Source organism: Sunxiuqinia rutila (assembly GCF_050589705.1).
Lineage (GTDB): Bacteria > Bacteroidota > Bacteroidia > Bacteroidales > Prolixibacteraceae > Sunxiuqinia > Sunxiuqinia rutila.
Map to the genome: position 1 here is coordinate 358,850 of NZ_JBNGOT010000004.1, position 57,671 is coordinate 416,520.

General features: G+C 41.4%; 40 protein-coding genes and 1 tRNA gene (1 of these 41 cut by a window edge). 10 read left to right on the forward strand and 31 right to left on the reverse strand.

The genetic code is table 11. The features are described 5' to 3' along the window. The 7 genes from ACRD6K_RS06900 to ACRD6K_RS06930 all read left to right on the forward strand — a co-directional run. On the forward strand, window positions 1-405 hold a 405-nt coding region (locus ACRD6K_RS06900; protein ID WP_430972656.1), incomplete at its 5' end, for a hypothetical protein. A 257-nt stretch (window positions 406-662) separates the two neighbouring features. Beyond that, entirely contained in the window at window positions 663-1,019 is a 357-nt protein-coding gene (locus tag ACRD6K_RS06905; protein ID WP_430972657.1) for a hypothetical protein, read from the forward strand. Window positions 1,020-1,859: 840 nt separating this feature from the next. Next, the gene (locus ACRD6K_RS06910) at window positions 1,860-2,783 is read left to right on the forward strand and encodes an HNH endonuclease (RefSeq protein ID WP_430972658.1); all 924 of its coding nucleotides are present in this window, start codon (window positions 1,860-1,862) and stop codon (window positions 2,781-2,783) included. 187 nt (window positions 2,784-2,970) lie between these two features. Continuing rightward, the gene (locus tag ACRD6K_RS06915) at window positions 2,971-3,582 is read left to right on the forward strand and encodes a hypothetical protein (RefSeq protein ID WP_430972659.1); all 612 of its coding nucleotides are present in this window, start codon (window positions 2,971-2,973) and stop codon (window positions 3,580-3,582) included. A gap of 1 nt (window position 3,583) precedes the next feature. Further along, the gene (locus ACRD6K_RS06920) at window positions 3,584-4,552 is read left to right on the forward strand and encodes an HNH endonuclease (protein ID WP_430972660.1); all 969 of its coding nucleotides are present in this window, start codon (window positions 3,584-3,586) and stop codon (window positions 4,550-4,552) included. A gap of 196 nt (window positions 4,553-4,748) precedes the next feature. Next, on the forward strand, window positions 4,749-5,642 hold the full coding sequence (locus ACRD6K_RS06925; RefSeq protein WP_430972661.1) for a hypothetical protein: 894 nt from the start codon (window positions 4,749-4,751) through the stop codon (window positions 5,640-5,642). Window positions 5,643-5,654: 12 nt separating this feature from the next. Next, a complete protein-coding gene (locus ACRD6K_RS06930; protein WP_430972662.1) occupies window positions 5,655-7,136 on the forward strand; it encodes a hypothetical protein in 1,482 nt (493 codons plus the stop codon). Between the two features lie 180 nt (window positions 7,137-7,316). Here the strand turns inward: ACRD6K_RS06930 and ACRD6K_RS06935 are convergent, their stop codons facing one another. After that, the gene (locus tag ACRD6K_RS06935) at window positions 7,317-8,090 is read right to left on the reverse strand and encodes a 3-keto-disaccharide hydrolase (RefSeq protein WP_430972663.1); all 774 of its coding nucleotides are present in this window, start codon (window positions 8,088-8,090) and stop codon (window positions 7,317-7,319) included. Between the two features lie 342 nt (window positions 8,091-8,432). Between ACRD6K_RS06935 and ACRD6K_RS06940 the strand changes: the two genes are divergently transcribed. Continuing rightward, window positions 8,433-9,872, forward strand: a complete 1,440-nt coding sequence (locus tag ACRD6K_RS06940; protein ID WP_430972664.1) for a membrane dipeptidase — start codon at window positions 8,433-8,435, stop codon at window positions 9,870-9,872. A 134-nt stretch (window positions 9,873-10,006) separates the two neighbouring features. Here ACRD6K_RS06940 and ACRD6K_RS06945 read toward each other — a convergent pair whose 3' ends face one another. From ACRD6K_RS06945 to ACRD6K_RS07000, 12 genes are all read right to left on the reverse strand, one after another. Then, window positions 10,007-10,354 carry a BT0820 family HAD-type phosphatase gene (locus ACRD6K_RS06945; RefSeq protein WP_299583576.1) on the reverse strand — a complete coding sequence of 116 codons (348 nt, stop codon included), beginning with the start codon at window positions 10,352-10,354 and terminating at the stop codon, window positions 10,007-10,009. 130 nt (window positions 10,355-10,484) lie between these two features. Continuing rightward, window positions 10,485-12,866: a GumC family protein gene (locus tag ACRD6K_RS06950; RefSeq protein WP_430972665.1), complete on the reverse strand. Its 2,382-nt coding sequence runs from the start codon at window positions 12,864-12,866 to the stop codon at window positions 10,485-10,487. 57 nt (window positions 12,867-12,923) lie between these two features. Next, the gene (locus tag ACRD6K_RS06955) at window positions 12,924-13,622 is read right to left on the reverse strand and encodes a polysaccharide biosynthesis/export family protein (protein ID WP_430972666.1); all 699 of its coding nucleotides are present in this window, start codon (window positions 13,620-13,622) and stop codon (window positions 12,924-12,926) included. A 166-nt stretch (window positions 13,623-13,788) separates the two neighbouring features. Continuing rightward, the gene (locus ACRD6K_RS06960; protein ID WP_430972667.1) at window positions 13,789-15,204 is read right to left on the reverse strand and encodes a sugar transferase; all 1,416 of its coding nucleotides are present in this window, start codon (window positions 15,202-15,204) and stop codon (window positions 13,789-13,791) included. 215 nt (window positions 15,205-15,419) lie between these two features. Then, entirely contained in the window at window positions 15,420-16,481 is a 1,062-nt protein-coding gene (locus ACRD6K_RS06965) for a mannose-1-phosphate guanylyltransferase (protein WP_299583589.1), read from the reverse strand. Between the two features lie 15 nt (window positions 16,482-16,496). After that, window positions 16,497-17,648 (reverse strand): GDP-L-fucose synthase family protein, encoded by a 1,152-nt coding sequence (locus ACRD6K_RS06970; RefSeq protein WP_430972669.1) that lies wholly within the window; start codon window positions 17,646-17,648, stop codon window positions 16,497-16,499. A 166-nt stretch (window positions 17,649-17,814) separates the two neighbouring features. Continuing rightward, window positions 17,815-18,972 (reverse strand): GDP-mannose 4,6-dehydratase, encoded by a 1,158-nt coding sequence (gene gmd, locus ACRD6K_RS06975; protein WP_299583597.1) that lies wholly within the window; start codon window positions 18,970-18,972, stop codon window positions 17,815-17,817. Window positions 18,973-19,114: 142 nt separating this feature from the next. Further along, entirely contained in the window at window positions 19,115-20,287 is a 1,173-nt protein-coding gene (locus ACRD6K_RS06980) for a class I SAM-dependent methyltransferase (RefSeq protein WP_430972670.1), read from the reverse strand. 99 nt (window positions 20,288-20,386) lie between these two features. Then, a complete protein-coding gene (locus tag ACRD6K_RS06985) occupies window positions 20,387-21,028 on the reverse strand; it encodes a PIG-L deacetylase family protein (RefSeq protein ID WP_430972671.1) in 642 nt (213 codons plus the stop codon). Next, window positions 21,015-21,857, reverse strand: a complete 843-nt coding sequence (locus ACRD6K_RS06990; RefSeq protein WP_299583605.1) for a sugar phosphate nucleotidyltransferase — start codon at window positions 21,855-21,857, stop codon at window positions 21,015-21,017. Before ACRD6K_RS06990 ends, ACRD6K_RS06985 begins: the two co-directional genes overlap by 14 nt. Window positions 21,858-22,044: 187 nt before the next feature. Continuing rightward, complete coding sequence (locus ACRD6K_RS06995; RefSeq protein ID WP_430972672.1) at window positions 22,045-23,121, reverse strand: NAD-dependent epimerase/dehydratase family protein; 1,077 nt, start codon at window positions 23,119-23,121, stop codon at window positions 22,045-22,047. A gap of 287 nt (window positions 23,122-23,408) precedes the next feature. Next, entirely contained in the window at window positions 23,409-23,936 is a 528-nt protein-coding gene (locus ACRD6K_RS07000; protein ID WP_430972673.1) for a UpxY family transcription antiterminator, read from the reverse strand. A 1,500-nt stretch (window positions 23,937-25,436) separates the two neighbouring features. Between ACRD6K_RS07000 and ACRD6K_RS07005 the strand changes: the two genes are divergently transcribed. Further along, window positions 25,437-30,755 carry a cadherin domain-containing protein gene (locus ACRD6K_RS07005; RefSeq protein WP_430972674.1) on the forward strand — a complete coding sequence of 1,773 codons (5,319 nt, stop codon included), beginning with the start codon at window positions 25,437-25,439 and terminating at the stop codon, window positions 30,753-30,755. 111 nt (window positions 30,756-30,866) lie between these two features. On the opposite strand, the gene ACRD6K_RS07010 is transcribed toward ACRD6K_RS07005, so the two are convergent. From ACRD6K_RS07010 to ACRD6K_RS07060, 11 genes are all read right to left on the reverse strand, one after another. Further along, window positions 30,867-31,646: a WecB/TagA/CpsF family glycosyltransferase gene (locus tag ACRD6K_RS07010; protein ID WP_430972675.1), complete on the reverse strand. Its 780-nt coding sequence runs from the start codon at window positions 31,644-31,646 to the stop codon at window positions 30,867-30,869. A gap of 48 nt (window positions 31,647-31,694) precedes the next feature. Then, window positions 31,695-32,828 carry a glycosyltransferase family 4 protein gene (locus tag ACRD6K_RS07015; RefSeq protein WP_430972676.1) on the reverse strand — a complete coding sequence of 378 codons (1,134 nt, stop codon included), beginning with the start codon at window positions 32,826-32,828 and terminating at the stop codon, window positions 31,695-31,697. Window positions 32,829-32,845: 17 nt separating this feature from the next. Further along, a complete protein-coding gene (locus ACRD6K_RS07020; RefSeq protein WP_430972677.1) occupies window positions 32,846-33,922 on the reverse strand; it encodes a polysaccharide pyruvyl transferase family protein in 1,077 nt (358 codons plus the stop codon). A gap of 11 nt (window positions 33,923-33,933) precedes the next feature. Next, window positions 33,934-34,875, reverse strand: a complete 942-nt coding sequence (locus ACRD6K_RS07025) for a sugar transferase (RefSeq protein WP_430972678.1) — start codon at window positions 34,873-34,875, stop codon at window positions 33,934-33,936. Between the two features lie 2 nt (window positions 34,876-34,877). Continuing rightward, window positions 34,878-35,732 (reverse strand): glycosyltransferase family 2 protein, encoded by an 855-nt coding sequence (locus ACRD6K_RS07030; protein ID WP_430972679.1) that lies wholly within the window; start codon window positions 35,730-35,732, stop codon window positions 34,878-34,880. A 23-nt stretch (window positions 35,733-35,755) separates the two neighbouring features. Further along, window positions 35,756-37,057: a hypothetical protein gene (locus ACRD6K_RS07035; RefSeq protein WP_430972680.1), complete on the reverse strand. Its 1,302-nt coding sequence runs from the start codon at window positions 37,055-37,057 to the stop codon at window positions 35,756-35,758. A gap of 88 nt (window positions 37,058-37,145) precedes the next feature. Next, on the reverse strand, window positions 37,146-38,429 hold the full coding sequence (locus ACRD6K_RS07040; RefSeq protein ID WP_430972681.1) for a glycosyltransferase family 4 protein: 1,284 nt from the start codon (window positions 38,427-38,429) through the stop codon (window positions 37,146-37,148). Between the two features lie 125 nt (window positions 38,430-38,554). Beyond that, window positions 38,555-39,496, reverse strand: a complete 942-nt coding sequence (locus tag ACRD6K_RS07045) for a glycosyltransferase family 2 protein (protein WP_430972682.1) — start codon at window positions 39,494-39,496, stop codon at window positions 38,555-38,557. Window positions 39,497-39,677: 181 nt separating this feature from the next. After that, on the reverse strand, window positions 39,678-40,646 hold the full coding sequence (locus ACRD6K_RS07050) for a GT-D fold domain-containing protein (protein ID WP_430972683.1): 969 nt from the start codon (window positions 40,644-40,646) through the stop codon (window positions 39,678-39,680). 6 nt (window positions 40,647-40,652) lie between these two features. Further along, window positions 40,653-41,765 (reverse strand): polysaccharide pyruvyl transferase family protein, encoded by a 1,113-nt coding sequence (locus tag ACRD6K_RS07055; RefSeq protein ID WP_430972684.1) that lies wholly within the window; start codon window positions 41,763-41,765, stop codon window positions 40,653-40,655. A gap of 102 nt (window positions 41,766-41,867) precedes the next feature. Beyond that, window positions 41,868-43,460: an MATE family efflux transporter gene (locus ACRD6K_RS07060; RefSeq protein ID WP_430972685.1), complete on the reverse strand. Its 1,593-nt coding sequence runs from the start codon at window positions 43,458-43,460 to the stop codon at window positions 41,868-41,870. A gap of 872 nt (window positions 43,461-44,332) precedes the next feature. Between ACRD6K_RS07060 and ACRD6K_RS07065 the strand changes: the two genes are divergently transcribed. After that, entirely contained in the window at window positions 44,333-45,970 is a 1,638-nt protein-coding gene (locus ACRD6K_RS07065) for an ArnT family glycosyltransferase (protein WP_430972686.1), read from the forward strand. Window positions 45,971-46,214: 244 nt separating this feature from the next. Here ACRD6K_RS07065 and ACRD6K_RS07070 read toward each other — a convergent pair. From ACRD6K_RS07070 to ACRD6K_RS07100, 7 genes are all read right to left on the reverse strand, one after another. Next, window positions 46,215-46,288, reverse strand: a tRNA-Ile gene (locus tag ACRD6K_RS07070). Between the two features lie 90 nt (window positions 46,289-46,378). Then, window positions 46,379-47,044 carry a lipoprotein signal peptidase gene (locus tag ACRD6K_RS07075; protein WP_430972687.1) on the reverse strand — a complete coding sequence of 222 codons (666 nt, stop codon included), beginning with the start codon at window positions 47,042-47,044 and terminating at the stop codon, window positions 46,379-46,381. Between the two features lie 77 nt (window positions 47,045-47,121). After that, window positions 47,122-47,499 carry a TraR/DksA family transcriptional regulator gene (locus tag ACRD6K_RS07080; RefSeq protein WP_299583650.1) on the reverse strand — a complete coding sequence of 126 codons (378 nt, stop codon included), beginning with the start codon at window positions 47,497-47,499 and terminating at the stop codon, window positions 47,122-47,124. Between the two features lie 115 nt (window positions 47,500-47,614). Then, window positions 47,615-51,052, reverse strand: coding sequence for an isoleucine--tRNA ligase (gene ileS / locus ACRD6K_RS07085; protein ID WP_430972688.1), 3,438 nt, complete (start codon window positions 51,050-51,052; stop codon window positions 47,615-47,617). A gap of 222 nt (window positions 51,053-51,274) precedes the next feature. Next, on the reverse strand, window positions 51,275-53,662 hold the full coding sequence (locus ACRD6K_RS07090) for an ABC transporter permease (RefSeq protein ID WP_430972689.1): 2,388 nt from the start codon (window positions 53,660-53,662) through the stop codon (window positions 51,275-51,277). 159 nt (window positions 53,663-53,821) lie between these two features. Beyond that, window positions 53,822-56,164: an ABC transporter permease gene (locus tag ACRD6K_RS07095; protein WP_430972690.1), complete on the reverse strand. Its 2,343-nt coding sequence runs from the start codon at window positions 56,162-56,164 to the stop codon at window positions 53,822-53,824. Between the two features lie 99 nt (window positions 56,165-56,263). After that, window positions 56,264-57,671: the 3' portion of an ABC transporter permease gene (locus tag ACRD6K_RS07100; protein ID WP_430972691.1), read on the reverse strand. It continues 923 nt past the right edge of the window; only the last 1,408 of its 2,331 coding nucleotides appear in the window; the start codon falls outside the window, past its right edge; it ends in the stop codon at window positions 56,264-56,266.

The window sequence follows — 57,671 nt, forward strand, 5'->3', positions numbered from 1 at the left end:
TTGATAAATCGCTCAAACACATTCCATCTTGCTAATATTTCTGACTCTCCCCAAGCTCGTTCCACTCGCTTTGCCCCTCTCTTCTGGAAGAGAGGGGATGAGTCGGTGAAATCCGACAGGATTGAGCATGACTCTGGGGTGAGTTTACCAGTGATACCCCTTGCAACAAATTTTCTCACTGAACCCTCTTTTAGCCAAAATTCCAGCAAAAAAACATTCACGCCTTTCCCTGGCCGGGTTTCCTTTTCCGAACACCCTTCCGGTTTCCGTCCTCCGTTCTCCTTCTTCCAGTTTCCCGTCATTCTCCCGCAGCAATTTCAATTTTTTGTTAACTATTTTTTGCTTCTTAAGTTCAATAGTGTTAACTTGTTATTCGTTTTAGTTCAGGAATACGACAATCACTAAAAACAATTCATCCTGAATATCAACCAAAAGACCCGAACCGATCAGGGTTCTAAATAAATTAGCGGAGAAGAATCCATCGAACATTATGTACCGCCCCCGGATCACTCCCTGAACATTATTCACGACCAGCACACCGGCTTCCGCGGAAGCAGGCACACCGGCTTAACCACCGATGCATAAAAAAGGGCCACCCTTGCCGTGCAAAGCTTCAGGCGGCCCAACAGATTGAATTAAATCAACTATTAACTCTCAAAGTTATGAGTTTAAACGAAAGTAAAAAGCGTGACTTTGTCTCCCAACTCATTGTGATTATGGAGCAAAACACGCAGAAACTTACGGATGCTGGCTTTGACCCGGTCGCAAAGATCGAGCAGCTAAAGGCTGAACTAACCACTGCCGACGATGCCGAGGGAAAACAAACCGAAGCTGCGGCTGCTGCTAAAGATGCCACCAAACTAGCCAATGAAACCCTGGATACGGTGTACATCAATGGCTCAGCTACCGTAGATTTGATTTCCGGATTGCTCGGCAAAAACGACAACCTGGTTCTCGAAATCAAAAAGCTACGGAAAACTGGTAAGGGCAAGGCAAAAAACAGCCCTACTGAATTCTAAGATCTGGAAGCCCGGTTCAGCAATGAGGCGGGCTTTTCCGTCCCTACCTCCATCAATCCTTCCTTCAGATCAGTTCATTCCTTCTTTAACCCTTAGGCGTAATGCCATTGAGCAGCCTAATGCTGCCGAAGGGAATATACCTCCGGCAGTAGCGCAGAGGCTTGCTGCCCAATCGAATAATAGATATTCCCGAAGTCATAAGACCTATTCCATAGAGAATATCAATGGTGCGACATGGAATTATCCCTCTGACACGTCGAATCGTAGCTATTCCATACAGCAGCAAGCCTATTCGATAGCGAATAGTCGTAATTCCATAACGAATAGTCTTCCTGCGCCAAGGAAGAGAAGCTATTCCCCAAAGGGGAGATCTCCAAAACCCCCGCCAAACAAGGGACACAGAAGGACTAGGTGTTTTTGAATGACAGAAATGATGAAGTAAATCGAACTCTCCCCAAGCTCGTTAGCTCTCAGGAGTAGGTAAGCTAAAATGAAAAATTATAAATAGAAAATCGATTTGATAAACGATTCAAGCACGCTCCAAGTTGAGGATTTTACAGACTCTCCCCAAGCTCGCTACGCTCGCTTTGCCCCTCTCTTCTGGAAGAGAGGGGAAGAGTCGGTGAAATCCGATAGGATTGAACAGGACTCTGGGGTGAGTTAAAACACCTGTTCTTAACTCTCAACAGACCAATCCAAACTCCCAGCATACTGCCTTATACGATCATCCATCATGAGAGAACTTCGGCCCAATCCAAACATTCGCTCTTTTATTCTTGACAATTATTGATAAATGTAAATAATAGTGATTATTTTTAGGTCCCTTACTAAATAAACCAAATGGAAAATCAACAAAGCCAACGAATACGTTCTGCTGTTTTTGATTGGCTAAACTCTATAAACTACCAATATCCGGACAGGGTAATACCTTCCAGTGTCTTAACCAATGATTGTATCATTAACGGAGAACGCATCATTCTATCAGGAGCACAAGGGATTTGGAAGCCACGACAACTTCAATATCCCATCTCCATAAAGTCTGTTGCTGATAGTATCTATCAAGATGCTCAACTCGATAATAACCTCATTCATTACAAATACCGGGGAACAGATCCCAACCTATATGTAAACGTGGGCTTACGAGAATGTATGCATCAAAGAATACCGTTGGTCTACCTTCATCAGGTGTCAAAAGGCAAGTATCTTGTTGAATGGCCCGTATTTATTGTTGCTGACGATCCAAAGAATTTGACGTTTACAGTTGAAGCAAATTCCAATCAAATTAGCCTCAGTTCTGAACCAAATATCACTGAAGAACCAGACGAAATGCAACGCCGCTATGCCACACGGCAAATGATTCAACGTTTGCATCAAGGCACTTTTCGCGAGCGGGTGTTGGAAGCTTATCGCGAACATTGTGCTATTTGCAGATTGAAGCATAGGCAACTATTGGATGCAGCCCATATCATCGAAGATAGTAAAGGCGGCAAACCTGTAGTTCAAAACGGACTATCCCTTTGTAAAATTCATCATGCTGCTTTTGATAATAACATCATTGGAATAACACCTGATTATCAAATTCAGGTACGCGAAGATATTTTACAGGAAATTGACGGCCCCATGCTTAAACATGGAATACAAGAAATGCATGGAAATAAATTGATATTACCTCGATCAGCCAATCTAAAACCAAAACAAGAATGGTTGGAAGAAAGGTATGAGGTGTTTAAAAAACTGAATTTAGAATTAATAATACAGATTTAAGGAAATAATTATAATTTCAAAGTAAAATACTGAAAGAGTGTCCCTTCCCTTAGTGGATAATTGTAATCGAAGCATTATAACATTATCCGAATTCGGACGATAAACAACTAGTAAATCGGAAGATTAACTGAAAACGAAAGCTGCGAAGTATTAAAAAAGTTCTAATAATAATTTAAAACCTAAAATTATGAACATTAAACATCGTAATCTTGAGAAAGTTCGAAAATCACCACAAGCTATTACCCAAATAGCTCAGGGCACAACAGGAGGAGGCAAAACTATGATTCGTTGCTGGGACCATGCTGTAGGATTTTATCACAAAGAGCAAGACGTAAAATCTGCTCGGGACTATTTACTAAGGAGATTATCTTCTTTCAATGACAATAAAAAAAATAATGAATGGAGAGACACCTTAATTAACAAATTTGACTCATACCTAAATTCATATTCTGAGTTAAATTTTAAAAACATTAAAGTGAATAGTCGATTAAAAATGGATATCCAGCATAACAATTCTATTACCGGAGAAATATTCAGAATAGACCAAACTGTAGATAATGGCTATGCTGTAACACTTCAAAACAGGCAAGATGACATTTGGGCTCATGAGATACGTTTTCCTTTAATACAAATTCATTATAGTAACTTTTTTAGATGCCCTTATGATCTAGTTAAAGTGGGTGTCTATAATTTTGTTCAGGAAAACCATGAATATATATCATTCGAAGAAGATGATTTAAATCAAGCTTGGGATGAAATTTTAACAATCTCTCGCAAAGTCAATAAAATCAATATATAAAGTGACTTCCCTTCTCAAAAGTATCACCTCGCTTCGCCTTGGGCAAACCCGTTATGGAAAAGCACCGCATAAGCCCATTTTGCTGTTAGCAGTGATTGATGGTTTTGAGAAGGGCTATTTATCTGAACCGATGGTTCCGATTAGTCCAGAACTTCTAACGAGCTTTCATGATTATTGGAAGTTATTGGTGCATACGCCACACGTTCCAACCTTTTCCCTTCCATTCTTTCATTTGGGTTCGGAACCTTCTGGTATCTGGCAATTACATACCATGCCGGGCAAAACCATCCCGCTAACCAAAAGTAACAGCATCAAAAGTTTTAAAGCTTTGCAGGCAACGGTGCAAGCTGCTCAATTATCGGAAGAGCTATTTCAAGCCTTGTGCCTGCCAGTTCAACGTGCAGAATTAAGACTAGCCATCCTGAGCCGGTATTTCCCAAATGCAGACCAGCGAATAACCGAAAATTACCAGACAACATCAAACAGTATTAAAAGTGAAATCCTCTACGATCCTGGAGAAAACTACGCCAGAAAAATTGTTCAGCGCTTGAAAGATTTAAAACCAATTGAGCGCGAGGAAGAAATTGTTGTCCGAAGTCATATTTTCAAGAAGGCAGTGCTTGAATTATATGACCACCGCTGTGCAATTAGCGGGTTAAAAATAGAGACACCAAAAAATATTTCAATGGTTGATGCTTGCCACATTATTCCGTTTGCCGAATCTTATGATGATACCATTTCCAATGGAATTGCGCTTGCCCCAACTCTTCATCGTGCATTTGATAGAGGGTTGTTAACCATTTCCGAAAACTACAAAGTGATCGTACATCCTCAGGTAAAGGATTATTCACCATCGAATGGAATTCAGCAATTCAACCACAAAGAGATTTTTCTACCCAATGATTCTAGATTCTTTCCTTCTCCCCAAAAGCTAAAAGAGCATTGGACTCGTTTTTCATTTTCAATGTAAGTTTCCCGCCTATTTACTTTCGCCTTAAAGCAATTGGCCTTGCCGGCCGAAGGTGCTAATCCCAACTTTAGGCGCAACGGATGCTCCCGGTATTCACACAAAATATTCTTCTCAAAACAGCCAAAAAATCGAGTTGTCTTATGATCATTTATGTATATTTGATCAACTAATTACGAACAACTTATCACCTTATCCTATGAAACGTATTTTAATGGGTTTTCTGCTGTGCCTGCTGCTGGGGTGGTCGGGCCAGGCCCAGGATCAGATTGTAACCTGGAATAACGACACCATCCCCTGCACCATTACCAACAGCGGAGCGCGATACATTCGTTTTACCGTGCATCAGAATGGCATTCAAACCAACGGCCGCTTAAACCGAACCGAAATCAAGCAAATCATTCAGGCCGAAAATCCCCCGGTTAGCCTGCAGGCTCAGCCTGAGTTTCATCGCTGGCGGGTTGCACTTTCGGGCGGTTTGTCTTACCTCACCGGCGATACCGACCCGGCTCGTGACGGCGCCCGGCAGCAAGGGCTAACCAACGAACAGGCGGACGACTATTTCCAACAGCTGTTGCTGGGCTGGCAAAGCAGCGCCCAGGTTCACTACTTTTTGGCTTCGGACCTGGCCTTTGGCCTCCACTACCGGTTCCACACCTCCCAGGCCGATGTGTTTGCCACCTTCGACCCGCAAGATGGCATGAACCTTTACCACGGACAGATGAAGGAAACCATCTACACCCACTACATTGGCCCCTCGGTGTTTGGCAACCACCAGCTTTCGGCCAATCAGAAATGGTGGCTGAACGGTTCTTTCTCGGCTGGTATCGCTTTTTACCGGGATGAGTTGTCGGTATTGAACTCCGGCATGCTGCTCACCGGAAAGGCTTTTGGGGCTACCCTCGACATGGGGCTGGAATATTTTGTGGCCCCCCGGGTTTCGGTGGGGCTCAACCTCGGGCTGTTTGTCTCTAACCTGACCAAGGTGACGATGGACGACGGCTATAACCAAAGCTCGGTTAAGCTGGAAGAGGAGGAAAGACAAAACCTGTCGTCGCTGGACGTTTCTACCGGACTTCGTTTTTACTTTTAAACCCGAACGGCTATGAACAAGATACTTCGCAATTTGATTTTCATGGGGTTGGCCCTGGCTGCCCTCTCGTGCAACGACGATTTTTTAAAGCAGAACGAGCTGCCGCTTTATGCCTTCCCCGATCCGCTTATGTTATCGGCTGATCAACCCGTCAGTGCCATCACCCTCACCATTCCGGATGCAGGAAACCAGGCGTTTTACATCCAGTCGCAGCCCAAGTGGCTGGCTTTTGACCAGTTGCAAGGCAGTTTCCGCGATGGCAGTGTAAGCCTGCCCTACCGGTTTATCGATCCGGGCTATCAAACCGTCGAGGGCTATTACGCGGCTCCGCTCATCCTGTGCATCAAAGAAAAAGCCTATTATCAGCTGGAAATCTGGTATGGTAATTTTGATACGAATCCGAGTGTTCCGGATACAACAGGGAATGGTGGTGATCCTGGAAATGGCGGTGAAAATCCCGGGAATGGAGAAGATTCCACGATTGTGAATCAAGGTAAGACCTTCTATTTCGATGGAACAGTGGTCGATGCCGTTTACCATAAGCCCAGTGACCGTCTCGTTATTGCCACCAAAAATCCGGACCAGTTGCTGGTTTACAATACGCGCGATGAAAGCCAGTCGGTTGTTGCACTAAGCAAGGTCCCCAACTGCCTGGAACTAACACAAGATGACCAATTGTTGGTGGGATACACAGTAGCCTTCGTTTCGGCTTTTCAGCTCGACAACATGGAACTGCTGCAAACTTATACGCTCGACTGCATTCCTTTTGACCTGGCTCATGGCGACAACGATTTATGCTATATCTCTCCCGGAGGGGAAAATGACAAGAGCATGCGTGTTCTTAACCTCAAAACAGCGGAGCTGATATCGAAAGAGTTTGCTTTTTATCATCACTTTGATGAACAAACAATCATTAAGAAAGTTAAAGGAGAACCCCGGCTACTGGCAACCCGAACCCGCATTTCTCCTTCCGGTTTGCTTTTGTTCGACATCAGTGAAGGCATCCCGAATGACACCATCTCCTATTGGCATGAAGGCCTGATCAATATCTGGCCAACCAACGATGGCAAACGATTTATTGATTATCGGGGCAATGTGTTTTTTATCCCCGAATACAATACTCAGGTGACCAATTCAATCGATGGCTTCAACCAATATGGAACAATAGAACTGGCCTACGCCAATGTTTCCCATGTGGATGAAAACGATGCTACCAAACGCTTTTTTGTTGCCACCTCAGACACCTGGCCAACAAGTTCAGACTACTATCATCCTTCTGTGATTCATGTTTTCGACTCCGAAGGCTTAGGCTTAAAGCGTACCTTGGAACCTTCAACAAGCGTACTCAACGCGCAACAGACAGGACAGCACTTTGTGGGCTATGTTTTCTCCAACCAGGCAGGAGATAAACTGTTTGCCATCCGCAGGCTGACAGAAGAATGGCAACACACGCAATGGTCGGTTGAAGAGTTCAACCTGGATGAAGAGAAATAGCAGGCGGACTTGCTAAACCGAAACTGCTTAAAATCGCAAAAAGGAGAAGGCCGCGACATCCCACGGCCTTCACCTTTTTTTCGAAAATACGGTCAACTACTCTTTGCTCTCTGCCCTCTGCCCTCTGCCCTCTGCCCTCTGCCCTCTGCCCTCTGCCCTCTGCCCTCTACTTACAGGATCCTAAAAATCCGTATTGGGTTCAGCCAGGTCCAGCTCTTTAATCCAAATGTTTCGGTAAAGCACCGGGTGTCCTTCAGCTTGCAGCTTGATTCCTCCCGGACGATCGGTAATGCCATAGCCATCATTGTTCCCTCCGTCAAGACCGGAATAGGGACCACCCCAAACTTTATTGATGGCAACATTGGAGTGCACTTTTTGCCCGTTGAAGTAAACCGTTACCAGTGGCTTTTCGGTGAGTTCTCCATTTTCAAAGCGGGCCGCACGAAACTGAATATCGTAGGCATTCCATTGTCCAACACCCTTGTAGGCAAAATAGGGCGATTCCGTTTCATTAATCACCGTGCCCATCCCGTGTCGGGTTGAATCGCCATCAAGCACCTGAATTTCATAGCGGTTTTGCAGGTACACCCCGCTGTTTCCTTTTTCTTGCTGAATGAGAAATTCCACATGCAACCGGAAATCCCGAAACTTCTGCTTCGTTACAATATCCGCCGTTCCATATTGTCCGCCTGCTGCCGTCGGGTCGTTGCTGTTAACAGCCGTGCCTGTCCCGGCAGGATCATCCACAATCACCCACTTAATGGGCAGTTCGGCAGCCAAACGCGGTCCTTCCCAATAAGTCCACTGCTCATCCAGCATCTGGCGGGAGCCGTCAAAAAGCACCTGGGCATCAGCAGGAGCCTTAGCTCCCACTCCTACAAGCTGTTCGTTGCACGAAGTCGTTGTGGCGATCAGACACCAAGCAAAAAATAAAAATTGAATCGTTCGTTTCATCCTGTTCGTTTTAATGGGGTTAGCGCTCCCCAAGTTACCAAAACTTCGGAGATTCTCCTTCTTTTCGAGCAAGCAAACACAATGCGGTGGCCTCTCCCAAAGAGGGCTTGCCTGAAACAAGCGACATATTCACGACACACAGCAACCGGATCCTTGATTCACAGAACCCGCACCTCAGGCGAATCACTTGATTTTCAAGCTCCTTTTTCTTATTTTGAAGTTCCTGCGCAAAAAGCGCCTACGTAAAATCACCAACCAAAAATCTTTCCGGCAACCAATCGTCTGCTTTAGCTCCCAGGCACAGCTCCGTGCAAAGCGGTAACCCTTAAAACAAGCAAACTTATGGAAGCACTCTTTATCGATTTACACACCCATCCCGCCATTAAGCCTTTGGGCAAGAGTTTCAACAGCCAGACCGGGCAAAACAGCCCCAATCGCAATCGCCAAAACAGCCTGTGGCATGCCGATGCTCCGTCATTCCTCGACAAACTGGCCAATATCACCACCACACTCACCAAGTTCCGGCAAGCCGATTTTACCACCCTGGCCAAGGGAGGTGCTCAGGTTGTCTGCGTTTCGTTGTGCGGCCTCGAGAAAGGCTTTGTGATGACCAAACTAGGCACCTCGCTCCCCGCCGATCTGGTTAACAACCTGGTTATTGGAATGGGCAGGAAACGAATTGATCATGTTCAGCAAATGGCCAATTACTTTACCGACCTGGAAATGGAATACCAGTTTTACAAGCAGCTGGACGGGCACCGCATCCTACTGGATGGAGCATGGTACCAGTATAAAATCGTATCCGACTTTTCTGAAATTGAATCCGGTTCTGAAGACCAGACAAATACGATCTATGTCATTCTGACCATTGAAGGGGGCCATGTGTTTAACTGTGGTCTTCAACGAATGGGGAAAACGGCAGATGCAGCCGAGGTACTCGCCAATGTGAAAAAGGTGAAGCAGTGGGATCACCGCCTATTCTTCATGGGTTTGACTCATCATTTCAACAATGAGCTGGTCGGACATGCCCCAAGCCTAAGCGGACTGGTAAGCAAACTGTGTGACCAAGAAGAAGGGATGAATACCGGTTTTACCGACTTAGGCTGGAAAGTGCTGCGTCAATTGCTGGACAACACCAACGACAGGCGGGTGCTGATCGACTTAAAGCACATGAGTGTGCAGGCTCGTGAGGAGTATTACCAGTTTCTGAAACAGGAATATCCCAATGAAATCATTCCGCTGATTGTGAGTCATGGGGCAGTCAATGGCTTTCGCTCCCATCTGGAGCTCGTGGAAGATGACCTGTTTAACTACGGCAAGTTCCAGGGAACCGCCATCAATTTCTACGATGATGAGCTGGTTCGGATTGCCCAATCAGGCGGCATTTTCGGAATTCAGTTTGATGAACGACGTGTGGCCAGCAAACTCGAGTTGAAAAAATCCGGGCCATTCCTCAACCGACGCAAAATGTTGTTTCATCAGTCGAAGCTGATTTGGAACCAGATTGCGCATATGGCAGAGGTACTTAACCGCCATGGGCTGTTTGCTTGGGGGATCCAAAGTATCGGTACCGATTTTGACGGGATGATCAATCCGCTCAACGGCTTTTGGACTGCTGGCGAAATGCCGCTGTTTGACAGCTACCTGGAGAAGCATGCCTTTAACTACCTCCAATCGGAGCAGTCCAAAACGCTAACAGCCTTTAACCGGATCAAGCCTTCGGAAATCGTTGACCGATTCATGAAAGAGAATGCTTATGATTTTCTGAAAAGGAACTTTTAAGTGTTGGCTTTTGAACCAGCCTTTGATTAAACCGTTCGGAACATTCCATCGGAGCATAAAAAAAGCCTGCATTAATCATGCAGGCTTCTTAAAAAAGCAAATTAGTCCGGTCCAAGACTAACTTGCCAGAAAAGTTATTTATCAGCTATTTTATTAATCATCTGAAAGATAATCCCCCACTCCGGCAGTCCACCCAAGTTACGGTCGTCAATATAAATATCGGCATTTATCTTCCGCGAAAAATTCTCATCATACTCTTCTTCCGGGAAGTTTTTGTTAACAGCATAAAACTGAACCCCTTTCGATTCGCAAAACTGAATCGCTTCTTCCAAAGGCTTACCATGTCGGTAAGTCCACAGAATCAGCCGATGCCCTCTCTCCTGAAGTTTTTTCAGGGTTAAGGTCGCAAAAGGGATCTCCTTCCCAATTTTCGGAAACCGATGCTCTACAATGGTCCCGTCAAAATCAACCGCAATAATCATAAGTTGTCTTTTTCTTTTATCTTTTAGAAAGCCCATGCTTTTTGATGGCTTTTAAAATAGTTTGTTCTCGAATTTACTGGGTAAGACAAGGCAACCCGAAGGCTGCCTTGTCTTTGTTTAAGTAAAGAAATCATCCAGTGTAACTAGGGCTGGAATCAAAGTAGTAATAACTACTTTTTCTTTTATAGCTGTAGTCAGCTCCATAAGCTCCAACATGCGCATGTTTAGAAAGGTGGATATCATTCAGAATAATTCCGGCATTCTTCATGGATTTCTTTTTATGCACATGATCTATGAATTTAATTTCATTTTTCTTGCTATAGTCCTGCCGCATGACAAACAGGTTGATGTCCACCTTTTGCCCGATAATGATTCCATCAGACACAATGGATAAAGGAGGATTGTCGAAAACAATGTAATCGAACAACTCCCGACACCGGTTAATCAATTCCTCAAACTTCCCATTTTCAAGCAATTCCGACGGATTGGGAGGAATCGGTCCTGCGGAGATAAACTGCAGGTTCTCTACACGGGTTTGCCGGAAGATTTCATCAAACGAACTAAAGTCCGTCAAATACGTACTGAGTCCTTCTTTATTTTTATACTTAAGCCGGTTGTGTAAGCTTGGTTTGCGTAAATCACAATCCACCAAAAGCACTTTCTTATTATTCAAAGCAATCATGGAAGCCAGGTTGGCTGCAGTAAAGGATTTTCCTTCTCCGGAAATCACAGAGTTTACCCCAATAATGGTTGTCCCGTCCTTTTTACTGGGTCCAATAAACTGAAGGTTGGTGCGCAATTCCCTGAACGATTCCGCAATAGCCGACCGTGGGTTGTCAATAGCAGCCAAATACTCGCTGCTTACATTGGCATTCACAATATTACCAATCACCGGAATATCACTGTACTCTTCCACATCCTCGGCTGATTTTATCCGGTCGTAGAAATAAGTAGCCAACATCAACACAACAAAAGGCACAAATAAACCACCAAACATTCCGGCAGCCACATTGATCATCAAATTCGGTCCAAGTCGTACCGCCAACTCAGGTCTGGCCTGATCCAGTACTTCCGTATCCGAAACATTGGAAGCATGTGTGATCGCTGCTTCTGCCCGCTTCTTCAGCAAGAAAGTGTACAGTTCATTATTCAAATCATACATGCGCTGCATGTTCATCATTTGCTGCTCCGTTTTCGGGTAGGCTGTCAACTGTTGGTTCACTTTATCAATGCGTCGATCCAATCCCTGCACCTGAATAATGGCATTATTGATCAGGTTCTTCAGATTTTCCTGAAGGTTTCTTTTCACCATGTCAATCTGGTTACCAATCAAAATCAGTTTGGGGTTTTTCTCTTGAGCCGTGTAGGAAATAACCTCCCGCGAGCGATATAAGTCGCTAAGTTGAACAACCAAACTATTCAGTGATTCATCCACGATTCCAACCACCGAAGGAGCTACTACCTCCTTCATCTTCTCGGTGTCATTCAAATATTTCTGAAGGTTTCGGTAATACTCCAGATGCGACTGAATCATGGACCGTTCCGTATCTAAATCAACCAGTTTCTGCATAATGATCCCTCCTTCCTGGCTCATGTCTACAATTTGGTTTCGCGACCGGAAAGAGGTAAAATTATTACCCGCCACCTTCAGGGTATCAATCACGTCCTTAAGTTGCGAATCAATAAAATTCACAGTGGTCTCGGAGGTATGGTTCTTGGCCCGTAACTCATACGCCAGGTACACCGAACTCAGTTCATTCAGGTAATCGGCTCCTTTTTGAGGCACATCATCAATTAACGTCAGGCTTATCAAGTCAGCCTTTTCTACCAGTTCCTCAATCACCAGACGTTTCATATAGCTCCTTACCAACTTATCAAAATTATTAAAGGTGAAATAGTAATTTTCCCCTTGTCTGGCCTGCTTAGGATAAAGCGTAAAATTGAAATAGTCATTGGAAAAAGGTTCCCCATAAGTTCCCTTATCCTTAAAATTTAGTTCTATTTCTCTTCCATATACTAAGGTTTTGGCATCGACAATAACCTGATAACTTGTTGAATCCAGCATGTGCACATGAATCGGAACACCTTCCAAATTGGTTGCATTCCGATCATATAACACATCAAAAGGCTCATTGCCATACATTTCGGCATCACGGAAAAGCAGTTCTTTATACCAAGTCGTAGACCAATCCAGGTTCAACATTACCTGCCGGTTGATTGAATAAGAAGTCAAAATTCCAATATGGTTCTGCAGGTTGATATTTCCTCCCATTGATCCGGAAAATGGCAGATCCATTTTTAATTGAGTATTATCTTTATTATTAATTAAGAACAAACTTTGCATCTGATAAGAAGGAGAAGTGACTTGGGTTTGCAAAAAACCAAGACCTGCTCCGATAATTCCAACTAACATAAACCAATACCAGTTACGTTTGAGTTTATGAAAGAACTTCTTCACAGCAAGCATGTCCTCCCTTTCCAATGAATTGGAGAATTCTTCCATCGTTTTCATAGATAAAATCTTTACTTAAATGTTAAAAAAACTCATACCTCGTTAACTCATTCTGCCCTAGCCCCAGAAGAAGTTAACAATCAGCATAATTGTGGTTAATGAAGATATTCCAATGGTGTAATACGATGCGTTCAGCCTCACATTCTTCAGCTTTTGAGGTCGTACAAAAACAACATCGTTGGGCTGCAAGTAGAAAGCCTCTGATGCCATAATGTTCTTTTGCGTAAGATTAAGCATAAAAGGCTTTACCGCTGTTTCGCCGCGACGCACCACCAACACTTCTTTAATCTTAGCATAATCCGTTGTCCCGTGTGCCATTCCAATAGCTTCAAGTACCGTTAAAGTGTTATTGTAATTGTAATAAACACCGGGAGCTCTTACTTCACCAAGCACACTCACTTTAAAATTGAGCAAACGCACTTGGATATCAGCATCCTTCAGGTATTCATCAGCTCGTATTTGAATTTGCTCTTTAGCCTCTTTTAAAGTACGTCCGGCCACATGAATTGCGCCAATAACTGGCAACGATATTTCTCCCCGGTTGTCTACCTGATACCCATAAATATGCTGACCTGACTGAGAATTATAGATATTTCCAGCGCCCAGACTTCCTGCATCATTCTGTGTGAACATGGCATTCACTTCCGGGTTAATGGTTTTTACACTGATATAAAGGTTGTCATTGGTCTTTATAGTGTAATCCTTATCGGCCTGCTGTACTTTTGCAGCTGAAATTTCCTCTTTGAAATCACGCATGAAGTACGAGTTTCGTTTGGAAACACATGATGACAGTATCACTGTTAAGACTAAGATCATCAAAAGACTTCGCTTATTTTTAGCTTGAAGTATCATATTTGTCGTGTTAATTTTAGTTTTTCAGTATTTGTTTTGAGTGATTGATTTTCGATAAAGATGAAAGCCTTTACTTGCCCGTTCCAAGTAAGATGACTTTCACTGTTTTTAAAATTAAAATGGTATCCTGCCAGAGTGACCAGTTATCAATGTATTGCATATCCAACCGCATCCACTCTTCAAAAGGAATATCGTTACGACCAGAAACCTGCCAGATACAGGTAATTCCGGGCTTCATACTTAACCGCCGGATTTGCCAGCGCTTGTATTTTTCCACTTCAGAAGGAATAGGGGGACGTGGACCAACCACCGACATCTCGCCACGCAGCACATTGTAAAACTGCGGCAGTTCGTCCAGCGATGTTTTCCGAAGCAGGCGTCCAACCCGGGTCACCCGAGGATCCATAGTAATTTTGAATACCGGCCCATCCTGCTCGTTCTGTCCCATCAGTGAAGCTTTCAAGGCCTCCGCATTGGCAACCATGGTTCGAAACTTGTAACACCCAAACCGACGTCCATTAAGTCCAACCCGCTCCTGCTTAAAAAACACAGGGCCACCATCTTCGAGCTTAATTGCTATCGCAATCAGAATAAGAATTGGCGACACCAAAATGAGTGCAAACAAGCTGAAAAAGAAATCAAAAATGCTTTTCAACTTTAGGCCTGCATAATTATCGGGTGTGGTCATATAGGTTACAAATGGCAATTGGTTGATCAATGAAAAGCTTGATCTTCTTATTCGTTTTCCATGAACTTTCGAGATCATTCCGGTATAATGATGGAAGCTAATCCCAACCTCAGCACATTCCAAAATAAACCGGCTGATTTCGTCATGGTTATAATCTGTTTTGCAATAGATTACTTCGTCAATTGTCTCCCGATCCAGTACTTCTTTCAAATTTTTCCGCTCAGGAATAATCTTGAACCGGTCATGATAGGTTGAAATCAAGCTTTTGCACCCTGTCATTATTCCCCGGATATTGTATCCCCAATCCTTGGTGCGAATAATTTTTTCGATATAATCTTCCGAACCTTTGTCTGCAATAACCAAAATTTGTCGGATGCTATAACCACGTCGGCGGAAAAAACGCATAATCAAAAAGAAGAAGTTTTTGTAGGCAGTCAATACCCCAAGGTTGAGCACACTAAACAAAAACAAGCTCTTAATATTGAGCACCTTGTAGCCGGATATAATATTAATAACCAACAAGATGGCTATTCCAATAGAAATTAGCTTGAAGTAGCTATTAAACAATTGCAGGTAACTCGTTGTGCGAGTCATCTTCCCTAATTTAAACTGCTCCAGCAACAAAAACCAAAGCAGCGCAATAAAAATCAGGACGTTCTTGAATTCATGAATCGATTCAGCCCGGTATTCGTCAGAAAACTGACCAAACCACCAAACCGCGGTAAAACAAACCAGGGTGATAAGTACCTGAAAGACGATACTGATTTTTTCCAGTGTATATTCACGTTCTTTGAGCATAATAGTGAAATATTTAGCGTATGATTTAAGGCACAAAGACCTTCTTTACATGTCAAAAAAGAAAGGCCTGTATATTGTTAGGTGACTCATTGAAGCATAAACCTAACTTATTGTGAACAGAGGAGTAGCAAGGCTATAAAACCATAACTTACTCCTTTTTAAGTAGCAATTAAAATCCGGTTTTGAGGGGCGGTAAAAAAACAACTCAGTTGTGTTTACTTCGAATTGGAAGCCTTGTGCCGAAAAGCCTTTATGCGTTGCTCTTCGCCTTTACTACATATCAATAGAACGTTGTTGGACTCAACAACAATGTATTCACTTAAGCCCTGTACAACAACCACTTTGTCTTCAGGGACATGAATGATGTTGTTCGAAGTTTCGTAGAGGTAAGCATTTTCAGAAGAAACAGTATCTCCGGTATAGCTTCGGGTTGATTTTTCCCAAAGAGCGGTCCAGGTCCCCAGATCTGACCAATCGAAACGCGCTTTTTGCACATACAAATTATCCGCCTTTTCAAGCATGCTGTAATCGATTGAGATATTCTCAAAAGTAGGATAAACCAGATCAATAAAACGCTGCTCTTTGTCGGTAAAGTAGACTTCACTTCCATTCTCAAATACACGCGCCATCGCAGGCATATAGGTTTCAAAGGCTTGAACAATCGTTTTTACTGACCACAGAAAAATTCCAGCATTCCACAGGTATCCTCCATGCTTTAGGTAGGATCTGGCAGTCTCCAGGTCCGGCTTTTCCTTGAATGCTTTTACCTTGGCTATTTCCTTCTCCGATTGATCCATCTGGATATAACCATAACCGGTTTCAGGTCGGTGCGGATGAATTCCGATCGTCAATATAGCATCACGGTCTTTCACAAAGTTCAGCCCCTTTTGCAGGGTACGCTGAAACAATTGCTTCTGCTCGATCAAATGATCGGAAGGCGTGACAATAATATTGGCATTCGGATTCAATTTTCTGATTTTATAACTTGCATAGGCAATGCAAGGTGCTGTATTGCGCATAACCGGTTCGGCCAAAACATTCGATTCCGGAATTTCAGGTCCCTGCTCCAAGGCAATGTCAATGTACTGGGCCGAAGTAACTACAAAGATATTTCGCACGGAACAGATATCACTAAACCGTTCAATCGTATGTTGAAAGAGTGTTTTACCGGTCCCCAGCATATCCAGAAATTGCTTTGGCTTACGCTCTGTGCTTACAGGCCAAAACCGACTTCCGATACCTCCAGCCATAATGATTACAAAGGTGTCGCTTTTCATTTCGCTCTTCTTATGTTATGTTTTAATTTTTTCATTAACCGTGTGACATAGTTGATTTTCGCTCATATACCATTGGCAAATTTTCGAAATACCTTCCTCAATTGAAACCCGATGTTTCCAGCCTAATTGATGAAGTTTAGAAGGATCAGTTAACTTTCGCATGGTACCGTCAGGTTTACTGGTATTGAATACCAGATCTCCCTGAAACTTTACTTCTGCTTGAATTAACCGGGCAAGATGACGAATACTAATTTCCTCCCCTGTTCCAAGGTTAATATGGGTATTGCGCAGCTCTCCAGTGGCTGCAATCTCAGGGGTTGTTGTTATAATTTCATTAAAATCATTGTTTTCCATGATATACACGCACGCATCGGCCATATCCTCACTCCACAGAAACTCCCGCATGGGTTTTCCACTTCCCCACACCTCAACTGACACCTTCGGTTCTCCATCTCTCAACGTGCTGCTTATACCAAAACGCTTCAGTAGCTCCTGCAGATCCTTAGTCGAACCAACTCCAGCATTTCCCTGAACAGGTCGTTTTTCTAAATCTTTCCGGATAGCCTCCCAATTACCTTCTTCCAGGTATTTACCCAGCAACAGTTTTCGAACCAGAGCAGGCAATACATGCGAACGCTGAAGATCAAAATTGTCATTGGGTCCATACAGGTTGGTCGGCATTACCGAGATAAAATTGGTTCCATACTGCATGTTGTAGTTTTCACAAAGCTTGATACCTGCAATTTTAGCAATAGCGTAAGGCTCATTGGTGTACTCAAGCACTGAAGTCAGAAGACTGCTCTCCTTCATGGGCTGAGGAGCTTCACGCGGGTAAATACATGTGCTTCCAAGAAACAGAAGTTTTTTTACTCCATGAAGATAAGCCTGATGAACGACGTTATTCTGAATCATCAGGTTCTCATAAATAAACTCGCCCCGATAGGTATTGTTAGCCATAATCCCTCCAACCTTTGCTGCAGCCAGAAAAACATATTCCGGTTTCTCTGCCTCAAAGAAAGAAGCCACTGCCTGTTGGTTTGTCAAATCCAATTCGGCATGAGAACGTAAAACAAAATTGTGGTAGCCTTTTGCCTTCAATCTTTCCAGCAAAGCTGATCCAACCAGCCCGCGGTGTCCGGCAATATAGAGTTTGCTATTTCGCTTCATCAATCACTTTAAGTTTTATCCTGAACACGAAGAAAAGTAAGGTATCAGGATGTCTTTAGCTATAGTTTAGTAGTCGGTTAACGTTGAGACGCTGAAAGAAAAGCCTGCATCTGCCTCTGCAGATACAGCTCATCCTTTCAGCTTTTTTACTCAGCGTGGACTATCTTTATTCAAAGAAATTCAATATGCGGTATCCTCCATTTCGGAGATAAGATTCTTTTTGAAAAAGCTTCACATCCGAAACCATCATGTCAGCAATCAATCCTTTCAAATCATATTTGGGTTTCCAACCCAACACTTCCTGCGACTTAGCCGGATCGCCAATTAACAGATCAACTTCAGTAGGACGGAAATACATGGGATCTATCTTTACAATCACATTGTCATCGGATAAAATCCGCATCCGTATATCTTCCAGAAACTGTTCTCCAACCCGTTCTTTAAACTTGACCTCATCAACTCCAACCAAGTAACCAACTTCGTCAACTCCCTGCCCTTTAAATACGACTTCCAGACCAACTTCTTCGCAAGCCATAATAATGAAGTCACGAATCGTCGTTGTAATTCCTGTCGCAATGACATAGTCATCAGGTTTATCCTGTTGCAGAATAAGGTACATGGCACGAACATAGTCTTTGGCATGTCCCCAGTCGCGCTTTGAACTTAAATTACCCAGGTAAACTTTATCGAGCATTCCCAAGGCAATTTTCGAAATGGCCCGTGTTACTTTACGGGTAACAAAAGTCTCTCCCCGAATCGGTGATTCATGATTAAACAAGATTCCATTGCTGGCATGCATGCCGTAAGCCTCGCGGTAATTCACCGTAATCCAGTAAGCATACATTTTAGCTACGGCATACGGGCTTCGCGGGTAGAACGGAGTTCGTTCTGTTTGAGGAATTTCCTGCACCAGTCCATACAACTCAGACGTTGATGCCTGATAAATTCGTGTCTTATTTAAGGACAGCAGGCGAACAGCCTCTAATATTCTTAAGGTACCAATACCATCAGCATTGGCCGTGTATTCCGGCGTGTCGAAACTCACTTTAACATGACTCATTGCTGCCAGGTTATAAATTTCGTCAGGCTGAACCTCCTGGATAATCCGTGTCAGGTTCATACTATCGGTTAAATCACCATAATGTAAAATGAAATTACGGTTGGTTGTATGTGGATCCTGGTACAGGTGATCAATCCTATCAGTATTAAACATAGATGAGCGACGCTTCACACCATGAACGATGTATCCCTTCTTCAGTAAAAACTCCGACAGGTACGCTCCATCCTGTCCGGTAACCCCGGTTATTAATGCAACTTTTGACATATTCTTTCTTTTTTTCCAAATGAATAATTATTCTTATGCGGATTACTCTTCACAAGAATCCTTCATGTGCTATGTTTGGTCTTAGCTTATTCTGAAAAGGTCTATTCAGAAAACTTGGTCGTTAAAAATCTTTCTTATCGTTTTACAAACAAATAAGCTCGGGCTGTAAGCCTCGTTCATTCAGCATGGCCGCAATCTCATTTTTATAAACCCCATTCATGATTATCACCACATCCGGCTGGATAGCCTTCAGGTCATCCGGTGTCTGGTACTGAATACCAATTCCCGGAATGTAGTTCCCCTGCATATGCGGATTGATATCAACCACATGCTTGATAACCTTCAGGTCATCAAACTGGGTCAGGAAACCAACAGATTTGGAGCCGCCTCCCCACACAACCACTTTTTTCCCCTGCTCTTTCATCTTAAGCAGTCGTTCGCGCCATTGATTGAGCTGTGCATTGATCTGTACGACAAAGTCATCAACCATCTTTCTCAGTTCGGCCACACTTTCCTCAATGGGATGTACCCGTTCAGAAGTTGTTGAAACAGGCCGGGCTTCTACAAAAAGATACTGGTCATCGTACTCCAGGTATTCATCCAAAATCTCAAACCCATTTTTTCGGAACAGTCGGGCTAATGACCCTGGACTAAAATAGGAGCAATGCTCATTAAAAATATCCCAGAAGGCCTGTACCTGTAGTATTCGAACAATACAAGGAACTTCAAAAAGAAGTGTGACCTCGTCTCCTTCGTGAATCGACTCCCGAATGGTTTTAAAGAACTCATCGGTTGCATGAATGTGCTCCAGCGTATGCCGACAGGTAATGACGTCATTGGGAAGAGCACCATGCTCATTCGAATAAAACTCTTTAATAAATGAAACTTTAGGGTCAGGCTGCGATCGACCAGGCACATAAGCCGGATCAATGCCAATGCCTCTGTTATTTCCCAGTTCGCACATCAGGTTGATAAAATCGCCCTTTCCACAACCAATTTCTATCACATCCTTTTCACGAACATCATATTTTTCAATAAATCGGTTGGTCAGTTCAGTGATAAAAACCTTAAACGTGGGTGAAAAGCCCTGCTGATCCTCGTAACCTCCGGTATAATAATCGATGGATGTATCAAAAGTACTGTTGAAGATAAACCCACACTGGTTGCAAAAAGTCAGGGTAATGTCATTTCGGGGAATTGCAATCGCTTCATCGTAAGATTTAATCGTGACCAGACTTTGTACCGGCGCGTTTTTCACAACAAAAAAATCATGCAGCTCCTGACTTTGGCAGCTGGGACATTTCAAATGTTTCATAAAAAATAAATGTTTAAAGCCATCCTTTAAGCAGCTGGACTACCAGAATCCGAAGCCACTGAAAACGGGGATGGTCAATATATTTTACCTGTAGTTCGTTTAGAGGACAACTTTGCGGGCGTAAAACGCCTCGGCAAACAAGCTGGCTGACTCCATGCCTCTTAAGCGAGGCAGGGCACTGAATGTGTTCTCATCAAACCAATGTTTGGATTGCTGCGAGACGAAAGCATCCATCAAAATTTGGTTTCGCTTTTTCAGGATGTCTTCTTCAAGTGTCACGTAGAAATTGGGAATTCCCAGATCCCCATCATACTTGGGTATTTCATACTCCAGAATCAGATGATTGCGCCAGGTATTCCAGGTCAGGTCGCTAACCAGCCGATGATCCTGATGACGGTCATTGCGATAATGGGTGAAAATAAGATCGGGTACAAACGCCTTCTTTATCTCCTCAAAATGTTCTTTAACCTGAACCGTTTGGGTGGGGAGAAAACCATCCCGGTTTGAAAGCACCGTGATTTCCTTTTCCTTCACCCCCGATAAAAACTTTCCGGCGCTTTCAAGGGCTTCCTGTTTGCGGGTTTCATCCGAAGTAAAAACCACCCATTTCACTTTTCCAATCTGATATTCCTGTAAAAGCTTTAGCAGGGTTCCTCCTGCCCCAATCTCAATATCATCACAATGCGCTCCCAATAAGAGTAGATTAAGAGGCTCTTTTTTCTGTAATTTAAATGGCAGCATAGTTGAAAAATATTTTTTCCATCCGGGTTCGTTTTTTAGGCTGATTGTCCATCTTTGTCCAGACTTCCCATGGTGCATTTCCCTGTGCATAAATATCATCCAGCACCCGTTTATCTTTAAAGGTATCCATGCTTGCCCAAAAACCTTTATGTTCCCAAGAGGTCAGTTTGTTCTTTTCAATTAGCCGGTTAAAGGGTTCATCAACCAGTTCGTCGCCATATTCCATATAGTCGAAGATTTCATTCCGAAGAATAAAAAAGCCTGCATTGATGTGTAAACCGGAGGAACCGATATGACTGATATTGGTCACCACGCCATCATCCTGGCGTTGAACGATATGAAAACTCTGGGTAGGCTGATAAGCCATAAATGCCGCCGTTTCATCCGGGTTTTTAGAAAACCAGTCGATCATATCCGGAAGATGCATGTCAGTCAAACCATCGCTGTAGTTGGCCAGAAACATTTTTTCACCTTTCAAGTGCTCTTTCACCTGCATCAGGCGCATTCCAATGTTGGCATTCAGGCCTGTGTCGACAAACGTAATTTTCCAATCACTAATATCTGAGTTCAGCAACTCAATGTTTCGGCCTCCTTTGGTAAATACAAAGTCATTGGAGATCGTTTCATCGTAGTTGATGAAATAGTTTTTAATAACATCTGCTTTATATCCTAAGCACAAAATAAAATCTTTGTGTCCATAGCTTGCATAGTACTTCATTATATTCCAAAGAACCGGTCGATATCCTATTGGAACCATCGGTTTTGGGATTTGATCAGAATACTCCCGCAAGCGAATCCCCATCCCACCGCAGAATAATACAACTTTCATAATTTCTATTTGTAAAATGATTTCATACACGTATCAGCTTAGCAATTAATAATCTGAATCCTTAAATTCAAGAGTCTCGTTAAGTCAAAAAGTCTATTCTTTTTCATCTTTGCATGTTTACGTACATTGAAAAACAGAACAAGCCAGCCTGTGGCTGAAGTCGGCATTTTACCTTTAAAATCAAAGGCTAATGAGCAGGCTCCATCTCATACTGTTGTTCCGGAATCCATTTTAGGTTTTCATTGAGGTAACCTTCTTTCTGAAGACCTGCCAAAACCTGTAGGCGAATAAATTTCGATTCCCGAAAATTTGGGTCAGTCAGACGCATGCCCGATATGGAGTCATACAGCCCTTGAATAGTAGCATACAGATCGTAACGTGGCTGATGATTCGGTGCCAGTTTCTTATATAAGTCGAAATTAACTTTATAGGAGCGTTTGTCAGGAGCAGCATCGGGGTTAACCGTAACTTTACAGCCCGGCACAATTTCACTAACAGCATAAGCCAAATCCTTAACCTGATAGTTCCAGCTACTGGTTCCGGTATTCACTGCTAAAAAATCACCGCCATTCGAAGCTTTACGCTGAACTCCCCACTCAAGTGCCAAAGCCATATCTTTTACATTAATCAGAGGACGCCAGGGGGTACCATCACTTAGAATATTGATTTCCTTTGAAATAATGGCTCCGGCAACAAAATCATTCAAGACCAGATCCAGCCGTAAGCGATCGCTGTTTCCACAAGCAGTGGCGAAACGCAGGCAGGTAATTGTGAAATCCTTGTTGGCCAGTGGTCCAAGTTCGGCTTCTGCAGCAACCTTCGACCGCGCATAAGCTGTTAAAGGCTTCAGAGTATCAGCCTCCGTTTTTGGGTAATCATCAGCTTCACCATACATACTACAGCTTGATGCATAAACAAAAGACTTAACTCCCAACTCCCGCGCCTTTTTGGCAATCTGAATACAAGAGCGATAATTAATATCCATGGTCATCTGCTCATAAATTGCACTCATTGGGTCATTGGAAATAGCCGCCAGATAAACAACAGCATCTACCCCGTTCAATACGTCAACAGGAAACTCTCTTACATCACCAAAAACCTGTTTGTTTAATCGTACTTCTGGTTGAAAGGCCACATTGGTAAGAGAACTGGCAAAATACCCAATATCAAAACCGATCAACTCAGCATTGGGATACTTTCGCCTAAGCAGGCTTACCACACCAGGGCCAACATAGCCCATGTTACCAACAATTAAAATTTTCATACCTAATCTGTTTTTAATTTTCGATTTTAGCTATCTGAAGTGTTGCCTTTCAAGCATAAAAGAAGCGTTAAAGTTCACATTAACCAATGCAAACTTCTGTTTTTGACAAGCCAAAATCATCCATGGAACCTCTGTTCCGAATGCTCAGATTTTCAGCTTGATCTCGAAAGCCAGCTAATTTTGAATCAATTAAAGGTAAGTAGGTGAGGAATTAATCCGGAAGATTGAATAACGAAGGAAAAGTCCCTTTCTCCAACGAAATCATCAACTATTCACCATTGTATGTTTTATGACTTATCTTTTTTTGCAAACTCAATTTCGTCCATCGAAATATCTGTGTGGACACAATAGCCTAAACTCCGGAACCGAAGCACAATTCGTTTTGCTCCACGAATTTCAATCACTTCTCCTTGAACACCTTTAAGCAAGCCACTTTTAACCGTAACCACATCGCCTTTAACAATACGATCCTTGGTGACGTTCAGGTTATCATTATAGGCCTCAACAAACAACCTCAGGTCTTGTATCTGTTTTTCAGGAATAGCTGCTGGTTTGCCGTTAAACGAGACATAGCAAACTGCCCCGGGGTTATTAACCACATCGAAGTACTCGCGATTACTTACTTTGACAAAGACATAGCCCCGCAACAAAGGTTCTTCAACAACTTTTACCCGGTCACTCCACTTTCGCTTTTCAGTTTTCAAGGGCAGATAGGTTTCCACGCCTCGCATTAAAAGATCATTATGCAATTTCTTTTCATACCTCGACCGAGTGTATAATGCATACCAGTTGTAAGAAGAATTAATGTGGACCATAATTTCAAATTTTATTTTTCAATTCCTAAATCCAGCTGTTTTCCCTCCCTTTCCAGCCAACAAACTTCTACGGTTGATACAGCTTCGCTCTTTGCCTCCCATTCTCTTTGGGTACATTTGTTTGGAAAATGCTGAATTATCGAACAATGAAAACTAAACGGCTGACCGTTTTCTGTTTTTTCTAAACATTCACTCCAACCGTTTTTTGTCCTGTCATCAATTCAGAAACGGTTGATTGAATTGTTTCTTCAAATATCCAACGCCAAGGACTAGAAAACAATGGGTAATTTCACGTAAAACTGCATCAACCCGCCTATTCAGAAGCTTGAGATGCTATAAAAAGGACCTCTCCAAAACAAAGACATCTCACTCACCTTCTTCACCTTACACTAAAAAACATCCCCTTTAACGAAATAGAAACCACTTTAATTCCATTCAAAAAGACAAATTTGTAACAAGAAGCAATATGAGGCTAACCGCCAATAAACCCCAGAATCCCCTTAACATTTTTATTCATGAAAAGAAATGGTCATTTTTTTTTCATGAACCAAAGCTCAACAAAAGCTACCACACTACCTGTAAAACCAAGGAAATCAACCTCAAAAACCTTATTTAGACTCGATATAAATTGTGCGATATGGTTAAGTCCATTATTTCGTTTTACTTTTTTTCCCCAATATTGCAGTTGAAATTTGAGCGTGTTTATATTATCGTGAAGTGGGATTTGTGTGTAGATAGGTATTAATATTAACAGTAATCAAATTGACTCTTGAAAACACTAGATGTAGATTTATCCTTAATTTTCGGCTTGTTTCCTCAAGCCTTGTCACTATTTAACTATCAAAAAAAGTCAGAATCGAATTTGGTTGATGATGTTAAATCCTTTTTTCTCCTGCCCATAAAGCTATCGCTATTAATGGCAAGAGGAAGGAAGAACTTGACACATGCCTTCCATGGAATCCGCATGCTTCAATAACCAATTGATCATGATTTAGCGCAGTGAGCCTGAAGCTTTAATTGCTTCAATCTCTTTTTTTACAAAATAGTCTGAAACCTATAGATGCATCAACCATGCATATTACAGCATCATACTAATCGTAAATTTGAATGTGTTTATATTATCGTGAAGCGGGATTTTGTGTGAGACAGATACTAATATTAACAGAAATCAAATTGACATTTGACAAGACAAAGTAAAATCAAGCAAAGCATTAAATGTTTGAATAGTCAAACACTCTTAACTAACCAGCTTACCAGTCACAAAGGAAAGCTTTATCAACATTATTTTAAGGGAAACAACAAGATGCTCCTATTGGACTTAAGTCGAGACCAATACGGATCAGTTATGACACTACCTCCAACCCCATGCAGTTATTCGGAATTGGAGAGAGAGGCATTTATTCATGACGAGTACATTCCTGTATTCAGGACTGACTCATATACAATTATCAGAAATATCAATAAAATTAATCGAATAAGATTATATTAAACCAGGGAAAGATGAAGAGAGAGATGAGAGACTTAATATTAATCATATTCCTATTATTACCAGCTTCACTAATAGCCCAAAATAGCTATTACGTAAGCAGCAGCGAAGGAAATGATTCCAATGCCGGTACAAGTGCCGGGCAAGCATGGAAGTCATTGGCTAAAGTTAACAGCTTTAGACCAAGTGCAGGAGACAAAATATTATTCAAAAGAGGAGATGAATGGGTAGGCACTCTAGTACCCTCAACATCAGGAAGTGCCGGCAGCCCAATTACCTATGGAGCCTATGGTACTGGTGAAAAACCAAAAATTTATGGTTCAAAGGAAATAACCGGATGGACAGTTCACTCAGGGAATATTTATAAAGCAAAAGTATCCGAAAATATCAATCAGCTATTTCTAAATGGAAAGCGGATTCAGCTGGCACGAATGCCCAAATCAGGTTATTACGATGTAACCTCAGTAGCGAGCACGACTTCGTTTAGCTCATCAGATCTTCCAGGGGGAATAAGTTACGCTGGAGCTAAAGCTATTATACGAACAAACAAATGGGGAATGGCAACCAGAACGGTAACTTCCTCTTCCTCTCAACAGCTAACCATAAACTCGGCTCCACAATACACCATAACTAAAGGAGATGGATTCTTTCTTAACAATAAGCTCGAATTCCTTACACAGCCGGGAGAATACTATTACAATTCATCAACCCAAACCGTCTATTTATGGACTACTGCTGGCAATAGTCCCGCAAATTATGAGGTAAGAGGTTCCAGCATATCGAACCTTATCACCATGAATAACAAGGACTATATCACCATCGAAAATTTAGCATTACTCCAAAGTTCCGGCATTGCCATTAATATGGATTATTGTGATTATTTGACCATTGATCAGGTGGATATCATAAATCCGGATTCCAAGGGAACCTATATTAACCATGATACCCATGGTACCTACAAAAATATGCTGATAGAGGGCGCAAACCACATTGCCTTTCACGCTCAGTTAACGTCCAATTCAAGCATACTTGATAACACCATCACCAACACGGCCCTATTTGATAACTTCGGCCTTTCTGGAATGGGAAATGAGCAGGATGGAAGGGCAATAACTATCAGTGCTGGTTCAACGAATATTGTCAGGTACAACCGCATTGAGAATGTAGGCTATACAGGAATTAACTGGAACACTCCAAATTCTATTATTGACAAAAACTTTATCAACAACAGCTGTTTAGTAAAAGATGATGGAGGAGCTATTTACACGTTTAGTCCAAGTCCAACCAGAGAAGTAGCAGACGGCTCGGAAGTAACAAACAACATAATTTTGAATACCAGAGGAAACAATGACGGGACCAACTCGGCATACAGCTCTGGTTTTGGGATTTACATGGACAACAACATCAAGAATGTATTAGTCAAAGGAAACACAATTGGATACACCGGATTTGGCTCTATCTATCTACATGAAAACAATAACATCACGGTAGATGGAAACACCATTATAGATGGTCTTTACGGTATTTATAGTGATGAAGAAAATGGCAACTGCAACATCATTAATAATACCATTTACGTGTTTGAGAAGAATTTTGAAAAGTATTCTGACACAAGGGTTGTTGGTGAGCGCAATGGCGCATCACATACCTACAACAACAACAAATACTATAGCAAGCATAAAACCGGAACATTCAGGAATCAGGATTCGTATTTGACTTTTTCAAACTGGAAATCCACAACCGGACAGGATGCAAATTCAACTGTTGATGAGACTCCACTTGCTGATGGTGAAGTTGAAGAGTTGTTCTACAATGACACCAAACAAACCAAAGCCATTAGTTTAGGTTCTTCTCTTTACAGGGATTTAGATGGGAATGAGGTTTCAGGATCAATTAGTTTAGCTCCTTTTACATCTAAAATTCTTATTAGAACAAAAGGAACTGCAACTGAAAAAGACAATCAAACTCCTGTAATTCAGGATCAATCGTTTGAGATCAACGGATCAAAAGCGGCTAATGAGCCCATTGGGCAAATTATGGCCTCCGACCCAGATGCGGATCAAACATTGACTTATACAATTGTCGATGGAAATGCAGGCAACATGTTTGCGCTTGATCCATCAACCGGCCTGCTAACGGCTAATAGCGACATCAATGCCACTGTAGATCAAACGATTTTGCTTACTGTTCAAGTAATGGATAATGCTTCCACTCCTCTGGCAGCAAGAGCTCAAGTCAGCATTCAAATCAATGCACAAGATATAGCCCCTGCTCCCGATGCAATAGCTCCGACAATAGCATCATTTGTTGTTCCGGCAAGCTACAGCACACTGACAGTGCCTGTTTCTGAATTTACGGCCAATGACAATACCGCTGTAACTGGCTTCCTGATTACCGAAACAGCAACATCACCTGCAGCCACTGCTAGCGGATGGCTGGCGTCTGCACCGGTTTCATATACGCTTTCTGAAGTTGGCTCACATACCCTATATGCCTGGGCCAAGGATGCTGCCGGCAACGTTTCAGCTTCAAAAAGTCAAGCTGTAAATATCCAGTTACCAGATCTTTCGCCAACCTACTCCGAATACTTATTCGAAGAGGCTTCAGGAAAAATAGCCATTGACTCGCATGATTCCAACGATGGAACAATTATCAATGAAGAACTAAGAGTCGATGGAATCAATGAAGGAGGGTTACAGCTCACCGGAACAGGCTACATCACCATGGGCAACAGCTTTGGTGCAAACGTTCAGGACGAATTAACCTTAAGCGCCTGGATTTTACCTCAATCCAGCTCCAATATTTATCAGGGAGTTATCATGCATGGTGGCCCCAGTACTGACTCATACGCCCTGTACATTCACCCTGGCTTACAGAGCATCTCATTTAAAACAAGCGGAACAACAAACGCATGGATGAATATCAATGATGTTGCCGAATTGTGGGATGGCAATTGGCACCTGGTCACCGTCACATATGATGGCACCCAAAAAGTACTCTACCTGGATGACAAAGTTTTACTTTCAATAGATGCAACGGGAACAATCGAATCAGGCGAAGGCTACAATTTATTGGTGGGAGCTGGAAGAGATGAGGAAAATCCGTCCTTGCTGTATGAAGGGCTTATGGATGAAGTCCGAATTTACAATTCAGCATTAACAAGCGATGAAGTCAATGACTTATACAATCGGAATAATACCGCCTTGAATCAGATGCCTGTAATCCAATCTCAATCGTTTGAAATTAACGAGCCTAAAAATGCCAATGATATAATTGGGCAACTTCAGGCAAGCGATCCGGATGACGGACAAACGCTTAGCTTTGCCATTACGGCCGGCAATGCGGAAGGGTTATTTTCAATTGATCCGGCAACCGGAGAGATTATTGCCAATGCAAATATTCCGGCAAGCGAAGACCAAGTTTACACCCTGGAGGTGAAAGTAACCGATAATCATCCGGAGCCACTTTCTGCCACTGCAAGTGTAACAATCACTATTCATTCATCACAAGTCAATCAGGCTCCTGTAGCCCAAAACCTTTTGGTTAATGTGGAAGGAAATATAGTGGTCAACGATTTGATTGGAAAAATCATTGCTTCTGACCCCAACGAAGGTCAACAACTGAGCTATCGTATCGTACAGGGAAATGAGGCTGGCTTATTTTCAATCAATCAGGCAACCGGAGAAATCTTGGCTGCTGTTGATTACCTCACAACTACAGATCAGTCTATTGTACTGGGAATTGAAGTGAAAGACAATGCGAGCGAACCACTGGCGATCAACGTTACCGCAACAATTAACATTCTTGGAATTTCGCTGAATCACAGCCCGGTTATCGATGACCAAATGGTAGAGATACCAACAGACATCGTAAGCAATGACCTGATTTTAGAAGTTATTGCAACAGATCCTGATGCAGGTGATCAGCTTACCTATTCGATTGTTCAAGGCAATGAAGCCGGCTTGTTCAGAATTGATCCTAAAACCGGTGAAATTTTTGCCAACACCACAATTGAAAAAGACCGTGATCAAACCTTTTCACTGATCGTTCAGGTTACTGATGATGCAAGCAATTCGTTGTCAGCACAGGCCAACATCACCATTATCAGTCTAAAAATTGCAGCGATCAACCAAAGTCCGGTAGCACAGAACCTTAATGTTCAGCTTGAAGGAAACATCAAAGTAAATGATTTGATTGGTGAAGTTCTTGCTTCAGATCCCGATGAAGGTCAGCAATTGTCGTATCGTATTGTTGAAGGAAATGCGAATGGACTATTCAGCATTGATGAGACCAGTGGTGTGATAGTTGCAGCCGCAGATATTTTAACAACAAGTGATCAAACCATCATTCTGACCGTTGAAGTGAAGGATAATGCTTCAACTCCGCTTTCAGCCACTGCGCAGGTAACTATTCAGATTACCGGTGTACAGCTGAATCAAAGCCCGGTGGTTCATGACCAAAGCTTTGAGCTGCGCAAAAATAACAAAGTGGGCGACTTGATTGGCCAGATCATTGCTACCGATCCGGATCCCGAGCAACAGCTAACGTTCTCTATCTTATCCGGCAACGAAGAAGGGATATTCGCGATAAACCCACAAACCGGTGAAATCTATATCGCCAATGCTTTTGAGGCTACCGCTTCAGAAACAATCAACCTGTTGGTTGTTGTAACCGACAATGGCACCATTCCACTGACAACCAATGCGAATATCACCATTCAAGTCATCATAAACGGAAAAATTGTCAAAGGCGAAGTGAATCCTAACAAGCCCAACCGGGTCATTCTATCGTATAGCGAGACTATTAAGTCAGAAAATCTGAAGAACGAACAAATCCATTCTGATTTCATTTTCAGTGATGGCAGATCGGTTCAGAAAATAACTGTTAACAACAACGAAATTCACCTGGACCTTGATTCAGATTACCAGTACGATGATGAAATTATTATAAGCTACAGCAGGGGAGCTACTCCCATTCTGGACATCGCGGGCAACGAATTGGAATCATTTGATAACTACTTCGTTGTGAATAACCTTCAGATGGATTCTGGAATTGGCGGCGACCTTGACCCAACAGCTGATGCATTGAAAGCCTCTGTTTACCCAAATCCATCGGATGGACAAATCAATATCAAAGCAGAGAATTTGTCGGGTGATGATTGTGAAGTATTTGTTTTCAGCATGACCGGTAACCTGGTTATTAAAAAGTTACTTGCTGCTTCTTTCGGTTCGATGGAAGAAAAGCTCAACCTTTCTCAACTGCGAAAGGGAACTTACATCATCAAACTCGTCTCAAAAAGACAAACATTTCAAGATAAGATCGTTATCATGTAGATTTGAGTGTAATCCACATTTCGATTTGAATCTTTAATACAAGTCCCGCTCCAGCATGTTTTGGATCGGGACTTGTTCTTTAAGATATTATGCGATTTACTCCCGAACTGACTATGCCGGTCGGTTTGGAGTGTAATTCTGCAGTTGGCTTTGCTCCCCATTTTTGGCAAGGCCATATTTATGCCGAAACACATCAATAAAAAAAACCGGGGTTGACAGCAGATACCTTCGCCACATGCGTTTAGGCTCTTTAAGCAGCCGTCCCAGCCACTCCAGCTTCATATCAATCATCCACTTTGGAGGTCGCTCCGATGTCCCGGCATAAAAGTCAAAAACAGCACCTATAGAGCAGGTAATCCGGGCATCAAGCTTTTCCTTGTTTTCATGCACCCACTTCTCCTGTTTGGGGGCTGTCATACCCACAAATAAAACATCCGGACAAAACAGATTTACCTGCTCGCACATCAACCGGCTATCTTCTTCTGAGAAAACGGGCTTATAGGGAGGCGAGAAACTTCCAACCCGAACATGTGGAAATTCAGTTTCTAATTTTTCCTTGATCCTTTTTAGCGTATCAGGCATCGCCCCCAAAAAGAAGCAGGAGCCATTCTGTTGTTCAAGTAAATTCATTAAATGCAAAAACACATCATAGCCGGCAATCTTTTTAATCCTTTTCCCTTCTAGAATTTTAGCTCCCATAACAACACTAATCCCGTCCGGTAACAGAATATCAGAGGTCCGTAAAGCATGACTAAAAATTTTGTCTTTTTTAGCAACAGTATAGGAGTGCCCGTTTAAGGTATTGATAATCAATTTCCGGTTTTGGGGCATCGCTGATAAATCCTGACAATAAACCGGATAGCCCAGAAGTGGAAAACTAGCTGTTTTCATGATAAAGTAAGATTAAGGTATTCTTCGCAAATAACTAAAAGTCATATTTTAGACTACAATTCTTCGGGCAGTACTTTTTGCTTCTGTCACCTGCTTGATGATCTGAGATAGTTTACGTTCAAAGGTGTTCAACTTAAAGTTCTCCTCATACCGTTGCCGCCCTGCTTTCCCCATAGACACCCGCACATCTGGATTCTGAATTAGAAACTTAAGTTTAGTCGCAACTTGTTCTGCACTTCGTTGAGGAACTAAAAAGCCAGTCTTTGAATCCTCAACAATATCAGCAATTCCCCCTTCAGGCGTTGAAACCACAGGCAGACCATGCTGCATTGCTTCCAACAACACTAAAGGAAAACACTCATTCGGATAATAAGTAGGAAAAGCAAATATATCAGCCTCTTTAAAGGCTCTGTTCTTCTCTTCTCCAAACTTTTTACCAAGATACCGTACCGTATCTAGTCCAAGCTCTCTGGCCTTTGCCTCGAATTGTTCAGCGGAGATATCTCCTTCTCCCCCAATAAAATCAATACTAACCTGAATATCCCCTTCCTTCAAAATTTTGCACGCTTCAAGCAAAATATAAACCCCCTTTGTTTCAATCAAATTAGAAAGAAATAAAATCTTCACCAATCCAGCCTCTGAGAAACGGTTCAACTTTGCTTCTCCAGTCTTTTCAGGAATACCATTGGCACAAACATGAACATTTTCCGGCAGGACATAAGCTTCAACATCAGCATAAAGAAACTTCGATAGAAGAATCACTTCAGCATCCCAAAAAACAAATTCATAAAGCTTCTTATTAAACCAGGATTTATCGTGCTGCACCACTCCTTTATTATGCAAATGAAAAATTCGCTTTACCCTAAACGTCCTGATCAGTACTACCAGGATAACGTCTCTATAAAATGCGAATCCAGTGGTTGTCAATGCCAAATAGCACAAATCAGGCTTATAGTAAATTAGTTCTTTTAATAATCGATAAAAAAGGATGAAGACTCCTACAATTTTTTGGAGACTGGCTTTTCCTGAATAGCGGACTTCCTTTGAGGCTAATAAGTTTACGTACCTGGAAACAAACGCTTGATTAATCAACTCACTTTCCTTAATATATTTTCCAACCATAGATGACCCATGAACTGGAGGTGGAATATGTAGCAGAAAAAGAACTTTTTTATTCGCCATAATCAATAACACTCAGATTAACTATTCGCCTCAATAGCCTGATCAACAAACTGGTAATGTTTTTTACTTTCCTCCTTTAAAGAGTGTAATTTATCCATATCACATACCTGATTGATGTCAATTCGAAAATTATTATCAAAATATTCATTCGCTATTTCTTGAAGACTCATTTTCCCATGGAGTATGGCATGTTCAGCCCCCAGTTCCTTTAATTGTGCCAGCGTTTTCTTTTTAGCCTTAAAACTTAGAAACGGAGTCCCCAATGACAAGGCTGTAAGCCCAACATGCAACTTGGAGGATATGACAAAGTCTAATGAGGCTAGAAAGGTTAAAGTCTCTTCAATATTTGCATACTGATAGATCTTTACATTTTCAGATAATTCGTCCGGCAAATATTCGTAATCAACCGGATAATTTTCTAAATGTGTCTTGATAAAAAACAATTTAATATTAGAGTTCTTATTCGCCAGATCAATTAATTCCTGACACCAGGTTTCATCCTTTAGACTCTTGGATAGCAAGTTTAGTCCAATCCATGTTTCATTATTCTTTGATTTTAGAAGTCTATCAGGATTAACTCTAAACTGATTTGCAGTACCCAATAGAATATCAGGAATGTATGTATACTCTTTCCCCAGCGTTTTTGTTAGCATAAGATCACCTTTGAGTCTCAAGGTTCCATTACAGGCAAATGAACTTGAAAAAAACTTCTTACGTTGCCTGGGTAGATTGGAGTCACCATTGCCATTTCCTCCAATTGAAATGGGATAAACATTCTTTTTATAACGATCCAAAGCTTCATTGAACTCCTTAAAGTCACGTTCAAAGCTGCGAGCTACAGGACTTAAAAATTGTCTCAAAAAGGAATCGACAACCAGCATTCCTCCGCCTCCAATAAATAAAAAATCAACTTTTTCTACCAGTTTAAGTACGGAATTCTCCACTTCGATATTAAATAAACTGGCCAGCACATAATCTAATCGATAAACTATTGGCTGGTGTCCTTTTCTTTTCAGATAGTTCGCGATTGACACAGCCATTAGGTCGTCTCCAAAATTGCCGTAGCAATAGTTTCCCCATATACCAATTTTCATAAAAAATAGTTTTACTTCACATACCGAATGTTGCCTATACTACTAATAATCTTCTTCCTTATTAAATAGTTTAATATCTTTCCAAGTGCCCTTTGAGGCTTAGAACTATGTAATCTTAGTTGTCTTTCAATTTTTGGTTCTGAATGGACTTTTGGAGTCAAATTAAATTGACGTTTTCCTGAAACATCAAACAATATTTTGTCCCGGTTATACACAGCTTTGCAATGCGTAGCATCACCTCCAAACCCAATATTCCTTACTTTCGAAATCACAGGAGCTACGCTTACCTTATTACTTTTGATCTGATTGTAGGCAAAACGTATTGCCCAAGAGTCATTTCTCCCCTTAGTATAGTCTCGCAGTATTTTTAACAGATCATCACCATGCTTCCTTAAATGCCGTTTCTGCTTTCTGCTTTTAAAAAATGCATTGATGTCATTTAATTCCCAGTCCACCGAATTCCAGCGATCTTCCCATGTCGCCCACCCCCACGAAGTAGCTCTTCCCTTAAAATAGACATCGCTTTTAAAGTCAGCCGGAGTATTAACCTTAATACTGTAACCAGCAATTGAAAAAACCTTAGAATTAAACTCATAATAATCCAGTGACTGATTCATATAATCCAGAAAATTTGACGATGTAATCAAATCATCTTCCAACACAATAGCTTTCCCGTACTTCTTGATGATTTTGCTTACGCCGGAAATTATAGAATTGGCTAAACCCAAATTTGTTGACATTTCAAAGATGGTAACCGACTTAAATCCGTCTACAGTTCGGATATAATCTCTTACCGCCTTGACTTTGGGTTTGGATTGTTCATTTTTATATGAATCTGAGAAAATGAAAAGCTCACTTTGCTTTGCCAGAAAATTATTCTTTAGATATTCAATGGTTTGCTCTGTTTCAGCCAATCGATTGTAGGTAAAAAGACAAATGGGTGCAAGTCTCATTCTTATTTGTTTAATAGCTTAGTATACAAGTTTGGGAAAATCACTTTCAGATAGGCTTTTATGACAAAAACAACCCACCTATGTCCCCAGAATTTTTTTCTAAAAATGATGTATTCTTTAAGGTTAAGTCCATTCGGAGAATAAACACTTTTCAACCTTTTCGATAGTGGAACCCGGGGATTCTTCCAACCAGGCGCTTCTGTATTCCTGGGGCATATCCCAACATACCTTTTTGTTGTATAGCAGCTCATCCCTGCTAATTGAACTCGAAGTCCATAGTCAATATCTCCCATCGCATGAGTATAATCAGCGGATAAGTTCCCTAGTATATTATAAACTTCCTTTGGAACTAACACAACATTACCATTAATGTATTTGCAAGGCTGTAAACTTCCATTTGGGATAACCTCTCCAGAATCAGTTCTTCCACCATATGAGAATTCATTGCTATTCGCAGATGACTGACAGGCTCCGACGATAACAGCGGGTTCATTGTTATCCTGATTACTTTCTCGAAAGCATTCAAGCATCTCAATCAATACAAAGTCTTCTAAAATTACATCATCATTGAGCCATAAATAGAAATCATAACTTTTCTCATGACTGGCCGTATCCCAGGCTAATCTCATTCCTTGATTCCAGAACAAGTTCCCATTCCCTTTTATCTGATTAACATCCGGGAATTCCCGCTTTATTGCCTCTCCCGTTCCATCCGTTGATCCATCGTCAACCAAGTAAACATCAAAACTATCTTCTGGTCTGAACGAAGCCGCGAACAATGATTTCAAGCACCTCAGCGTCTTTTCTCTCCGATTGTGGCAGGTCATTAAGACTGCTATATTACAACTGCTATTCATTATCTATAAATAACTACTAATGATTAAATTGACTTACTAAATTCCTTCCTTGTATATAATCTGTACTTGGCTAAGTATCTGCTGTCAAAAATGCCCCAAATCCACAACTTAATCTCAACATTGCTCATTTTGCGAAAGGCAGAAGAAAAACACATCCCAATCATTAGCCAAATCACAAAGTTGTTCATATCAAAACCCTGATAATCTTCAACCCAAGCATAAACCCAGCGAAAAGACACAAAAAGCCCTATTAACTTGACGTAAATATTATTCGATCGAAAAATGGCATAAAATGATGCCTTGTAAAACACTAGAAAGTATAAAATAACACCTACAACACCGGTCCATGTAAAAACATTTAAAACGCCAACCTCATTCCTTAACCTTTCCTGACGTCCGGTCGTTTCTTTCCCTAGATGTGCAAAGTGTACTGTTTCATTTCCTCTTGCCGGACTCCGACCAATTAACCAATAATCATATTTCAAAGCAGACTGTAAAACTTCAGCATACAAGAAAGTCCGGGTATCCACAGTTAAATTCTCTTCAACAATTTCACCTTCTGAATTCTCTCTTGTTTCCACATACTCTCCTTTTATATACTGATCCATCTTAAAGATTTCAAAAACGCCTGTCAATGCCAGTATAAAAAACAGGAATGGAACAACCATGAGAAGTCGCTGAGCAAGCTTCATTAATCGTCCTGACAATGCAAAATTCCGAGTCGTATAAAATCCGATGAGAAGGACAACCGGCATCAGGTATTTTATGGTATGACTTCTGGTTCCAACATCACCAAAAGCAGCAAGGGCTGTAATTACTAGCACATAGATTTTCCCGCGTATAGGCAAAGCCGGGAAAAACAGCATCATCAAACTAACCGGGAATACGTACCACCCCCATCCTCCAATTGGAAGCACCGGAAGAAAAAGGAATGAAACCGGAATAGCTATGTTTAAAAAGAATGCAAGAAAAGATCGTACTCTCTCTCTATCTAATGCTAAATAAACGACCAAAGGTATCATTAAGGCCATTCCCATTTCGATCAGGCCTTTGTAATCCCAATACAATTCAGCAATAAAGAGCCCTCGGAGAATATTAAAGCCATTCCAGATCAAATACCACCGAATAATTTGTGTTGTTTGCTTATCCTCATTGCCGATCACACTGTAACGAGCAAGAAGTGCAAAACACAACAAAATAGATAAATTGATCCCCCACCATATTATGGTATTCCCAAGTGGAAATGAAGAATATCGCTGGACAGAATAAACGGCAAGAATCAAACCAGTAAACGGCAGTATCCTTGATAATTTTTGTTCAATCATCTCATATTTATTTTCTCACAAACACTAAGACCTTCAAGCCTATATAATCTCAGCTATCCAGTCTTTAGGTGCCTTATTCAATGAGTAGTCACTGACTTTTCTGACAGATTATCTGAGAATAAATGCTACCAAGCTCAATGGCATTATTGATTTCATGATGTCTTTCCATTGCCACCAGCTTTTCTTCTTCTGATAGTTTTTGAGCTAAATTTTTATCCGAAAATAAACGGCAAATATTGGCAGCAAGCATTTCAACTTCTTCAAAACGATAAAGAAGGCCCGATTTGCCATTTTCAACAAGATCAGCGGTTCCTCCAACATACGATGCGATACAGGGAACCCCAAGGAGTTGAGCCTCACCTACAGAATTAGGACTGTTCTCTATTGCTGAAGGACAAACAAAGACATTTGATTTCAAGAACTGCTCACACATTTCCTGCTCCGACAGCAGACCCGTAAACACCACCTTGTCTTCCAAATCCAACTTTTTAATCAGCTTATTGATGTAGTTCCCAAAACCACTTATCCGAATTCCTTTGTTCTTAAAGAAGTTATTCCCGGCAACATAGACCTTTGTATTTGGGTAATGTTTTAATACAAACGGTAGTGCTTTTATCAATTGATGAAGTCCTTTTATCGGATAATGAGCCTGGCTTACAAAAATGCGGCAAGGGTCACAATTTTCAAGCGACCAGCGATGCTTGTAAAACGACGGGCGCAATGTCTCATTACAAAAATGGTATCTCGCATCAGAGTTAATAGCCCATGTATGATCTCTATCCCAGGAGGTCCGGCCGATAACATGTCCTACTTTTCGAATGAGTAACTGCTCATAGTTACCTCTTTCTGCCATGTTACGATGCTGTGAGAAAAGCGTATCGAGACGCAACAAATCCCTGATCGTAGTCGACTTCAGCAATTCCATAAAGTCAATACTCCCATAATAATACCGTTCATAAACGCTAACCAGCCCCTGAATTGAAACCACAACCCGTTCAGCGCCGCATGCTCTTACAAAAGCATAAGAATGTAGATACTCCGATCCATGGATGTGAACAACATCAGGACTAAATTTAGCTTTCACTGTTCGCCAAAGATGGTCATCACGATCAGTGTGCAGTGTGGCTCTAATTGCCTCTGGAATTAGATAATGAGTTATCCGATCAATTTCTATCTCTTGAAACACTTTCCCCTTGTAAAAAGACGCCACCCCTAAACTGATGGATGGATTCTGTTTTAAAAGTGCTTTCGCTGCAGAATTCACCCACCCAACGGTTACAGGTGCTTTCATGTTCAGTTTAGCATATACTTCAGGAAAAAGGGAATTGGTTAACCAAAGAATCTTCACAAGTTTCAATTTTAAGTATTTCATTACTACTTCCAATAGTCATTCGTCGCTAGGAATCAAAAGAAAGCCTTTGCTACTTCCAAGCTGGGCAAATGAATATTAAAGCAAAAGAATAAAGGGGTCTTTGCCCCGGATATAGTGATAAAGGTTTATGTGTTCAATTTCAATTTTTGTATAACCCGGTAATTAAACCAAACCATCTTTCTAGGCATGCGAAAGATTAATCTCAATCTTCCATCCTCCTCTAACTTATGTTTAAGATAACTGCTAAACACCGTATTCTTTTCCACAAAGTCGTCAATCAGACCTTTATCAGCCAAAGTCTTCAATCGAATCAACTCCCAAAATGCATTTCGGGTTGCCTTTCGCTTAAGTCCAACATCGGCAACTTTTTCCCTTAGGATTTCATCATATATGTAAGGTAACGTCATCGCATACCTCAATAAATTTCTTTTCGTATCCTGTTCATCATGATCCCTAAAAACGTACAACTTTCGTGAGTCACCATAAAACGAGAACTCATCTGCTTCAGAATAGATCCACACCCAGTCATAACACCCACTGCCTTCAATATTTGCTTCAAACCCTTTTACAATTGAGCGTTTTATAGCACTTGCCATATAGGGAAAACCTAACTTAAATCGAATTCCATATTCGATGATTTTTTGACCATTTTCCATATAACCAAAGGGAAGCGTATGCTTATGCGGCAACATGCCTTCATTGGTTAAGCGAATAAAATCAGAATAGAAAATATCAATATTCGGATGTCGATTATAAGCTTCTAAAAATGATTCTACATAGATAGGTGACAACTGATCATCATCTTGCAGATTCATCACAAACTCTGAACTTGCAAGCTCAAAGCCACGAGCAAAATTACCTGCCATTCCAATATTCTCACTATTCCGATAATAAGGAACGCCTTTTTCTTCACAAACTTTTTCAAAGTAATCATGAGAAGAACAGTTGTCAACAACAATGATCTTACACTTTACGGTCTGGTTCAATGCACTTTCAAGAGCAGTAAGAAAAAAATCCTTCCTTTCATAAACAGGCATGGATATCGTAAGTAAGTCCGTATAACTCATTTCATTTTATTAAGTATTGACGAATTGAATTTTACCTCACCCAAATAAATAGATGAAGCAATCAGCACCATTCTAGCCAGTCACATGCTTTCACTGGCAAAAAGTAAACAGAGGATCAACAAAAATTAGGATTTGGGGAATTATAATAGAAACTGATGACTTCAGTTGACCACGAATTAAGTTACCAATAACAGCCTCCCTCTACGAGATCAGAGTTTTTGGGCTTTTCCTTTTGGCTGGCAGTAACCCAATGTTGATTGACGAGCCCGGGATAGTCATAAGTATGATGATAGTCGGGACTTTCCCATCGCTTTCCTCGTATCCCAAACAGAAGCTGCAAACTGCCTCCAACATGAAACGCTTTTTTCCCTTGCCTCTTAACATGTGCGGCCAATGGAAACCCATAAGCTCCAGCTCCAATCAAACAAATATCATAATCAATTTTATCGATTTCCTCTTTCATAAAGTTCAACGCTTCAAACCAATCTGCAAAAGCGGTCTTTGTTCCGGCAACACTTTGCACAGCCTGCACTGTCTTTAGTTCAAACTCGGGTAACAGATTGTTTTCAAACAAATATTCCCGCTTCTTGTATTGTTTCTTGATTGTTTCTGTAAACGGGTGAACAACTAAAACTTTCTTACCCTCCAATGCTGATGTCCACGGCTTTTCCGCCCAATAAGGATCTAGAACCAGCAACTGCACTTTAATGGCATTTTTCAGTTCATTTTGAAAATACCTTTCATTTGGCTGCCAAGATCCGAGAATATCGACTTGAGGCGTATCTGCTATCATTAATTGACTAAATTCTTCAAGTTTGTCTTCCTGTGGAGGGAAAAAGCCAGCTCCTGTATGCATCAAATCAATAACCTTTTCATCCCACCACCATGATGGTGAATTTTCAAAAATATATTCTGACACACTTCTCTTTCTTATTCTGACTCCTAAATAATTAACCATTGCTGACAACTCATTGGCTCCGAACCTGGCAATCATGCAAGGCTTATCATCCAAAAGCCGACTTCTAATTATTTCTGCTACCTCGTTAGGTTCTCTAATACATTGCGGTCTGTCCGGAAAACTTCCCCATGGACTATGAGCGTAAACCTTACGCGCTATCATAAGTCCTAATCTTATCGTCTGATCTATCATGAAAAATTATCTAATAAATGATGTCAAAAAATGAGTTGCCTCTGACCGTTTTTGTTTGAGTTTTCTATTCACCTCATCCCATTGTACCGGTTCCTCAACAATGCTGATATAATTATCGTTTCCGCTGGTAATCATTCTCCCTTCCAGTCCAAAATCATTTAGGACAGAAATAAACCGGGCAATCCCTCTCTCCTTATTTCCAATTATTAAGAATGGCTTATTAAAGATTATTGAAAAGACACAACCATGAAAAGAATCTGTAACAACAAACTTAGCCTCATAAAAGCCTCGTAACCAACTTACCACAGAGGGCTTCACTTTCAGCCCCCATTTTCTCTTAGACTGATTCACCGAAAAAGGCGTGTAGCCAAACCGGTCGCTAATATCTTTTACTATAGCTTGTTTCTCGTCAGTTTTATCCAGCAAATAAACGAGACAATCTCCTTTAATAGTGGCTTGCTCCTTGTTGACCACCTCAACATAATCATCTGCAGAGAGAAGCATCACAGGATCTACAACATGCTCAGCATCAGCGCCTAAGTATTTTTCACATAGCTCAACGCCTGACTTTTCTCTTAATGAAACAGCTTGAAATTCTTTGATGTGTTTCCTAATCTCCCTGGTTTCATCCTCATCATATTGCCATTCATCAATCCCAAATGAGGCAGCATAGGTCATTTTATTAACCTTTCCATCGACAAAGTCCAGGAAATAGTTCATTTTCAAATCTCCATAGATACAAGCTTTGCGCCAGACCTGATCGCTCCCCACGATGATTGTTGTAAATCCATACTTTTCAATGCATTTAAAATCAGATTTGGTCCGGATTCGGTTGGTCCTTGGTGCAACATACTCCTTAAAAAAGCGGGCTAAGTTTCGCCCCTCAATAGCTCGACGAATCGATCTTCCCAATAAGAGTTTCACAATGTCTTTAGCAAGCTGAGTTAACTTATTTTTCTCCGGAAAATCTCTGTAAATATGTGTTGTATCATATCCTAGCTTTATAAGATACGTCTGAAGAGCATATGCTTGGAGAACTCCCCCATAATTCGCATTAAAAGGCAAGGTAAGAATTCCCACTTTGGTCTTTTCTTTGTTTATTGATTCTGATGTTTTCATGTTAAATACGAATCTGTATCCATTATTACATTCACTTCTGTAATTACCAAACAAACTCACCAATACTCTTTTCTGCCTTAAGATAAGATTGCTCCAAGAAGACTACTCCTGTCTTCTTCTGGAGTATTTTTCAGTGATCTTTTCAAGCAGCATATACACCAGTTGTTTTTCACGAAAGTTTATAGCAATAAACCAAAAGGTTAATATGAAAGCAAGACTTGATGAAAATCCTACAACAATCAACCTGATGAAGCTACCCTCCATCAAGAAAAAAGGTAATAATCCACTAAAAAAAGTAATTGAAAAAAGATAAAGACAGGGCAAAAAAACCTCATATAAATACTCCTTGACTGAAAGGCCATAGTTTTTATGAGCATAGTAGATAACTATAACTCCCCCAATAATCCCCCAACTGGAGATCCACAAGACATACATAAAATAGGGAGGCAGGCCAAGTGAAAATGCCAGGATTGATAATGGAAGCGGCAGGAAGTAAGACACGCTACGTACAATAGAAAAGTTCTTAATGTTACCTTCTGCTCCAATACCACTTTGCACAACAACAATTAGTTGTGTTATAAGATTCCGAATGATTTCCAACTTGCAAAAAACCACAGCCCATTCGGGCACTTCCTTCAACCAAAATTCCAAAATAAATCTTGTCTCTATTATACAAGGAATGGCGAAGAAGGCAAGTAGAAAAAAAGAAAACTTAGAGCCAGTCATCGCAATACGAATCATTTGTGCCCTGTTATCTCCCCCTTCACTCTTGACCAGTACAGGATTTAGCGCCTTCAACATCGTATTTGAAAATGCCATCAATTGTCCGGCAATCTGGTTTGCGACTCCTTGAGCGGCATTCAGGATAGTACCAAAAAACGAGTTTAAAACAATGGACATTCCCTGCATGGTCACTAAACTGGCAGCACTATTTAAAAAACTCCATCCGGCAAAACTAGTCATCTCCCGAAATAGATCCTTGTCATAGTACTTCCTGATATTGATTGTTACCTCTTCGTACTTTCGATGGCAATAAACTCGTAAAATCAATAGTAAGAGTATCGCCAAGGAAGCCATTAGGAAACCGTAACTAGCTAAACGATCTAAACTTGTGTAGGTTATAAAAATTGCAATACTAAGTTTTAATACGACTTCGAGAACTCCTATAATCGCCACAAAAAGCATATTTTCATGGGCATTAATAACCGCATCATAGGGTACTGAAATAACCTTTACAAAGGTACTAACTACCAAAAAATGATATATAAGCTTGGCAACATCCATCCGAGCAGGATCGATCGTAAGAATCCCTCTAAAGAGAAAGTAGCCCAACAATTCAAGAAGAATTACTAATGCAAAACCTATAATAAGATGTAAAGCTACACTAACATTGAAAATCTTCTTTTGCCTTCCTTCATCTCCTTGCCCTTGTGCATATGACATAAACCGCTGACTCGCAGCAGCCATCGCTCCATTCAGAAAAGTCAACATCGATACCGCACCGCCTACCACATTAAAAATTCCATAATCCTTGGCCCCCAAAGCAGCAAGAATAAGTCTTGTGGCATATAAAGAAATAAAGACCGTTATTCCCATCTTGGCATATAGAATGCCTGTGTTTAGGGCGACACGCTTTGCTGGCTGCATATAATTTGGGGTATAGATTGTTTGCTTTGGTCCATTGGATTCCATCATTCAACTGAAATAAGAAAGAACCTTAAGCCTTGATAATACTAAAAGAAAAGTCCTTTTCAGAACAGGGTACAGCTTCGCCGCTTGCCTCCCAAAATTCAATTGGTGCCTCGTTGTCTTAAAGCTATTTTGAGAAAGTTTTTTTGCAATTAACTTATGAAGTTGGTATTATTATGAGCCGCATAAAAATCAACCTAATTCAGCAACTCCCCTAACCAAATAAGAAAGAGAAGAGTAAAATGGCGATTCTTCAATATTTCATAAAACAATACAGCTTCGCTAACTGACTCCCAATCTGATGTTCTGAAAAGAGCATTTTTAGCACTTTTCTCACACCTTCAAATATCGATTGAGATCTGCTTCAAAACAATGGGTAATTTCACGTAAAAGCCGCTTCACTATTACAAATGCCGCAAATAACACGGGCAAACTGAACATTATCCTTGAATATATCTGATAACCTTCGTGATAGCATCTTTTTTCATCTACAAAGCATCGATTCAAAACATCAAAGAGAAAAAAACAACGTAAGCATATCGGGTCTAACAAAGGCCATTTTATGAGTTTTGAAAAAATATTCAAAAAAATAATTGCCATATATTTATCCTGACTCCCAAATTGATGATGTTCATTATCAAGAAGCTCAAACGAGCTGATTTACACCTCACGCTATCCGTATCCGTAAAATAATTGTGAATTCGGCGAGCTGTCAATTTTAACCATTTGTTTAGTATTATATTCGCGCACTGAATACCGCCCTTGCTAGGGTGCCAAATGTTCTGTTGCAAATTAGTACTTTTGATTATAAACAACACCAAATCGTTCATTTTAACTCGATCGTACCAAAACGTACTTAAAAGAAGTTGACAACACTTATGAAAAAAGAGAAATGGCTTTTGCTGGGTATCATCCTGTATTTACTGATCAATATCTCCGGATTGTTTATTCCTATTGTAATTAATGCCGCAAAGTACGCACAGGTAGGTCGTGAAATTCTCGACAACCAGGACTGGATTAACCTGACCATTGGAGGCGATGCCTATGATCAAAAACCACCTCTTTTATTCTGGATTGCTGCCGCTGTATTTCGGATCACCGGAGTTTCAGTCTTTGCATTTAAACTAAGCGTCTTGCTCATTTCTTTAATCGGGATTTACGGCACCTTTAAACTGGGCGAACTATTATACGACAAAAGAACCGGAACGCTGGCTGCATTTTTCTGGGGAACTTGTTTAGGATACGTTCATTTTCACAATGATATTCACACCGATACACTGTTGGTTGTTCCTGTTATTTTGGCCATTTGGCAATATGCAGCCTGGATAAAATTCAATAAGAACTCAGCATTCTATCTGGGCACGATTTTTCTCGGATTAGCCCTTCTCAGTAAAGGACCAGTTGCACTTGTCATTGTTGGATCGGCAGTTGGCTTGCACCTATTATTTACCCGCAATCTTAAAATGTTGCTCAATATCCGGTCGGTTATCGCCCTTTTCATCCTGCTTCTATCCATTCTCCCGGCTTTATGGGGGCTATACCAGCAATTCGGCATGGAAGGCATTAAATTCTATTTCTGGACTAACAATGCCGGACGCATCAGTGGAAGTTATGCCGGTAGCAATACCGATCCTTTCTTCTACATCCACACAAGTTTGTACGTTATTGCCCCCTGGGCCTTTTTCACTTTCGTTGGAGTCTTTCTTCAGATCAAGGAGAAGATAACCCAGAAGCTTAAAATTACCCCAACAAACGAATATTATACGCTTGGCGGAAGCCTGATTTATTTACTGATTCTTTCGACTGCCAGGGCAAAGAATCCCCACTACGAACTAGCAGTTATGCCTCTTTTAACAATAATTGCAGCCCGATGGGCTTACCTGATCTTTGAGAAACCACAATTCCTCAAACTTCGAAAAGCACTGGGCACAATTCACCTGATTTCAGCCTTCGTACTTCTGACTTTGACTGCTGCTTTTTTAGGCTATGTTTTCCCAAATAGAAACCCTTGGATCTGGATCATCATTGGTCTATTAACCGCAGGATTCGTTTATGTGCTTCGCTGGAAACCCGGACTAAACAAACAATTGACTTATCTATTGCTGGCCAATTCAATTTTATTATTTACACTAAACGTTCATATTCTACCTAAGCTAAGCCAGTACCAATCCTCTTTTCAAGCTTGTGCTATATTTAACGAGCAAGCTGCCCCTAATGAGAAACTGCATATTTTTACAGTCGAAAGCCGCTATTGGGAGATCTTCTTGTACTCTAAGAGCTATGGCCGATACATCATTACCGCTGAAGATTTTAAAGCGATCAATCCACCTGCAAACGACTGGTTGTACACCGGTCCGGAAGGCATGGAAAAGTTGGTTCAAATGAACATTGCGGTAGATACAGTTGGCGTGTTTCAACATAAAAGCATGTCAAGTCTCCCGATTAAATTTCTCAATCCCAAAACCCGGGCTTCCAAACTAAAACCCCGCTACCTGGTTCAGCTAAAGGAGAAGTAAATAGAAAGAAATTAGACGAGTCTGATGTTAAAAGTAAATTAGCTCATCCCATGAGCTAAACTAGACTTGTTGCTGAAACTGAAGAGATTCTCGCACTTTGTTTGGTCAAGCTATATCAACAGGACAGCAAAGTTTTTCCTTTACAGATTGTGTAAAATTTATGCCTAGTCCCAGAATTTGGACCTGATCCACAGCAAACAAAAAAAGAGCTACAAGTAATTCTTGTAACTCTCTGATTATGAAGTGGGCCCACCTGGGCTTGAACCAGGGACCACCTGATTATGAGTCAGGTGCTCTAACCAACTGAGCTATAGGCCCTAAATATTTTTGTTGATAAGTGTAAAATTCGGATTGCAAGTTTACAACATTAGCTGAAAATACACAAGCAAAAACCGATATTTCTATTATCTACGATTCTTGCTGACTGGCAGTTTCAGACTCATCTTCTGATTCAAGTTCAGTACCATCCAACTTGCTAAACAACTGACGATAAAACAAGAGGATACTGAATATTCCGATGGTTATCGCTGAATCAGCAATATTGAATACCGGCCTGAAAAACAAAAAGTCGTTTCCTCCAATAAACGGGAGCCAGCCAGGATAACGTCCTGAAAACAGCGGGAAATAAAGCATATCAACAACCTTTCCATGCAGGAAAGAAGAGTATCCGCCTTCGGCCGGCAGAAACTGAGCAACCTGCCCATAACTTTCATTAAAAATCAAGCCATAAACAGCACTGTCGATGATATTACCAATAGCTCCAGCCAGAATTAAGGCAATGCAAGCGATAAAGCCCATTGGCACTTCTTCCTTTTTGATGAGTTTAAACAAGTACCAGCCAATTCCGATTACGGCTACAATCCGAAATAAACTCAAAAAGATTTTTCCATACTCGCCGGCAAATTCGATTCCAAAGGCCATTCCGTTGTTTTCAACAAAATGAATCAGGAACCAATCTCCAATTACTGAAAATTCTTGCCCGAGGTACATGTTGGTTTTAACCAACACTTTGACGAATTGATCGACAAAAAGCACCGAAAAAACCAGAAGTAAGGATTTCGTTAATCTTGACATGATTTCACTTTCTTCATAAAAAAATGATTGGAAGCGAATTCCTTCCAATCATTTCTATAATTTCTACCTGTAGTGTTCTACTTTTGACTGTTCTTGGCCTCAATACTCAATGTAGCATGAGGAACCGCGCGCAACCGCTCTTTGGCAATCAGCTTTCCGGTTTCACGACAAATCCCATAGGTTTTGTTCTCAATCCGTATCAAAGCTGCCTGCAAGTGCTGAATAAACTTCAACTGGCGCTGGGCCAGTTTCCCGGCTTCTTCCTTCGACAGTGTGGCAGCTCCTTCTTCCAGCACCTTAAAGGTGGGCGAAGTATCCTGCGTATCGTTACCATCGCTCTGCGTGATCGAATTCTTATAGATTTCGTAATCCGCTTTAGCCTTTTCAAGCTTACCCAGAATCAGCTCTTTGAATTCAGCCAATTCGGCATCTGTATATCTCGTTTTTTCTGTCATAACCTTAAATTTTTAGGATCCCCAACGGAGATCAGGTGATCATCAATTGCGACCCTAAATTATAAAAATATTTTGAATTGTCTCAGGTCATAGAACATACTAAACGATCAGTGGTTCAACTTATTTTATTTAGACGAATCAAAGCATCAACATCCTGATCAATTTCTACACGAGAAAATGCTGTATCCCCAATGTTATCGATTAGTTCAAGACTGTCAGCCAGGGTTTGCGCACTGATATATTCTTTAAAATTACGCACCGATTCATTGAAAAAGTCATGTTTTTCGATAATAATTTCAATGCGATCCGTCACTTCAAAGTTGCTTTCTTTCCGCAAATTCTGGATTTTGTTAATAAATTCACGAGCAATTCCCTCCTGCTTCAAATCATCAGTCAGGTTGATATCCAAAGCAATGGTTAAACCACCTTCGGTGGCAACCAGCCAGCCCGGAATATCTTCAGTCAGAATTTCAACATCGTCCGTGCTCAAATTAATCGTCTCATCACCAAGCGACAAGGCATACGATCCTGATTTTTCAAGCAGAGCAATTTCGTCCTGGCTAAATTTGGAAACGGCACCGGCTATTTGTTTCATCATCTTGCCATATTTTGGCCCCAATGTTTTAAAGTTGGGCTTAATTTTCTTTTTGATGATGCCTGAAGTATCCGTTAAGTACTCCACCTCTTTCACATTCACTTCTGAAAGAATGATGCTTTCAACCGCTTCAAACTGCGTCTTGAAATGCTCATTCAACACCGGAACCATGATTTTAGCCAATGGCTGACGCACTTTTAGTTTTTCCTTTCGGCGCAAGCCCAAAATCATGGAAGAGGCTTTTTGTGCAATAGCCATTCTCTCCTCCAACTCACGGTCAATCAGGCTTTCGTTTGCTGTTGGAAATTCCGCCAAATGCACACTTTGATCTGGCTCCAGTCCGGTCATTTTATTCAGGTCGGCATAAAGCTGGTCAGCATAAAACGGAGCTATTGGAGCCGCCAGTTTTGCCACAGTCACCAAACACGAGTATAAGGTTTGGTAGGCTGAAATTTTATCCTGATCATATTCACCACCCCAGTAACGTTTCCGGCTTAAGCGTACAAACCAATTACTTAAGTTCTCGGTAACAAATTCGGAGATGGCGCGTCCGGCACGGGTTGGCTCATACGCTTCCAGGCTCTCGCCCACTTCTTTCACCAGCGAATTCAGCAAAGAGATAATCCAGCGATCAATCTCCGGACGTTCACTCACCGGTACTTCGGCCTCTTTAAACCGGAAACCATCTACGTTGGCATACAAGGCAAAAAAGCCATAGGTATTGTAGAGCGTTCCGAAGAATTTGCGTCGTACTTCATCAATTCCGCCCACATCAAACTTCAGGTTATCCCAAGGCTGTGCGTTGGTAAGCATGTACCAGCGCAATGGGTCCGATCCATATTTTTCAATCGTTTCGAACGGATCAACCGCGTTGCCCAAACGTTTCGACATTTTATTGCCCGCCTTGTCGAGCACCAGTCCGTTGGAAATAATATTTTTGAATGCAACCGATTCATCAATCATGGTTGCAATGGCATGCAGCGTAAAGAACCATCCACGGGTTTGATCCACTCCTTCTGCAATGAAATCAGCAGGAAATACATCTTTGAAAATATCACTGTTCTCAAACGGGAAGTGACGTTGTGCGTAAGGCATTGCCCCCGAATCAAACCAAACATCAATCAGGTCCGGCTCACGGAACATTTTCTGCCCGTCGTCGCTCACCAAAAAGATGTCGTCCACATACGGACGGTGTAAATCAATTTTATCGTAGTTGGCTGCATCAAAGTTTCCGGCTTCAAATCCTTCATACGGATTTTTATCCATCATTCCGGCAGCAACGGCTTTTTCAATTTCCGCCATCAACTCTTCAACCGAACCAATGCATTTGGTTTGCGTGCCATCTTCCGTACGCCAAATTGGAAGCGGTGTTCCCCAGAAACGCGAACGGCTCAGGTTCCAGTCTACCAGGTTCTCCAGCCAGTTTCCAAAACGACCACTACCTGTCGATTTTGGTTTCCAGTTGATGGTATTGTTCAACGCAATCAGCTTATCTTTTACCGCAGTCGTTTTAATAAACCAGCTGTCCAGCGGATAATAAAGAACCGGTTTATCCGTACGCCAGCAATGCGGGTAGCTGTGTTCGTGTTTTTCTATTTTGAAGGCTTTGTTTTCCTTCTTCAACATCACTGAAATGTCTACATCAATTGTTGAGTAAGATTCATCCAGCACCTCATCGTATTCATTTTTGACATAGCGCCCGCTGAATTCCGGATAGGTTTCCTGATTCACCTGAGTGCTTACAAAGCCCGGTTCCAAATCTTCAATTCGATAGAAGCGGCCCTTGCGGTCAACCATCGGCTGATTTTTGCCTTCCTTGTCTTCCACAAACAAGGGTACAATGCCGTTTTGCTTTGCTACCCGGTCGTCATCAGCACCAAAAGTAGGCGCAATGTGCACGATTCCTGTACCATCTTCCGTGGTCACAAAATCACCTGTAATCACGCGGAAAGCATCTCCTTTAGGCTGAACCCAGTTGATCAGCTGCTCGTAGTTTACGCCGGCCAATTCTTCACCGGTAAATTCAGCCACCACTTCAAACGGGATCTTCTTATCTCCCGGCTTGTACTCATCCAAGGCAAGCTCGGCATGCTTGGGGTTGAAGTGAGCGCTCAGCAAATCTTTCGCCAAAATCATTGTAGCCGGAGCTCCGGTATAGGGGTTGAACGATTTTACTTTGACGTAGGTAATTTTTGGTCCCACACAAAGTGCCGTGTTCGAAGGCAGCGTCCAGGGAGTTGTCGTCCATGCTAAAAAGTAAACAGGCGTATCCACTCCTTCAAATAAAAACTCGGACTTCTCGTTACGAATCACTTCAAACTGAGCTACAGCCGTAGTGTCTTTCACATCGCGGTAGCATCCCGGCTGGTTCAGCTCGTGCGAGCTCAACCCGGTACCTGCAGCTGGCGAATAGGGCTGAATGGTGTATCCTTTGTACAACAATCCTTTGTCGAAAAGCTTGCGCAACAACCACCAAACCGTTTCAATATAACGGTTATCGTAAGTGATGTAGGGATCATCCATGTTCACCCAATACCCCATTTGGCGGGTCAGTTCTTCCCACTCTTTAGTATATTTCATCACTTCGCGGCGGCAAGCAGCATTGTACTCTTCAACCGTAATTTTGCCCCCAATATCTTCTTTGGTAATTCCCAATGATTTTTCAACACTCAGCTCCACTGGTAAGCCATGGGTATCCCATCCGGCCTTGCGGTGAACCCGAAAACCTTTCATGGTTTTGTAGCGGCAAAAGGTGTCTTTAATGGCCCGTGCCATCACGTGATGAATTCCCGGCATTCCATTCGCAGAAGGTGGCCCTTCATAAAAAACAAAGGTTTCATTCCCCTCGCGGGTGCTTATACTTTTATGAAAGGTATCATCCTCTTCCCACTTTTTCAGAACATCCTTGTTCACCTGAGAAAGGTCTAACTGCTTGTATACAGGAAATTTATCACTCATTGGATTCCTATTTTGTCGTTCTTTTTTTAAGAGGTACAAATATAGAAATTTTTTGCGTTCAGGGAGCCTAGTTCTTGTTCTTTAAAGAATTACCCTGTTCGCTGTATTTTTCAGGAAAGCTAATCGACAGTTTTTGCCAGTATATTGTCAGAATCAGCATGCGCTTGATTGCCGGACTTTCAGGATTAATGTTTTCAACCCATAAAACCTGATTCAGACAATTTACTCATACCGCAAGGCTTCTACCGGGTTCCGTGTCGCTGCCCGCCAGCTTTGCCAGCTAACCGTTAGCAGCGCGATGCCCAAGGCCAGCAAACCAGCTAAAGCAAATATCCACCAACTTAAGGTGGTCTTGTAGGCAAAGTTCTCCAGCCACCTACTCATGGCATACCAGGCAATCGGGCAGGCAATTACAAAAGCAATGGTGACCCACTTGATAAAGTCTTTGTTGAGCAAAGTAAGGATTTCAAAGATTGTGGCGCCATTCACTTTCCGGATGCCAATTTCTTTGGTCCGCTGTTGTGCAATAAATAGCGAAAGTGCACTGATCCCGATGATACTAATCAGCACACCAAGGATGGAAAAGCTAAGCAGAATACGACTCAATATGACTTCGGCTTTGTACTGTTGAGCAATCTGTTCATCCATAAAAAAGTAACTGAATTCCTGCTCCGGGTAAAGTTGCTGCCAAACCTGTTTCACGTCATTCATTGCCGCTTGAAGGTTTCCGGGGTTTAGCCGAACATGTGTAAACCGTGCACGCCTGGCTGATTCATCCAGCCAGAAAGCAAAATCGCCAATCGGCTGATGAGCTGAATTGTAATTAAAATCTTTGGCAACACCAATGAAACTTATCCGTTCCTGATCGGGCTCCAAAGGTTGGGTTTGCTGATAAGCATGCAGCGCATCCAGGCTTCCGTGTCTTTCAATCAGTCGATGGTACAAATGCTCATTAATTACCATGCCCCGTACTGTATCGGCAGCTGGGTTGATCCAGTTTTCAGCCAACTGAATATTCATGGTTTTCAGGTAGTCGTAGTTCGCAAATACAAACTCAGCGCTGCCGTCAATACCCAGGCCTTCAAGATTTATACTTTGCGTAGGATATCCAAAATGCTGGCTGGTAAATCCAACAGCAGCGACTGAACTTAGCTTTTCCAGTTCGCTGGCAAAAACAGCCGGATCTTTTGAAAAATCGCTCACCTTTACCACCACCACATTCTCCTGGTCAAAACCAAGTGACTGATTGGCAATAAAATTGATTTGCTTGTTCACTAAAACCGTACCGCAGAGCAGCAAAATAACAATAGACACCTGCCCAATCAGCAAGGATTTCAAAACAACACTTCCCGAGAAATTCGTTCTCTCCCAAAGAATATCAATAGTTGATGTTTTCTTCAACAAAAAGAAGTAGCTGAAAATGGCTGTTAACCCCAAACAAAGAGCAACAACCAGCCCCATGACAACATAAACCACCGGCTCAGAATAGTAGACTCGGAAATCAATATCGAAGATCCGATTAATGGCTGGACGAATGCTTTCAGCCAAAATCAAAGCAAGTACCATGGACAAGCCACAAAAGAAAAAAACCTCTACCAACACCTGCCTGATGAGCTGAGTGACGTTCGCCCCCAACGATTTTTTCAAGCCCAGCTCTTTAGAACGTTTTATGAGTTTAGCCAAAGTCAGGTTGATAAAGTTCAACAGCGAAGTCAACAAAATCACGCTAGCGATAAGCACAAACAAACCGATATTGATCTTGCTTGAACTTTCCTTTAACTCAAACCGGTAATCCGATTTCAGATGAATATCAGCAAGCGGGATCAATCCAAACCGGTAATCTTTCGGGCCTCGTGTCTCCTTCAAACTACTGGCATTAAAATAGTCCAGCAACTTTGCAACCACCGTCGATGGCGCTGCATGCTCCTTCAGTTTGATGTAATTGTAAGTCCAGTGTATTTTTAGTTCGGGCAACGAGGCATACCGCTCACTAAGTGCACCTTTTTGCGAAAGCAGAACATGATAATTGAAGTGTGTTTTAGGATACGTATTCCGGACTACTCCCCGTATTTCGTAAGCCCCCAAATCACGCATGTATTGCAAGGCATCAACCTCCAGAATCTTTCCAATGGGGTTTTCATCAGGAAAATACTTTTGAGCAAAGGCCTCTGAAACAAAAGCAGTGTTGGGCTTATTGATTTCGGTCAGATCTCCTACGACGCTTTCAACCATAAAAAGATCCATAAAAGCCTGATCAACCGACAAAACATCTTCTTGCTGAATGGCTTGCCCATCGATGGTTATCGTCCCAACCGGCGTATGCGAGAATTGAGTGGCCACTTCTAATTCGGGTAGGGTTACTGCCGCTTTATGAACCATGCCTAAGCTTCGTGCCCAATCCTTAAATCCCTGCCCTTCAGGCGACGAGCTAACCCGATAAATGTTCTGGTAGCCCTCAAAGTGGGTATCAAAGCTTTTTTCATTCATCACATGCAAAAAGAGAACGAAAAAAGACGTAATCCCAACTGTCAGTCCGACAACATTGATGAGCGAGAAGGTTTTGTCGCTCAAAACCCTACGGATAAATAATTTGAAGCTGTACCAAATCATAGGCAAAATTATTAAAGCATTTTCACACTATATCTACATTCAGCAATTTATCCTTCTTCACAGAATTCACTCCTAAATTCCTCACTCCCAACATTATTTCTTGCAACCAGTCAATTACTTCAGATCTCATTCAAAATAAAACCCAAAGTGGATATTTACTTACTCATACCTCAGCGCTTCTACCGGATTCCGCGTTGCCGCCCGCCAGCTTTGCCAACTAACCGTTAGCAGCGCAATTCCCAAGGCCAGCAAACCTGCCAGCGCAAAGATCCACCAACTCAAGGTGGTTTTGTAGGCGAAATTTTCAAGCCATTTACTCATCGCATACCAGGCAATGGGACAGGCAAGTACAAAAGCAATAGCCACCCATTTGACAAAGTCTTTATTCAGCATCGCCATCACTTCGATAATCGTGGCCCCATTGACTTTGCAGATGCCGATTTCTTTGGTCATAGCTACCGAATGTTGTATAATTTGCCCAAGCAAGCCCAAGCAGGTGATAAAAATTGTGATGAACGAAAAGAAACTTATTGCCTTTCCTTGTTTCTCTTCCTTTTTATAAAGTGAATTGAAATATTGATTGTAAAAAACAGGATCAAATGGATAATTCGGGATAATAGTTCCCCATAATTTTTTGAGCTGCTTCATTTGCTCAAGAGCACTTCCTTCCATAAGTCTGACATTTAGAAAAAAACGACTTTCTTTGGAATAGATTAGACAAGTTGGTTCAATTGAAGAATGTAACGAAGCAGTATTAAAATCACTTACCACCCCAACAATAGTAATTCCCCAAAATAGTTTGTCCTTTACCTTTAAAAGCTCCTCTAAATTATCACATCCGAAGGCTTTCAAAGTGGCTCGGTTAACCAGACATGCTTTCTCCAGATCTGAAGGCAAAAAATTTCTTCCTTCCACACAAGAAATGCCCATCGTTGATATAAAATCCTCATCTCCACTAATACCAAGAACATTAAATGCTTTTCCAATACTTTCCTCAGTTCCTTCAAGATTTATATAGCCGGGGCCACCATCACTCCAAGAACAGTTTTGCACGAATGAGAGACCCTCAACTTGACTTTTCAATACGTCATGTGCCTTAAATGCCCCAGGTACTTCCAACTTAACAACACGTTCGGCATCAAAACCTAGTGACTTTTCATGTAGCATCTTTAATTGCCCATTAATAGCAATAGCACAGACAATTAAAACAATTGAGATTGATAACTGAAACACAGTAAGAAATGAACTCAGCTTATTGCGGTACCCAATCTTCCTCCGTTTCAGCAAATAACTTATTCCATTTTTACTACTAGACCATCCAGAAATAAAAGATACCAGACATATTATTCCCAACACCATGCACAATAGGAAAATTATGAGTCTGCTTGAATACAAATCTGTAAAGGTCAGTGACGTTTGTGAGATACTGTTTACCATTGGTAATCCAAACCACACTATACAGATAGAAACAATTAAAGCAATACCTATCGACAACGATGATTCTATAAAGCAATAAGATACGATATGCTTAAATCTGGCACCGTGAATAAGATTAATCCCTGTTTTTGTTTTTGATGCAAGCTGAGATGCCAACAGGAAGTGTATATAGTTGACAAGGGACAAGATCAGAATAAGCCCTCCGATTGCGGCAAACAAATAAATTAAGGCTGTATTGCCAACTTTGTTACGGTTACCATATATACCCGTCGTAAAGTACATACTTTTTATAGGCTGTAGTGATACTTGACCTACATTAGGATTATAGACAGACAATGTGCTATTAAGTGATTGGCCCAATTTTTCAGGGCTACTATCTCCTTTCAGTAAAATAAAATGGTTGGTTGGCTTAACTCGCTTGCCATTTCGTTGGCTATTACCAAATCGATAGCTGAGATTCTCTGAATTTAAAATTAAATCGGCCCTAAAACTACTTTCAGCTGGCAAATCTTGAATTATTGCTGTTACTGTTAATTTATTGTTGTTAAAAGCACTTACCACCTTCCCAAGAGGATCAATACCCGGAAATAGTCTCTTTGCTGTTGACTCTGGAAGCACAATCGAATTTTTATCAGGCATTGGAACATCACTCAAACATTGAAGTACTTTAATAGAGAACAGATCGAAAAATTCGTTTGTTGTACAGATAAAATGTGGTGTTTTTAGAAACGTATTCTCTGTATGAAATAAAAAAGGCCATATTTCTTTCTGATAAACAGGACATGCCATCTCAATATCCGGATATTTAGTGTTCAAAACCGAATAAAGTTCATAGTCTATATCTACATTTTGCTCATGCCCATTTTTCTCAACCAGCCGATACAAGCGCTGATGATTTTCGTACACCGTATCCATACGATATTCTTGATTCACAAAAAGCGAAATGCTTATAAATGCAGCAAGCCCTATTGCAAATCCCAATATCCCAAGAAATGAATATATTTTTCGTCTTTTTAACGACCTAAATGCTCTTTTAAGGTTGTGTCCCATCATTGAACCAATCATTTTCTTTTACTATTGTTTCTCATTCTGTCTTTTCAAAGTTAAGAAGCCCCAAACTCCTCCTTTTAACTGTTCTTGCTTTAGTCAACGTGTGATGTAGTGTTACTCATACCGCAAGGCTTCAACCGGATTCCGCGTTGCCGCCCGCCAGCTTTGCCAACTAACCGTTAGCAGCGCAATTCCCAAGGCCAGGAATCCAGCCAAGGCAAATATCCACCAGCTTAAGGTGGTTTTGTAGGCGAAGTTTTCCAACCATTTACTCATGGCATACCAGGCAATGGGGCAGGCAAGCACAAAAGCAATGACAACCCACTTCACAAAGTCCTTATTCAGCATGGCGAGTATTTCGGTTACTTTGGCCCCATTGACTTTGCGAATGCCGATTTCTTTGGTACGACGATCAACAGCGTACCAAGTCATCCCAAACAAGCCGAAAGCTGTTAGGGAAAGGCTGATAATCGTAAAGAAGCCAATTATCCTTGCTGTTTTCGAGTAGTTACTGTGCAATTGTTCAAACTCATCACGAATAAAGGTGTAGTTGAAAATTTTATCGGGGAAATATTCCTCCCATCTTTTCTTTATCTCTGCCATTGTTGGAGCTAACCCATTCGCATTTAACCGTAACTGAAGGACCTGAATACTGCTTCCCTTTTCAGGATTGAACAGAGAAATAATTGTTGGTTTTACCTGTTTACTGAATGGCTCTGTATAAAAATCAGCAATTACACCTTTTATGACAAGGCTTTTATCAAAAACAGGTAAGGGCTTCCCAACCGGATCATCGATGCCATATTTCCGAACGAATGTCTCATTTACAACAACCTGCTTACTTCCAACCGACTCACTCTTCGAAAAGATTTCACCCTCAATTAGCCTAAAGCTATGTGTTTTTAAGAAATCGCTGTCGAAAGTATAGGTCAGTACCGAAACATTATCGTCGTTCATTGCAATCCATGCATTCAGAAAACCGGAGCTGGACAGCGTTCCACACTGAACTCCACTTAATGCAGTAATATCATTTTTAAATGCTTTGAGTTTTAATCCGGAAATGTCGCCCCCGTTAATCTGAATAATATTTTTATCGATATTGGATGTTTCTGTAATAAAATCCAATTGTTTGGAATACATCATTGCGCCAACAATCAGAATAATGGAAATCGTAAATTGCAGAACCACCATACCATTGACAACCCGTGCCTTATGCTTCGGAGTGTCATTTTTCAGAAATTGAAAAGATTGGTTTCTAGCCATCCTGATGAATAGATACAAGGACGGTATTACGATAAGCAGAAACAGCAGTATAACATAACCCGCAATAACCATTCTGTTGGCAAGAAAAGACAAGGAAACATAAGCATTAAACAGTGAATTAAATACTGGAAGAAGCAAGATTACGAGAATAAATGACAATAAAAATCCCACAAAAACAGCTAAAAATGTTTCACTAACCAGCTGAATTCCGAGTTGCTTTTTGTCCGCCCCCAATATTCCTTGAATCCCGGTGTTCTTT

Bases quoted from the DNA above. Each gene is read 5' to 3' on its own strand.
- ACRD6K_RS06905 (WP_430972657.1), top strand. From the start codon at position 663: ATGAGTTTAAACGAAAGTAAAAAGCGTGACTTTGTCTCCCAACTCATT.
- ACRD6K_RS06910 (WP_430972658.1), top strand. From the start codon at position 1,860: ATGGAAAATCAACAAAGCCAACGAATACGTTCTGCTGTTTTTGATTGG.
- ACRD6K_RS06915 (WP_430972659.1), top strand. From the start codon at position 2,971: ATGAACATTAAACATCGTAATCTTGAGAAAGTTCGAAAATCACCACAA.
- ACRD6K_RS06925 (WP_430972661.1), top strand. From the start codon at position 4,749: ATGAAACGTATTTTAATGGGTTTTCTGCTGTGCCTGCTGCTGGGGTGG.
- ACRD6K_RS06930 (WP_430972662.1), top strand. From the start codon at position 5,655: ATGAACAAGATACTTCGCAATTTGATTTTCATGGGGTTGGCCCTGGCT.
- ACRD6K_RS06935 (WP_430972663.1), bottom strand. From the start codon at position 8,090: ATGAAACGAACGATTCAATTTTTATTTTTTGCTTGGTGTCTGATCGCC.
- ACRD6K_RS06940 (WP_430972664.1), top strand. From the start codon at position 8,433: ATGGAAGCACTCTTTATCGATTTACACACCCATCCCGCCATTAAGCCT.
- ACRD6K_RS06945 (WP_299583576.1), bottom strand. From the start codon at position 10,354: ATGATTATTGCGGTTGATTTTGACGGGACCATTGTAGAGCATCGGTTT.
- ACRD6K_RS06950 (WP_430972665.1), bottom strand. From the start codon at position 12,866: ATGAAAACGATGGAAGAATTCTCCAATTCATTGGAAAGGGAGGACATG.
- ACRD6K_RS06955 (WP_430972666.1), bottom strand. From the start codon at position 13,622: ATGCGTGATTTCAAAGAGGAAATTTCAGCTGCAAAAGTACAGCAGGCC.
- ACRD6K_RS06960 (WP_430972667.1), bottom strand. From the start codon at position 15,204: ATGCTCAAAGAACGTGAATATACACTGGAAAAAATCAGTATCGTCTTT.
- ACRD6K_RS06965 (WP_299583589.1), bottom strand. From the start codon at position 16,481: ATGAAAAGCGACACCTTTGTAATCATTATGGCTGGAGGTATCGGAAGT.
- ACRD6K_RS06970 (WP_430972669.1), bottom strand. From the start codon at position 17,648: ATGAAGCGAAATAGCAAACTCTATATTGCCGGACACCGCGGGCTGGTT.
- gmd (WP_299583597.1), bottom strand. From the start codon at position 18,972: ATGTCAAAAGTTGCATTAATAACCGGGGTTACCGGACAGGATGGAGCG.
- ACRD6K_RS06980 (WP_430972670.1), bottom strand. From the start codon at position 20,287: ATGAAACATTTGAAATGTCCCAGCTGCCAAAGTCAGGAGCTGCATGAT.
- ACRD6K_RS06985 (WP_430972671.1), bottom strand. From the start codon at position 21,028: ATGCTGCCATTTAAATTACAGAAAAAAGAGCCTCTTAATCTACTCTTA.
- ACRD6K_RS06990 (WP_299583605.1), bottom strand. From the start codon at position 21,857: ATGAAAGTTGTATTATTCTGCGGTGGGATGGGGATTCGCTTGCGGGAG.
- ACRD6K_RS06995 (WP_430972672.1), bottom strand. From the start codon at position 23,121: ATGAAAATTTTAATTGTTGGTAACATGGGCTATGTTGGCCCTGGTGTG.
- ACRD6K_RS07000 (WP_430972673.1), bottom strand. From the start codon at position 23,936: ATGGTCCACATTAATTCTTCTTACAACTGGTATGCATTATACACTCGG.
- ACRD6K_RS07005 (WP_430972674.1), top strand. From the start codon at position 25,437: ATGAAGAGAGAGATGAGAGACTTAATATTAATCATATTCCTATTATTA.
- ACRD6K_RS07010 (WP_430972675.1), bottom strand. From the start codon at position 31,646: ATGAAAACAGCTAGTTTTCCACTTCTGGGCTATCCGGTTTATTGTCAG.
- ACRD6K_RS07015 (WP_430972676.1), bottom strand. From the start codon at position 32,828: ATGGCGAATAAAAAAGTTCTTTTTCTGCTACATATTCCACCTCCAGTT.
- ACRD6K_RS07020 (WP_430972677.1), bottom strand. From the start codon at position 33,922: ATGAAAATTGGTATATGGGGAAACTATTGCTACGGCAATTTTGGAGAC.
- ACRD6K_RS07025 (WP_430972678.1), bottom strand. From the start codon at position 34,875: ATGAGACTTGCACCCATTTGTCTTTTTACCTACAATCGATTGGCTGAA.
- ACRD6K_RS07030 (WP_430972679.1), bottom strand. From the start codon at position 35,732: ATGAATAGCAGTTGTAATATAGCAGTCTTAATGACCTGCCACAATCGG.
- ACRD6K_RS07035 (WP_430972680.1), bottom strand. From the start codon at position 37,057: ATGATTGAACAAAAATTATCAAGGATACTGCCGTTTACTGGTTTGATT.
- ACRD6K_RS07040 (WP_430972681.1), bottom strand. From the start codon at position 38,429: ATGAAATACTTAAAATTGAAACTTGTGAAGATTCTTTGGTTAACCAAT.
- ACRD6K_RS07045 (WP_430972682.1), bottom strand. From the start codon at position 39,496: ATGAGTTATACGGACTTACTTACGATATCCATGCCTGTTTATGAAAGG.
- ACRD6K_RS07050 (WP_430972683.1), bottom strand. From the start codon at position 40,646: ATGATAGATCAGACGATAAGATTAGGACTTATGATAGCGCGTAAGGTT.
- ACRD6K_RS07055 (WP_430972684.1), bottom strand. From the start codon at position 41,765: ATGAAAACATCAGAATCAATAAACAAAGAAAAGACCAAAGTGGGAATT.
- ACRD6K_RS07060 (WP_430972685.1), bottom strand. From the start codon at position 43,460: ATGATGGAATCCAATGGACCAAAGCAAACAATCTATACCCCAAATTAT.
- ACRD6K_RS07065 (WP_430972686.1), top strand. From the start codon at position 44,333: ATGAAAAAAGAGAAATGGCTTTTGCTGGGTATCATCCTGTATTTACTG.
- ACRD6K_RS07075 (WP_430972687.1), bottom strand. From the start codon at position 47,044: ATGTCAAGATTAACGAAATCCTTACTTCTGGTTTTTTCGGTGCTTTTT.
- ACRD6K_RS07080 (WP_299583650.1), bottom strand. From the start codon at position 47,499: ATGACAGAAAAAACGAGATATACAGATGCCGAATTGGCTGAATTCAAA.
- ileS (WP_430972688.1), bottom strand. From the start codon at position 51,052: ATGAGTGATAAATTTCCTGTATACAAGCAGTTAGACCTTTCTCAGGTG.
- ACRD6K_RS07090 (WP_430972689.1), bottom strand. From the start codon at position 53,662: ATGATTTGGTACAGCTTCAAATTATTTATCCGTAGGGTTTTGAGCGAC.
- ACRD6K_RS07095 (WP_430972690.1), bottom strand. From the start codon at position 56,164: ATGATTGGTTCAATGATGGGACACAACCTTAAAAGAGCATTTAGGTCG.